This is a genomic window from Bacillus sp. N12A5 (genome assembly GCF_026790125.1).
Classification (GTDB): Bacteria; Bacillota; Bacilli; order Bacillales; family Bacillaceae; genus Bacillus.
In genome coordinates this window covers 57,672-111,914 of sequence record NZ_JALAMR010000008.1, presented here as the reverse complement: position 1 = coordinate 111,914, position 54,243 = coordinate 57,672, and the positions used below count along the sequence as shown (strand labels likewise).

Here is a 54,243-nt window from a genome sequence, read left to right as displayed (position 1 = left end):
TGACGGGTCTTCTGTTTCTTCAGCCTCAGATCCTGTTTGCTCTTCATCATGTTCAGCGCGGAGGACAGGCTCTTCCAATTTCTCTGACTGTTGTTCCCATTGTTCTTCTTGAGCCACAACCGTTTCATGCATTACTTTACTGCCTGAAAGGTCCTCTTGTGCCTCCGCCACCGTCTCAGATCCTGTTTGCTCTTCAGCATGTTCAGCAGGAAAGAAAGACTCTTCTTTTTCCGGCTGTTGAACGCCGAAAAAAGATGATGCTTTGTTTTCTTGCGGCTCAGCTGAGCGCTGTGCCAGTGCTTCATCAGGCTCTGCAGTCTTTCTGTTTAAGACGCCAGAAGGCTGTTCTTTAAACGCGGTATCCGGAAAGATGGGCCCTTCCTTTTTGTACTGCGCCGGTCTGTCTGGAGCAGGATAGCCTTGTTCGCGTTCGATTTCTTCTGACAGCAGTGTTACCTTCTCTTTTACAGATTTGTCCGGTGCCTTCAATGTCTCGTCAGAAGGCTGTTTCGGCACATTCTTTTTGACGGATGGCTTTTGGTTGAATCCATATATAGGAGAAGGGATATTTGTCGGTTTAAACGGTTTCTTCGCCGGCTCTGACGTTTGATATGTATGCTGCTCTTTTTCATTTTTGGGACGTTCTCTGTATGGTGCGGCACTTGGACGCGGTGCGGATTTCGGTTCGTCCGATGGTGCGCGCCGTCTTCTCAGGTCATGGTTTTTGTATCCGTCAGGGACGACTGGAAAACGGAACTTGCCTTTTGGATATTCATAATATATTTTAGGATCTTCCAATCTTTTTAGTTGTCCTTCAGGGTGATGCACTTCTTGCTGCTGCGGAATTTGAGCAGGTTTTTTCTCCTGTTCAGCATCCTCTTCGCTCTCGCCTAAAAACAAATCAAAAAATTTATGAAGCCAACTCATAATTTATCTCTAACTCCCTTATAGTTTTCTGGGACGATTTTTAGTATACCACTGCTGGTCCGCCCAGAAAAGATTAAGCTTTTCAGCAAAACAAAGCCGCTAAACAAGGGCTTAGCGGCTTTTCACATGATTCGTTTTTTTGGGCGGATTTATGGGAGTCTAAAATTCAAATGCGTCTCCCGCCACATAGTCTCCTTCTAACACAAGGATTCCTTTTTCAGCAGGGGCATCCGGCAAATCGAGTTCTTTCGCTGAGCAGATCATTCCGCTTGACGGAACGCCGCGAAGCTCTGCATCCTTGATGACAAGTCCGCTCGGCATTACGGCACCGACTTTGGCAACGACAACTTTTTGGCCTTGGTCAACGTTAGGCGCGCCGCAGACAATCTGAAGCGTTTCTTCTCCTACATTGACTTTACATACGCTTAATTTATCCGCATTTGGATGTTTTTCTTTCGATTCGACATATCCGACAACAAACTTCGGAGATAAATCAACGACTAATGTTTCTTCAACGCCGTTTCTGTTTAGGATCTCATTCACATCTTGCACGAATGTTTCTGAGAGCGCAACAGGGCCGTTCTCATCAATTGTCAAGTAAGAAGACGCATTAAAAATGTTGAAGCCCGTTGTTTCCTTTGTTTCGTTATTGAAGATTTTGACGACGTCGCCGTGCTTTTCATAGCCTATTTGTTCGCGTGTCACATCTTGAAGAGAGATAAGGAGCGTGTCTCCCACACCTTCTTTATTATAAAAAGCGTTCATAAGTAAAAATCCTTTCTAATCCTTTTTCGGACGGCTTTTCGCCAGGATAAACACCGGTTCCAGCTTTCCTTCATTGTACAAAAATGACAGTGCGGTAATCGGAACAGTGCCGCCTGCAAAGAAGCTCATCGACATTTGTCCTAGAATATCATACCCCGATTCATTCCGGATGTCAGCAAGAATCAAAACGTCCTGATGCGGAACAGAGATTGCCAATTCACCTTCTGCCTGCTGCTTGTACTCATTTAAAATCGCTTCGTTGAGAATCCGGCTGGCGTCGTAACCGTCGTTTGCCCTGAAGAAATAAAAGAGATTGCCGGCAACCGTATCCTCTTTGACAACTGTCGGCAGGGAACGGAGATTAAATGCAGCCGTCTCTCTGATCCGCTCCTTTGTCCAGTTTTCTTTCTCAAGCATGCGCTGGTCAATTAAACGGTAGGTTTTCCCGAGATCAAGTGCGTAATAAATTCTTGTTTCTGCGGTATGATCGTCATAAATAAGCGGAATATCTTCGCTGGACTTGTCCGGGAAGGAAGTCGAGCGGATGACCGGGTAAATGCGGCTTTCTTTTCCGGTCATTTCCTGAGCCTTTCCTTCCATTGCCGTCATTGCTTCGGAGACATAGTACACAATTTCATCAATGGCTTCATCTTTTTTCAGTTCCCATTTTGCAATAATCGGCGGCAAGTCGAGCGTAATCCCTTTTTTGGTCGTTTGATCCTCAACACGGAGGGTGTCTTTTTCTCTGTCAAACAGAAAGGAGCGATTCTCGTGCTGGAGGCGCTGTTTCAGTATATCTGACAGCTTCCTTGAGGTCATTTTCAAACCGATGTCCTCCTTTACGCTTTAGCGAGAGAGTCAGTTAAAAACTGTTCTATTTCTTCTTTTGTTTTCCGGTCTTTGCTCACAAAACGATTGACTTCTTTTCCTTCATTAAACACCACAAAGCTTGGGATTCCGTAAATTTCCCACTCTGCACACGTATCAATGAATTTGTCGCGGTCTACGTAGTAGTAAGTGAATTCAGGGAAGTTCGCTTCCAGTTCAGGCAGAAAAGGCTCTACAAAACGGCAATCCGGGCACCAGTCGGCTGAAAACATAAATACCGCCCAATCATCCTTTACCGCTTTTTCCAGCTCTTGAATTGATTCGATTTTTTTCATTTCATATCCCTCCAGTTGTTTTATGTTCTTACATGTTGTTTTATCGATACTCGTCCATTTGGATCATACCAAACTGCTTGCGGCAAAACCACTTATATGCAACGAATGAATATGTAAGATTGGCTTTCCCATTATCATTATCATATTTTATTTGCATTATCAAGCTCGTTTCGTTTAACATCGTGTACATGAGGGTAAAATTGACAGATGGATATACATAAGGAGGGATTCAGCATGGAGTTTATCGTCTATTTAGCAGGAGAAATCCACAGCAATTGGCGCGAAGAAATCAAAGAGAAAACAAAATCACTGAAGCTGCCGATTACGTTTGTCGGCCCGATGGAGAATCATGACCGCTCAGACAATATCGGAGAAGAAATAATGGGCGTTCAGCCAAATGCCGTTTTGAAGGATGACAAGGCCTCTGACATCAACAACTTCAGAACCGCCGTCCTGATGAATAAAGCAGACTTTGTGATCGCCCTGTTTGGCGAAAAATACAAACAGTGGAATACGGCAATGGATGCATCATATGCACTCGCAAAAGGAAAACCCCTGATTATCATTCGGCCGGAATCGCTCCACCATCCTTTAAAAGAGCTTTCCAACAAAGCAAATATAACAGTTGAAACCGTGAACCAAGCCATCAAGGCCCTTTCCTATGTATTTGAAGCAGAATAAGAAAAAAGCTTGTCGTTCAGGGCTTACTGCCTCGTTCAACAAGCTTTTTATGACACCTTACATATTTTCTTTAATCGCAGCAACCGTTTGCTTATCGCAGGCTGTCACAAGTTTGATGAGCATTTCTTTCGCTGCAGCATAATCATCAATATGAATGATAGAAGCGTTCGTATGAATATAGCGGGAACAAATTCCGATAACTGCTGACGGAACGCCGCTGTTCGAAATATGAACTCTGCCGGCATCTGTTCCCCCGCCGGATACAAAATATTGATATGGAATGCAGTGTGTTTCCGCCATATCAAGAACAAATTCTCTCATTCCGCGGTGCATGACTGTCGTTCTGTCAAGAATGCGGAGCAAAAAGCCTTTTCCTAGCTGGCCAAATTCGTTTTTGTCGCCGCTCATATCGTTTGCCGGGCTGGCGTCAAGGGCAAAAAACAAGTCCGGTTTAATCATATGGGAAGCCGTCTGCGCGCCCCTCAGTCCTACTTCTTCCTGAACCGTTGCACCCGCATAGAGTGTGTTCGGCAGTTCTTTTCCGTGCAATTCCTTTAAAAGTTCAATGCTCAAGCCGCATCCGTACCGGTTATCCCACGCTTTTGATAAAATCTTCTTTTCGTTCGCCATCGTCGTAAACGGGCAGACAGGCACAATCTGCTGTCCCGGCTTTATGCCGATTTTAATGGCATCTTCTTTATCATCCGCTCCGATATCGATCATCATGTTTTTGATTTCCATTGGGCGGTTTCGCTGTGCATCTGTCAGCAGATGAGGCGGTATGCTCGAAATGACACCCGGAACCGGCCCGTTGTCTGTTTGAACCTCAACTCGCTGTGCAAGCAGCACCTGGCTCCACCAGCCCCCAAGCGTCTGGAATCTGATCAGCCCGTTATCTGTAATGGAAGTCACCATGAAGCCGACTTCATCCATATGTCCTGCTACCATGATTCGCGGTGCGCCCTCTGCACCTTTTCTCACCCCGAAAACACTTCCCAGTCTGTCCTGAACGATGTCATCGGCATATTTGGCAAGCTCCTGCTTCATAAAAGCACGAACCTGATGCTCATTGCCCGGCGCGCCGGGAAGCTGCGTCAGTGTTTGGAAAAGCGCTTTCGTTTCTTGATTCATGTTTTCCCCTCATTTCTATGTAGTCCTTTTATTTTATTAGAAACCATCAAGTTTTCCAAGCACCCTGATCGAATCTGCTCGATCAGCCGCGTATTGCTTAACAGGATTTGGCGGTTTCTGTATAATGAAAAGTACGATCAACCAGGAGGTGCTTTATTTTGAAATTGCGTCATCTTCTTTTAGGAGCAGGACTTGGCATTTGTACGGCAGTCATTGTGAAACAATATGTAATGAAGCCTTATATTTCTTCAGAAAAAGCGCTTCACATCGTAAAATCCGCTTTTAAGCAGCGGGGCCCGATTGACGGATCATGGATTTACACACAGCCCGAGCCTTACAATGTGAACGGAGAAACATTACAGGTGTACAAAACCGGGATTACACGATCAGCTTTCGGAGAATTAGAGCAGTATGAAGTCATGGTGGATGCGAAAACAGGGGAAATTGTAGATGTCATTGACACAATCGCCTCTTAACGGACAAGCGTAACATAAAAGCCGCTGCCCATGCAGCGGCTCTTTTTTATTATATCGCGCGAATCGGTTTATATACCGGATACCACATCGCGTCCTGCACAGCCTGTATGATGTCTTCAGGCTCTTCCGTCGCAACGCCTTCCTTCATTGCAGTTTTAGCGACTTCCACTGCAACGGTTGCCGATACAGTCCGTAAATCCTCTACTTTCGGAAGCATCGGCGCGCCAGGCACCCCGACATTGACCATACTTGCGATCGCCCGGGCACATGCTTCAAACATGCCATCCGTAATTAATTTTGATTTGGTTACAATCGTTCCAAGACCAAGTCCCGGGAAAACAAGCGCGTTGTTCGCTTGTCCGATATGGTACGTCACGCCGTTGTATTCTACCGGAGGGAACGGACTGCCTGTCGTAATCAGTGCGCGGCCTTCCGTCCATTCGATTAAATCCTGCGGTTTCGCTTCAGAAAGAGTTGTCGGATTCGACATTGGCAAAATCGCCGGACGTTTTACGTGTGACGCCATTTCTTTTACAATTTCTTCAGTAAAAGCGCCTGAAACCGTAGACGTACCGATCAGGATCGTCGGTTTAGCCTGCCGGACCACTTCTAGGAGGTCAATTCCTCCTCCTTCCCCGTTCCGCTGATAATTCTTCACCTCATCAGCCGGCCGGGCATAAGGCTTTTGGAAATCAAGAAGCTGATCCATATCATCTGTTAACAGCCCGTTTCGGTCTATGCACCAAAAGCGCTGGTAGGATTCTTCCTCACTCAGCCCTTCGCGCACCAATGCTTCCCGCAGCTGTTCAGCAATACCGATCCCTGCTGTTCCCGCTCCAAATATGACAACTCTGTGATCCCTCAGCGGCACTTTAGATGCTTTTGCACAGGATAAAACTGCCGCCAGTGAAACAGCGCCTGTACCTTGGATATCATCATTGAACGTACAGACTTTATCTTTATAGCGTTTCAGAATGCTGCGCGCATTTTTCGCTCCGAAATCCTCCCAGTGCAGCAATGCATTCGGGAATGTTTCTCTTGCCAGCGCAACATAATCGTCAATAAATTGGTCATAGCGTTCCCCGCGCACTCTGGAATGCTGGTTGCCGACATAAAGCGGGTCGTTCAAGAGGCTCTCCTGATTTGTCCCCGCATCTAAAACGACAGCCAGCACTCTGCTCGGATCAATGCCGGCAGCAGCCGTATAAACCGCCAGCTTGCCGATGGAAATCGCGATACCGCCGACACCCCAGTCACCGATTCCTAAAATTCCTTCCGCATCTGTTGCAACAATTAAATCGATCGTATCGCTTTGATCTTTATACTGTTTAAATGCTTCTCTCATACCGTCCGGGTCATCGATTGACAGATAGAGCCCTCTTGGCTTTCTGTATTCATGGCTGTATCTTTGGATAGCCGTTCCGACTGTCGGTGTGTAGACAATCGGGAGCATTTCCCCTAAATGGTCATTTAACAGGCGGTAAAACAGCGTTTCATTCCGATCGTGCAGTGCTGTTAAATAGACATTTTTGCTCAAATCGTCAGGCTGTGCGGAAAACTGTTCGTATGCTCTTTTCGCCTGCTCTTCAATCGTTAATACCTTTGGCGGCAGAAAGCCTTTTAAGCCAAGCTCTTTTCTTTCTTCCTCAGTAAATGCAACACCTTTGTTCAAAAAAGGAACAGAGAGTACTTCAAGGCCTCTTAATGTTGTTTGAATGTCTCCTTCGTTTGTTACTGTAAATTGTTTCACCCTGCCTCTTCCTTTCTGAGCATAATTAGTACTAGGTTTGCATTATTAGCCGGAAATCATGCAGGGTAAACATAAAAATATGCTATAGCTTCTTCGCCCGCTTGAGTGAATTTTTGATGCTTCCGTCCTCATCCCATTTAAGCGCGCGATATTCGGCATCATGATAAAAAATAAACCATGCGTCTTTTTCCGCTGCGAATGCCTGCCATTTCTGCTTCTGCGGGATAGAGGTCATCGGATAATCATCGTAAGCCAGCACCCATAGCGGATTGCGGTGAGCGTGTGTCGGCATCAGATCTGCCATATGTACGGCGGTTTCACCCGCATCCTCGCATATCAGAACACTGTGGCCGTCACTATGGCCTCCGGTGTGATGCAGCGTAATTCCCTCCGTGATCGTTAAGGTATCTTCGAAGGTTTTGACTTGGCCTACAACAGCCTCCCAATTTTCTCTCCAGTACGTATTTTTCGATCTGATATTTGGATGGCGCATTTCTTTCCACTCAACAGCCGATGCATAAATCACTGCATTCGGAAAAACTGACACGAGTTGCTCTCCTTCGTATTCCGTCAAACCGCAGGCATGGTCGAAATGGAGGTGTGTCATAGCGACAACGTCAATATCATTCACCGTCAATTCGAGTGCCGCTAATGAGGTTTTCACATTCGACTCCTGTGTCACACCATAGTTTCGCTTTTGTTTATCAGTCAGCTTACCGGATCCAATCCCGGCGTCGACGATGATATTCAGCCCGTCCTTTTGAATGAGAATCGGGTCTGTCCTCAGTTCAATCTGGTTTTTTTCATTAACTGGATATTTTTTAGACCAAAGCGGCTTTGGAACAACACCGAACATGGCGCCTCCGTCCATATGCGTCACGCCTCCGTCAAGCCAGGTTAACGTGATGTTTCCAATTTTCATGGTTTCCATTTTCATCCCCCCTGTCATCATGGTAGCAAACGGCCCATAAAAAAAACAGACTCCTGTCAGAGTCTGTTTTACGTTCTCCATTCAACTTCAGCCCGGTAAATCGGCTGGCCGAGTGCTGAGAATTTTTCTTCATATTCCGTCATAATGTTGCCTTCCAGATTGCTGTTATGCAAATCAAGGCTGACATATGTCAGCAGCAGGCCGTACTCGGAGAAGCTTTTTAAAGAGTACTCAAACAAGCCGCGATTGTCTGTTTTAAAATGAATTGCTCCGCCTTTCCCCATTACTTCTTCATATTTTTTGAGGAAGTGGGAATACGTCAGACGCCGTTTTTCGTGGCGTTTCTTCGGCCAAGGATCAGAAAAATTCAAGTAGACCCGTTTGACTTCACCCGGCTCAAACACATCTGTCAGCATGTCCGCATCTATATTCAGAAGCTTTACATTCGGCGCTTCGCTATCTTTTACTTTTTGGACGGCAGTCACGATGACACTTTTAAATAACTCAATCCCAATATAATTGATGTCTGGATTTTGTTTGGCCATTCCAGAAATAAATTGCCCTTTTCCTGTACCAACCTCGATATGAATCGGATTATCGTTGCCAAACACTGTATTCCATTTTCCTTTATAATCAGCAGGATTGCTGATGGCAATATCTGCGTTTTCAGCCAAAAAGTCATCAGCCCAAGGCTTGTGGCGCATTCTCATATGATTGACACCTCTATCTATTATTTCGACTAACAACATACCATGAATTAAAAAGACCCGCAAGCTCGTTTTTCCAGTGTGCCTGCTGGGCTGAGTATATAAAAAAAAGAGGTTCCCGTCTGCCGGAACACTCCTTTCACATGCATAAAAACGCGCTGTTTTGAACAATTTAACCCGTATGATGATACTGAAGGGATGTGTACCGCTATGGGTTTACATTATGAGCATCAAGTTCATTTATTAAAGGATATATTGACTGACCATCAATTGGACTGCTGCGGAACCGTCGCAGAGTACGAGCAGCTCGAGCGAGTGATTAAATCGCTGATGGCAAACACCGAGCTTGATTCAAACTTCAAACATGTGCTGGAAGATGTTTACCGCTACAGCCAATCAGGAATATCGTCCAAATCCATCGACTCACACATACAAGAACATCAGAACAGCCTGTCTCAATGGGTAGAGCAAATGGATTCGTATTCCTGATTATTCAGCGATACGTTTCATGAGAATATGAAGTTCTTCCATTGCATCATGAAATTCCTTATCATTGCCTTTTGTTTTATGCCAGGCAATGAAAGTGATCGTTTCAGATAACACATACCAAGCCATTCGTAACCGCAGGCCTTCCGTCAGCTCAATGCCGTACATGCTCAGCCAGCTCTCCCAAGCTGGCTTTTCGACGTAGTGATACAGCAAAGGCCCGAGATCCATCGCCGGATCAGCGATCATAGCGCCGTCCCAATCAATTAAATACAGCTGGTTGTCTTCAGACAAAAGCCAGTTATTATGATTAACATCACAATGGCACACGACTTTCTCACCGAAATGCACTTCATGCAGATGTTCTTCTAAATACTTGATCCCTTCTTGAATCAGCGGCGAAGATTGCTGCACAGCAAATACGGCCTGCTTCAGCTGAGACAAAAGAGCCCCCGGGTTCAGCGGTTCTTTTCCAAGTCTCTTCAGCATGTCCAGCAAGGCTTTTGATGTGTGTATTTTACGAAGCAATTCAGCAACGGGCCGTTCGCTCATATCTTTAGGCTTCAGCTCTCTGCCGGTCATCCAGTGCTGGGCCGTAATGACGTCCCCATTTTCCATCCGTTTTGTCCAAACCAGCTTTGGAACAATGCCTTCGGCGGATAAAACAGCTAAAAAAGGTGAGCTATTACGTTTTAAAAAAAGCTGCTGCCCGTTATGTTTCGCATAATATGCATCTCCTGTAGCTCCTCCGGCGGGGAAGATCTCCCAATCGCTACCTAGTAATTGTCCCAACCAGTTCATATCAATGTTCAACCCATCATTTCTTAAAATATTTTAGAATAAAGGCTAATCGTCTCTCGTCTATCCAGCGAGTGCCTTTTTCGTAAGAATCGTATGAAAATAAAAAAGACAGCTATTGAGAGTCTCATATGCTAATCAATAGCCGTCCTTTAAATTTTAGCGCTATAGCACAAACTTCGTCAAGCAAAACTCTTAAGATCTGATGCTAAATATAAGATAACCGTTCCGATTCCGTTTACAGCAACCGCTTTCTTGATTTCTTTCGGGTTGCGCTGGAAGCCTGATGTATCACTTAAAAGCCGGTATGATTTGCCGTTTGGCAGCTTCCATTCAATCAATTCCGGACTCGCGTGGTGGATGACGATGATCTCTGCCCATTCATCAATCCCCTCTAGATCATAAAGCCTGAATGCGATGAGGCGGTCTTTTAGCGTCAAGCATTCAAGATGGCGCTGGATGTCTGCAGCCGATCTGAGACGGAATGCCGGATGCGCTTTTCTAAGCGAGATCAGTTTGCAGAAATAGTCGACATCCTCTTTAAACGTTTCACGCCGATCCCAATCCAGCTGGTTGATGCTGTCACTTGATTGATAGCTGTTCTCCACTCCCTTTTTCGTCCGGAAAAATTCCTGTCCGCTGTGAATAAACGGCACCCCCTGGGCAAGCAAAATAATCGCGGCTGCCAGCCTTTGCCTGCTTCGCTTTCGGCTGTCAGTTTCTTGAGTTAGCGCAAAGCTCATTTTATCCCAAAAGGTGTGATTGTCATGTGACTCAACGTAGTTAATGGACTGGCTGGGTTCTGGCAGAACCGGTTCTAATGCCTTCCATCCAGAAGACCCGGCAATTCCGTGCATAACGGTTCCCGCTGCTTCACCGTTTCCGAGCGCAAAGCCGGCTGCCTGCAGGTGAAAGGTGTTCCCTTTCACAGCGTCACGGAACGCATCATTAAAAAAGCCGATGTCAGGCAATTTTGAAGCGTTCGCCAAGGTGGCTTTCTGTTCTTGCGGCAGCGGTGTCGCCAAATCCCACCCTTCTCCAAAAAGCAGGATTCCTGGTTTAACCGCAGTTGCTTTTTCTTTGATATAAAGCACAGTGTCAATATCTAAAATGCCGAGCAGATCAAAGCGGAAGCCGTCGGCATTGTATTCCTCAATCCAGTAGATGACGCAATCCGCAATGAATTTTCTCGCCATCCGTCTTTCTGACGCGATGTCATTGCCAACGCCGGTGCCGTTTGACGGCATTCCAAATTCGTCATGCCGAAAAAAATAACCGGGCACTGTTTTTTCAAAGGGGGCATTCTCCCTTTCGTACACGTGGTTAAAGACGACATCCAGAATGACTCGCAGGCCGTGCTGATGAAGGGTGTTGATCATTTGTTTTAACTCTGTTTTTCTTGTTTGAGGATCATGAGGGTTTGAGGAATAGCTTCCCTCCGGGGCAAAAAAATGAAGCGGGTTATACCCCCAATTGTAAGCATCAAGCGGCTTCTCTTCATCAACTCCGGCAAAGTCATTCACCGGCAGAAGCTCTACATGCGTAACACCGAGCTCTTTGACATACGCCAGTCCGGAAGAACAGCCATTTGCGGTTTGCGTATCTGTTTCCGTCAGCGCTAAGTATTTTCCCTTGTTTTTCATGCCGCTGTTTTCATGGATGGAGAAGTCGCGGATATGCATCTCATAGATGACGGCATCTACAGGGGCTGAGAACGGTTTAGTCGAAGCAGCCCATGTCATTTGATCCGGGCGAAGGACGACGCCCTTCTCTCCATTTACCGTCACGGCCTTTGCATACGGATCAACGGTTTCCGCCCATTCTGAATTGTTGCAGATACAGAACACATACTCATACCCGTGAAGATCACCGGTGACAGTAACAGTATAGACGCCTTTTTCCGATCTCACCATTTGGAATATGCGGCCGCTTTTATCCGGGTGGGAAAGCTTGACAGCAGCTGAGGTTGCGGCAGGCGCCCAGACTTTAAATTCAGTATAATCTGCAGTATAAACGGCCCCCAGCTCTCCATCATAAAAAAATAAATCATCAAACGCGTCCGTCCGGATGACCGCGCCAATTTGGAGATCCGTTTTGTCGCCGTTGGATGCTCTGACAGCATGTGTTTTTCCGAATGTCACTGGACGGCCTGATACGCAGACGTACTTGTATGTGTCTTCAAGGCGGTATTCCTCTCTGACAGCCAGAGGAAAATCGGTTGTTTCTGTCTCAAGTCGAAACGGCGGTGTCATGATTTCTTTTTGTTCAGCAGGAATCAGAACGGTAATGATATTCATGTCATCGACGTACGCTTCGAAGCTGCGGCGGATGCTGACCATCGGAAGCTCTCCTCCAAACACGTTTTATGTTTTGATCCTTAAGGGTGAAGGACTCGATCCGAGACGAAATGGGGTGGTGCCCATGATTTCTCCGTCAGCATGGAAAGGGATTTTGTCCTTCGTGTAAAACGTAATGTCCTTTGCTTTAAACATCGTAACGCCGTCCATCTTTGTATGTTTTCCAAATGCCATCAGACATAAAAGCCAATATTTTTTCAAAAACGGCTGATTTTCAACGATCATGATATCAAATGCCTTCTCGCGGGGATTCGCAAGCGGAGCCGCCTTCATGCCGCCCCCGTAAAACGGATGGTTGGATACAACCGCAAACCAGACATCATGAAATTCATGCGTCTCTTCTTCCGTTGTACAGGCTAACGAAAACGGTTTAAAGGTAGCCGAGGCATGCAAATGGGAAAGCGGATACACAAGAAATCGAAGCCGCAGAAAAAGAAAAGCCCGTCTCAGCGGAAATTCCATTGCCTTTTTGTTGACATAAGCGTCAAACCCGATCCCGATATGATTCATAAAGTAAAGAACCTGTGATTTATCCTGAAGGAAATTGACACTTCCTAAATGAAAGGTTCGGGTTAACGGGCGCTTCAGTTTTTTGATTTCCTGTATCAAATCGATTTTTTTAATAGAAAAGCCTCGCGAAAAATCATTATACGCGCCCGCCGGCACAAAGCTCAGTTCTATATCGTCGACATCTTTCAGCCCATTGACAACTTCATGCATAGTTCCGTCTCCGCCAATAACAATCAGGCGCTTCAGCTTATATTCCTGTATCGTTGAAATCTGCCTGGCGAGCACCTCGGCGTGTCCCGGATGTTCAGTTAAAAACGAGCGGTGCTCAATCTTCCGTTTGATTAATTCCTTTTGAATGGACTTCCAAACACGCAGTCCATTTCGATGTCCTGCTGCCGGATTAATAATAAAAAACCAATGGCTCATCTTTCTCACCTGCTTATGTTATGAGAAAACCGCTCAAATCGTTCTCTTTTACTCCAGCCACTCTTGTCTGCGATAGGAGTCAGACATGCAGTATGACAATAGAGCCTTTGCAGCCTTTACCTGATGATGTTTAATCGGGGCAGTGTTTTTCTTCTGGCGCTCAATCCATTCTTCCGCGCCGCGCTTATCCACTATTTCTAAGCTGTACGGCGGTTCCGGGTAATCGATGTACGACGTTCTGCTCAGAAGTAATTTTCGAACCGGAATATCAGCCTGTTTTTCCTTGATGATCTTTGACACAACGGAATCCGTCCGAAACAGGCTCAGCGCCGGATTTAACACTGATGCAGTCTGAGAGGCTGTTTTCTTCTCCCAAAAACGATTTTTAGACCCTATGTACACACTGTCTTCCTCTGCCTCTAAGAAAGAAACGCAATAAACGTCAAGAGGAGAAATAATCACAATGCTTAATTCAACCGCCGCCTGCTGAATTCTCAGCACAGGCTTATACATAATGAAATAAGAATCAGGCAGCTGCTGGGTCAGATAACGCAAAATGCGGTCCTGCTTCACCTGGTTTGAGAGATGAGATATTTCTGAAAGAGTAGAGCTTGCCCATTTAAGCTGAAAATCATATAAATGCCTTTTATAGAAAGAAGCAAGCGCCATCCTGCTCTTTGGCAGCCTTACATGTAAATCATCTTCCTCCTCAAACCATTGGTGTCTCTCTTCTTGTATATCGGCTTTTATCTCTTCTTTTCTTCTTTTCAACGAAAATTTTTTTCGTTTCTGAACTGGTTCCGGCTCTTCAGCATGAGCTTGTCTTTCTTCTTGCTGGCGCTCCGCTGCTTCTACTAGTGAAAGCCAGCGCTCTTTTTTCAGACGTACAAACTGGTTGATATAATGGTACGGATCAAGCTCATATCTCGATATATAATCATGAATTTTGATGATTTGTGCCATGTTTGTTTCTCCACTCCGCAATGAATTAAGATAATTGAAATTTGAATATTTCTTCGTATTTTGGTGATTGGTTCAAGTGTATTTGAAAGAGCGAAAATCGTTCAGCCATCATCGAAACCTCGCCGCTTTCAAACGGAACATGAGCCGGAAATCCTTCTTCGCCTGTCCATTTTCTTGCCAGCGTCATATGAGGGTGATACGGTCTTTTTTCCACTTGAAAGCCGGCTTGAAGAACAGCCTGTTTCGTATGTTCCCTGAGTTTTTCAAGCGTTTTGTTTTTCTTTGGCTCCAGGTGTAAAACACGCGGCCTTCTGCGGTCGCCGAATACATCTATTTTGCCGAACTCAATCGGAAACGGATCGGTTTCTGAAGCAACCTCAGCTAGTGAGCCTTCAAGCTGCTGGATTTGCATCTCATCCGCCGCTCCGAGAAAAATTAACGTGATATGATAGTCAAGCGGGTGCACCCATTTTTGAAACGTCAAAACCGGCTCGTTTTTCGCAGCCTGATAGATCGGATTTGCCATTCCCTCAGGAAGGGGAACGCCGATGAAATAATGCGGCCGTATATCTGGCATCCGTCTGACACTCCTTTCTGTAACAGCTATTATTTTATCAATAAAGAGGCTGTGCGGATAGAGGAACAGTGTATGAAAACACCTCTCACACAAACGTTTATTATGTTAGGATATTATATGACACTTGTTTTATTCAGAAAGGAATGACAATGTTGAAAATCGTTGAAAATACAGCTGATCTGATAGGAGATACACCCCTTGTGAAATTGAATCGGCTTCAGCCGGAAAACGCGGCACAAGTCTATTTAAAGCTTGAATTTTTCAATCCGAGCGGCAGTGTAAAAGACAGAGCGGCTTATCAGATGATCATAGAAGCAGAACAAAACGGTTTGCTCAAACCGGGCTCAGTTATTATAGAGCCGACGAGCGGAAATACCGGAATCGGGCTCGCCATGAATGCGGCAGCACGGGGCTATAAAGCGATCTTAGTCATGCCTGATACGATGACGAAGGAACGGATCAACCTTCTTAAAGCTTACGGTGCAGAGGTTGTATTAACACCAGGAGCGGAAAGAATGCCGGGCAGCATCAAAAAAGCGAAGGAGCTAGCCGAACAAATTCCGAACAGCTATATCCCAATGCAGTTCGATAACACCGCCAATCCAGACGCACACCGGAAAACGACGGCGCTAGAAATTGCCCGGGCAATAGAGGAAATCGGAAAACCGCTCGGCGCTTTTGTCGCCACTTCTGGAACGGGCGGAACCATTACCGGAACAGGTGAAGCACTCAAAGAGCTTTTCCCCGATATCACGGTTCATGTTGTTGAGCCTGCGGGTTCGCCTGTATTATCCGGAGGAAAACCCGGCGCACATAAGCTTGTAGGGACAAGCCCAGGCTTCATTCCTCCGATTTTAAATCAAGATGTATATGATGAGATTATCAAAATCTCTGATGAAGACGCCTATACAACGACAAGACGCCTCGCTGCTGAAGAAGGAATTCTTGTCGGGCCTTCGTCAGGCGCTGCCTGCTTCGCGGCAATCGAAACAGCAAAACGCCTCTCTCCTGACCAAGTTGTGGTCTGTATGACAGCCGATACAGGAGAACGGTATTTATCAACTGATTTATGGTCATTTGTTTAAAAAAGGACTGGCTTCCGCAGAAGCCGGTCCTTTTATTTTGCAAGTTCGTAGATGGCCTGCGCATATAACGCTGTCGATCTCAGCAGGTCATCGATTTCAATATATTCATCCTTTTGGTGTGCGCTGTCTGGACGTCCGGGGAACAGGGGGCCGAACGCGACACCTGCTTTTAATGATCTGGCATAGGTCCCACCGCCGATTGAGATTAAATCAGCTTTTTTGCCCAGCTGGCCTTCATATACCTTTTGCAGGGTTTTGACTAACGGATGGTCTGCTGACACGTGATGCGGCTTGCTGTCTTTGAATTCTCCCAGCTCAAATTCAGGTGCGTTTTCGAATGCATCACGGATCACTTGGCTTTCTGCGGTCACAGGATAGCGGATATTGATCCCGAGCTCTCCTCCTTGCCCTTCCGTATAGCGCAGTGTTCCCACATTTAGTGTCAGCTCGCCGCTGATTTCATCCTCGCAGTCGATGTTCAGTTTTTTCCCTCTAGTATCGTTTGAGAACTTATCTGTCACGACTTGCACAAACCGCTGTCCTGCTGCGTCAAGCCCAGCCTGCTGCAAAAATTCGCATAATAAAATGCCGGCATTGATCCCATTGTTCGGTTCCATCGCATGGCAGGAAAGCCCGTACATACGCAAAATGAGCTGTCCGTTCTCTATTTCAGCTTCCCCTTTTCGATCTGTTGCGCGAAGCATGTCTTTAAATGAAGCAAGAATCTCTTCTTTTTTCGGGCCTGTAATAACAGCTTCAGCAGCGTCCGGCACCATGTTCAAGCGAAGACCCGATTGAAACGAGACAAGCACTGCCTCTGCATCGGCTTGGTTTGAGCGGTGCGGGATGAGTAGCGAAGCATCAATGATTCCTTTTTCCGCGTTAATAATCGGAAAATCGGCGTCAGGCGCAAATCCCAGCGTTGGCATTTCTTCATGTTTGAAGTAATGCTCCACGCATCTCCAATCGCTTTCTTCATCAGTTCCGATAATGATTCTGACACGCTTGGAAAGCGGCAGTTTCATGTCTTTTACAATTTTCAAAGCGTAAAACGCAGCCATCGTCGGGCCCTTATCATCAATGGCGCCCCTTGCATAAATCCGTCCGTTGCGGATATCAGCTGAAAACGGATCACTCGTCCAGCCGTCTCCCGGCGGCACGACATCAACATGGCAAAGTACGCCGACAATGTCATCGCCCTCGCCCCATTCAATATGGCCTGCGAAGCCGTCAAGATTTTTTGTTGTAAAGCCTTCTTTTTCTCCCAGCTCCAGCAATGAAGTCAGGCTGGCGTTTACTCCTTCTCCGAACGGTTTGCCGGGTCCGGCGGTTGTTTCATCCATTACACTGTTGATTCTCAAAAATTCCTGCGTATCACGAATTAAATCTTCTTTTTTTCTGATCACTTCAACTTCCCAGTTCATCACGATCCCCTTTCCGCAAGAAAAACTTGCAAAAACCAAATAAAACGAATAATATTAATGGTGTTTTGTTAAAACGTTCGTAATTGGAGGATACTATGTTTCATCTAAAAGAGCAGCAAACATCCATAAAGCAAGAAATCATAGCAGGGCTGACGACCTTTTTCACAATGGTCTATATCGTCGTGGTGAATCCGGTCATTCTGGCTAATGCCGGGATTCCTTTCGACCAGGTTTTTACCGCAACGATTATTGCCTCCATTGTCGGAACGCTGTGGATGGCCCTGGCAGCAAATTATCCGATTGCTATTGCGCCCGGCATGGGCTTGAACGCTTATTTAGCCTTTCATGTCGTAAGTGCAAGCGATGGCGGCATCTCATACGCAACAGCTTTCAGCGCAGTATTTACAGCAGGGGTTCTCTTCATTATTCTATCGTTAACGCCTTTAAGAAAACAACTTATAGAAGCGATTCCAAACAATTTAAAATACGGAATCACAACAGGGATCGGGCTGTTTATTGCTTTTATCGGTTTGCGGCAGGCGGGAATTGTGGCGGCTGATGAGTCAAACCTGGTGACTCTCGGCAATTTGCATTCGCCTGGTGTTATTTTAACGCTGATCGGCCTTTTGATCAGTGTGGTTCTGATGGTGCTTAATGTAAGCGGCGCTTTATTTATCGGAATGGCGGCTACCGCTTTGATCGCATTTTTTACCGGTCAGCTGCATTTTTCAAAAGGCTTTATGTCGTTTCCTCATTTGCCAGAGGGGCTGATCATCTCAAATCCATTATCAGCTTTTGGCGATGTCGTTCATCACGGCCTATACGCTGTCGTCTTTTCTTTTCTATTGGTCACCATTTTCGATACGACAGGCACAATGATCGGCGTTGCAGAGCAAGCCGGACTGATGAAGAACAACAAGCTGCCGAATGTGCGAAAAGCCCTGCTTGCTGATTCAACAGCAACGACAGTCGGAGCTGTCTTCGGAACAAGTCCGACGACTGCATTTATCGAATCCTCCGCAGGTGTCGCAGCCGGGGGAAGAACGGGACTTACGGCTTTGACTGTGGCGGTGATGTTTGCGGCTTCAATGTTTTTCAGTCCGCTTGTCAGCGCCTTGTCCGGTATAGCCGCCATCACCTCGCCTGCTTTGATTATCGTCGGCAGCCTGATGATGGGCTCGGTTTCCAACATGAACTGGAAAGAGATGGACGAGGCATTTCCTGCGTTTCTCGTCATTCTGGCCATGCCTTTGACATCCAGCATTTCTACAGGAATTGCGCTTGGATTTATTTCATATCCGATCGTCAAAGCAGCGCGGGGAAAATGGAGAGACATTCATCCGCTCGTCATCGTTTTCGCCATTCTGTTTTTCATCCAGCTGTTTATTTTATAACATAGACAAAAAACCCAGACGTCAGCCGTTTGGGTTTTTTATGTGAACAATAAAGAGACAGCGGCTGCTAATAAACAGCAGGCGGCAAACGCATAGTGCAGGATGTTGATACAGCTTTTTCTGGCGCGATAATATTCATCACTGTCCTTCGGAGCGCCAATTAAAAAAGGGGAATCCATGACCTTGTCAAAAATAAGCGTCAGGATATAACGGCAAACACCTGTATATACCAACAGCGCCATCAGCTTCAGCCAGATCGGTGAGACAAATATGAGAACGGTGAAAGCTGACAATAGCATGTACATCTGCCTCGCATACTCCCCATTCCTCAGCATGACTTTGAAAAACAATTCCTTATAGCCTGTATAGATTGTTCGTTTTTTAAATATCCTTCTTGAATTCCGGTATAAAAATGGTTTTCTTCTCATCCTGTCTTTCACTTTCGGCATTCCCGCCTCCTGGCTCATCATCATGACAAGCCCGGCAAGCGCCAACCTGCTTTTTCTCTCTTCAGCCGTCTCTGCTTCAAAAGCCGAGAACGAAGCTGCCTTTTGCAAGCCGCGGACGAATGCGAAAATCAAACATATAATGCCAATGAGCAAAAGCAAGCGTGATCCAGCGAAAACGATCAGGATGGCAGAACCGGCAAAAAGAACCGCTCTGATAAGAATATCGCCAATCCGTCTCGAAATGGTGCGCGGCTTTCTGATCCTGTCTTGCTTTAAGGATAAAAAGAATAGATGAAGGCCAAACAAATAACACAATAGCGCAACGCTTTCTGCCAATGTGATGAGAACAGAATGGATAAAAGGAAGGAAAATAAAAAAGAGAAGCAGCCATTTGGCCAGCGTGACCAAAAAGGAATACCCCAGCGCGTACCGTTTGAGCTGATAGATTATCTCTTTCTTTTGCAGCAAAAACACTTTGTCCGCTTCCATTAAAAGTGTACGGATCGAGCCTGTGCACATGATCAGCACACACACAGCGTACAGCCATCTCCATCCCATCACTTCAGACCACTCATAAAGGAGGCCTCTTCCGTTCATTAAATCAACATACTGATAGATGACAAAAGCAAGCGCCGGCAAAACGATGTAGAGAGCGACTGTCCAGTCAATGACCGCATGCAGCACCTTAAACTGATATCTGTAATAGTCAAACAGCCTACGAAAAAAGAGCGTACGCCCATTCATGAACGATCACCTTGAACTGCCTTATAAAAACAGTCAAGCAATGACTGCCCCACTGATCCAGTCTGTTCCTGAATATCTTTTAACGTGCCCTGGAGAAATAAAGAACCTTTCTCAATCATGTAAAACCGATCACAAATTTTTTCTGCGGTATCGAGGACGTGTGTACACATGAGGATGCCGGCTCCCCGCTCTTTTTCAGCTTTAAGCATGTCCACAAAGCGTTTCGTCGATATCGGATCAAGGCCGATAAATGGTTCATCAATCACATACATATCCGGCTTAGAGAGAAAAGCCTGTATAAGCATCAGTTTTTGTTGCATGCCTTTTGAAAAGGTGACAGGCAGTTCATGCATAACATGATCTAGTGAAAACGTCTGCAGAAGGCTTTCAGCCCGATGCGCAAATTCACCCTCCTCAATACCGTGCAGCGCGCTGATCAGATCCAAATGCTCCCATAGCGTCAGCTCTTCGTAAAAGGACGGATGCTCCGGAATATATGCAAATGAGCAGTCGTTCCAGCCAATATGTCCTTTAAAATCTTCCGAGAGGCCGAGTATTGCCTTGATTGCAGTGCTTTTTCCGGCGCCGTTAGCTCCGATCAGACCGACAAGCTCCCCTTTTCCGACCTCCAGAAAAACATCAGTGAGCACTTCTTTTCGGCTTGTATACCCAGCCTGTTCTATTGAAGCTTCAAGCAAATTTGTCAAAATGCACCCACCTCCAAAATTTACTACGAAACAGAATAAAAAAAGTTTCTTTAAGCATAATAATATTGAGCTGAAATACATAGTAATCCAACAAGGATGGCTGCCCAACGAGAATTGGAAAAAATTAATAGGAGTTATCCCTAGATTCATTACTGCGATATCGTGTATAATGAGGGCGAATTATTTTAAAACAATAGATGTCTGCCTTTGTTGCTATTTCGTACGCAGTTGATAGTCGTGAGTTGTGGTTAGTCAAGTCCATCCGATCTTATGATAGGGAGTGGTTTTTTGAAACCTTCAACAAACCGTATGCTAACTCGAATCAAATCAGTTTACATGTTTATCCAAGAAAAAGGTCTTGTGACAACACAGGAACTGGTTGACGAATTCGGCATTACACCTAGAACAATTCAAAGAGACTTAAATGTGTTGGCATACAATGATCTTGTTCATAGTCCAAGCCGTGGCAAGTGGGAGACAACGAGAAAGAAAGTAAAGATTACCTCATAAACATTGAAAAATTACATAGGGCCGCCTGAGAGCGGCCTGATAGATACAGGGCGAAGAATCTTCTGAGCCTTGTTTTTGTGTGCTTATAAAGAAGACCCCGCATTTAGAATGCGGGGTTTTTTCATGCTTGCGGTTCATTCAGCAATTGCAGCTCTTCTTTTGTAAGCTCGCGGTATTCTCCAGGCGCCAGAGCGGGATCCAGGGAAACGCGTCCCATCGATAGCCTCTTCAGATAAATCACTTCATTGCCGACAGCCTTTGCCATCTGCTTGACCTGATGGTATTTTCCTTCTGTAATCGTCAGGTATATCACGGTGTTGCCGTTGTCGTTTGTCTTGATTTCCGCTTTTGCCGGTTTTGTTTTGTAGCCGCCTTCTATATAGACACCTGCTTCCAAAGCGGTGATATCTTCCGGCGACACTTGAGATTTCAAATGGACTTCATACGTTTTCGGAACATGCTTTTTAGGCGATAGGAGACGATGTGCAAGCTGGCCGTCATTTGTGAGCAGCAAAAAGCCCTCTGTATCTTTATCAAGCCTGCCGGCGGGAAACGGCTCAAATCTCATTTCTTCCGGCGTCAGCAGATCAACCACTGTTTGCTGCCGGCTGTCCTCAGTCGCCGACAGCACTCCCTGCGGCTTATTCATCATAAGATAAATAAACTCGCGGTAATCAACCGGTTCCCCGTATACGGTCACCTCCTGCGTATCAGGATCAACGTGAGCCTTTACATCTTTGGCCGGTTTGCCATCGACCATGACGGCCCCCGCCTTCACAACGGCTTTGACTTCTTTTCTGGAACCATACCCGCTGTTGGCAAGCAGCTTATCAAGTCTCATTCCTCATCTCTCCTTTATAAAAGAAAGCCCGCAGCATGCGAGCCCTTTGGTTCATCATATTTTGTTCATCAGCCGGCATGGCTGCCTTTCTTTAAGAAACCCGGCAAACGGCGGCCTAATATTTTCTGCAAAAATCCTAATCGGTAGGCGCAATACAAGTAGACAGCTCCGCCAACAGCAGCCGCAATCACCACAACGATCGCAGCTTGCACCTGGCCGTCCTGGTAGGAAATAAAGAAGCTTAATACCCACTGCACGATTTTTACGGCTATTCCCATTACCGCTGATAATAGCAACATTAAGACTGTCCGTTTGACTAATACATTATACGAATAGCCGGCATGGCGCTTGATCATGATAAACCCGTATAAAAGCGAAGCGATATATCCAAGCGCCGTCGCTAAAATCGCGCCGTCAGCCTGCATCAGCTTGATCAGCGGAACATTCAGCACGAGCTTGATCACGACGCCGATGACAAGGCTGACAACCGCAAATTTCTGTTTATTAATGCCCTGCAGAATGGCTGCGTTGACCGTAAATAAAGAGAACAGAATCGCAACCGGGGAATACCAAAACAGAATGTTTGCCCCCAGTTCAGGAAGAAGACTTTCTGATCCGTAAAAGAATGTATACGTCGGCCCTGCCAATACAGAGATCCCGACAACAGCTGGAATAATTAAAAACAGGATCGTCTGCATGGTTTGATTGATCTGCTGATTCAGCAGCTTATAGTTTCCGCTAGTAAACGATTCAGTAATCGTTGGAATTAATGTCAATCCGAAAGCTGTTGCAAGGGAAACCGGGATCATCACAAGCTTCTGCACATACAGGGTAAGAATCGCCATCATGTCCTGGCTGATGGCCTGATGGCCGGCTTCGATCATCGCTTTGTTAAACGTATTTGTATCAATATAGTTATACAAAGGGATGGCCAGTCCGACAAAAACGTACGGAGCGGCATAGCTGAACAGCTCGAGAAACATTTTCTTGTAGCTTAAGTTTGCTGTCGGCCCCGTATTCGGCATCATCGCCAAAAGGCTGCCCTTCCGTTTGTTCCAATAAATATACAGCACGATCAGGCCTCCGAAGGCGCCGATCAGCGCTGCGAAGGTCGCATAACCGACAGCGATGACAAGGCCGCCGTTGAAAACCTTCAAAATCAAGAATGTCGCACTCAATAAAAAGATGATGCGGACAATCTGTTCAACGACTTGGGAAACGGCTGTCGGCCCCATCATTTGGTGCCCTTGAAAGAATCCGCGGACAAGGCTCATAATCGGCACGACCAACAGCGCTAAGCTGACCATGCGGATGACATAAACGACATGGTCAATCGTCAGCCCGTTATTATCCTTGCCTCCCAGCGATATTTCCGCAAACAGCGGAGCTGATAAATACAGAATGAAGAAGGCAATCATTCCTGTGACAAGCATAATCGACATGCCCGCCTTGAGCATTTTTCGGCTTGTTTCGTAATCCCCTTTGGAATTATATTTAGAAACAAATTTAGAAACAGCGGCCGGAAAGCCCATCGTAGCAATATTCAAAAATAAAGTATATTGGTTGTATCCGTATTGAAATAATGCACCGCCTGTCGCCCCGACCATAATGCTGAAAGGAATTAAATAGACCATTCCAAGAATCCGTGATATATATGTACCGAGCGTTAACACAAACGTGCCTCTTAACAGTTTGCTTGACATGTTTCTTCATCACCATTTTCTACGAAGATTCAACTTTTCTATTTTACCACAACTGGGCATTTAGACGGTAATAAATACAAAAGCAATCTTGTGAACGATTCAGGTTCACGGCAAAAGACGTTTAAGGAAAGGCTTACTTTCGCTATAATAGTACTGCGGACGGGGTGTTCGCATACGAAACGGAAAAAGAAAGTTGATGATAAAGATGAAACAGTATGACGTAATCGTAATCGGCGGAGGCCCTTCTGGCTTGATGGCAGCAATTGCAGCAGGAGAACAGGGTGCTGATGTTTTGCTGATAGATAAAGGGAATAAACTAGGCCGGAAACTCGCAATTTCCGGGGGCGGCCGCTGCAATGTGACGAACCGCCTTCCTGTGGAAGAAATAATTAAGCACATCCCAGGCAACGGGCGTTTTTTATACAGTGCGTTTTCTGAATTTAATAATGAAGACATTATCAAGTTCTTTGAAAATCTCGGCATCCAATTGAAGGAAGAGGATCACGGCCGGATGTTTCCGGTGACAGACAAAGCCCAAAGTGTCGTTGACGCGCTGTTAAACAGGCTGAAACAGCTCCGCGTAACCATCAGAACGAACGAGAAAATTAAATCTGTCATATATGAAGATGGACAGACAGCAGGGATTGTGACGAATAACGGCGAAATGATCCATAGCCAGGCAGTCATTATCGCTGTCGGCGGTAAAAGTGTGCCCCATACCGGAAGCACGGGAGACGGGTATGAATGGGCTGAAGCCGCAGGCCATACCATAACAGAGCTGTTTCCGACAGAGGTTCCCGTCACATCTGCCGAACCGTTTATTAAGCAAAAAACACTTCAGGGCTTATCATTAAGAGATGTCGCTGTCAGTGTGTTAAATAAAAAAGGAAAACCGATTATCACACATAAAATGGACATGCTGTTTACCCATTTCGGCCTCTCAGGACCCGCTATTCTCAGATGCAGCCAATTTGTTGTGAAAGAGCTGAAAAAACAGCCCCAAGTGCCGATCAAAATTGATTTGTACCCGGATATCAATGAAGAAACACTATTTCAAAAGATGTATAAAGAATTGAAAGAAGCACCGAAAAAAGCCATTAAAAACGTGCTGAAGCCTTGGATGCAGGAGCGCTACCTCCTATTCTTGCTTGAAAAAAACGGCATCTCTCCGAACGTATCGTTTTCTGAGCTGCCGAAAGACCCTTTCAGACAATTTGTAAAGGACTGCAAGCAGTTTACTGTTCTCGCAAATGGCACACTGTCTCTTGATAAGGCCTTTGTCACGGGAGGCGGGGTATCTGTAAAAGAAATTGACCCGAAAAAGATGGCTTCTAAAAAAATGGAGGGGCTGTATTTTTGCGGTGAAATTCTGGATATCCACGGCTACACAGGCGGATACAATATTACCTCTGCCCTTGTCACAGGCAGACTTGCGGGGCTTAATGCCGGACAATATGCCCGTTCTTAACCATTTCTTTTGAACACTTGCAAACAAAGGCCGAATATTTGAACATTCTCCGCATTCATGTTAGGGTGAGACTTGTTTTGTTTCACCTGATTGCGGGGTAATTTAAAGAGAGGATTGATCTGCCAGCGTACGACCATACTAAGCCTGCGAGCAAGATATAGGCGTACTCAAAAAATTAGAGGGTGAGAAATGTTGAAACATATATCTAGTGTATTTTGGATTGTGATTGTCGTCACAGCTGCAGCTGTATTGTGGGGCGTTATTTCTCCTGACAGTCTGCAAAACGTGTCTCAATCGGCACAAGCATTCATTACCAATTCGTTTGGTTGGTATTATCTTTTAGTTGTTTCTTTGTTTGTCGGGTTCTGTCTCTTTTTAATTTTCAGCCCGATCGGAAAAATAAAACTCGGAAAGCCCGATGAAAAACCGGAATTCGGGTTATTATCATGGTTTGCCATGCTGTTCAGCGCAGGCATGGGAATCGGCTTAGTATTCTATGGTGCGGCTGAACCGATCAGCCATTACGCAATTAGCTCTCCATCAGGTGAAACAGAAACCCCCCAAGCCTTTAGAGATGCACTCCGCTATACGTTTTTCCACTGGGGTCTGCACGCTTGGGCCATCTATGCCGTTGTGGCATTATGTATTGCCTATTTCCAATTCCGCAAAGGCGCGCCCGGATTAATTAGCAGCACGCTGTCACCGATTCTCGGCGATAAAGTAAACGGCCCGATCGGCAAATTGATTGACTGTATTGCTGTTTTTGCCACTGTTGTCGGAGTGTCGACAAGTCTTGGCCTCGGCGCAACCCAAATCAACGGCGGTTTGAATTACCTGTTTGGAATACCGAATTCGTTTATCGTCCAATTGATTTTAATCATTATTGTAACAGTGCTCTTTTTGCTTTCTGCATGGAGCGGTCTCGGAAAAGGCATTAAGTATCTGAGCAACATCAACATGGGCTTAGCCGGACTGTTAATGCTGTTTATGCTCGTTGTCGGGCCTACTGTGCTGATTATGAACTCTTTTACAGATTCTATCGGACAATATATTCAAAACATCGTTCAAATGAGCTTCAGGCTGACACCGAACGATCCTGAAAAACGCGAATGGATTAACGGTTGGACGATTTTCTATTGGGCATGGTGGATTTCCTGGTCTCCATTTGTCGGCATTTTCATTGCCCGCGTGTCAAGAGGCCGGACGATCCGCGAATTTTTAATAGGCGTCTTGGTGACACCTTGTATTTTGGCATTTCTATGGTTCTCTATTTTCGGCGTATCAGCCATGGACCTTCAGCAAAAAGGCACGTTCAATGTGGCCAAGCTGTCAACTGAAACGATGCTGTTCGGAACACTTGACAACTATCCGCTGACAATGGTGACATCGATCCTTGCATTGGTTCTGATCGCTGTATTCTTTATCACGTCTGCTGATTCCGCGACATTCGTGCTGGGCATGCAGACGTCGTACGGTTCATTAAATCCGGCAAACTCTGTGAAACTCAGCTGGGGTATCATTCAGTCCTCCATGGCGGCTGTGCTTCTATATTCCGGCGGGCTTGCCGCTTTGCAGAACACAGCGATTCTGGCAGCGCTGCCGTTTTCTATTGTTATCCTGCTGATGATCGCCTCTCTCTATCAATCGCTTTCAAAAGAACGAAGAGAGATCAAAAAAGCGGAGAAAATTGACAAGCCGAGAAGTCCAAGAGTAAAAAAGGCTTATTAACAAAAAAAGATCTTTCCGCGCCCGCGGGAAGATCTTTTTATTTACGATATAAAATAAGGGCGGAAAAACAGTAAAGCTGCTCGCCGTCCGGGTCGCACGCCGCCGAAACCGTATATTTGATATCAATCAGCTGCTCCTCTGATATCCCTTTTAAAAATGAATTGATTTCTGTCTGTAGGTCTTTTTCATGCTCTTCATCAAATACTGCCACCTTCAGCATCTTATCCGCTCTCCTTTCTCTATCACTCTATTCTGTTTGGAACAGCATTATGATAGAGAAATCATGATCACCTCGTCCGCGGATAAAAAGCTTGGTGTTTCTCCTGCGGCTCACCATCTTGCTGCTCTACTTTCAGCAGCACAGCATACACAATTCGCATATGACAGTAGCTGATCAGGCTGACGCTGAAAAAAGGGACAATGCCGGGAAGGTACGCAAGCAGGAAAAAGAGAGCGACAGTCAGGGCAAGCATGACGAGCGTATATTGCAAATACGCCACACTAAGCAAAAGCGAAAACTTCACATACAGACGTTTTTTCCAGTCAAAATGGACAAGCAGCGGAAACACATAAAAAAGCATAGATACGAACAAAAATCCAAATATCATAATGGCAAAACGCAGGACATGCAGAAGGAAATGGCTCGGATACATAAAGGCCAAATCGATATAAATGATCATTCCGATGATTGCCAATACAGCACCGAGCAGATTTGAACGGAAAAACTCAGCCTTGTACTCCCGCCAAAACGTTTTTAGCACAGGAACGTTCTCCTGCCCCTGAACCCATTTCCGCATGACAGCGAATAAAGCTGCGGTCGCGGGCATGATACCGAACACCCCGAGGCCGATCACCGCAAAAAACAGCCAAAGCAAGTTCGTATATGCCAATCTCATGATCCACTCGCAAAAACGCAGCACCCGACCCATTGAACCATCATGCTCCACGGCGGCCCCTCCTTTTCCGCTTTATATATTTTGCATCTGAATAAGCCTCTTCACATCGACCGGCTTCTTTTCGGCAACCGAGCGCCATATCCCCTCACCGACTGCGATAGAGTAGGCGCCTGCTTCAGCCCCTGCTAAAATGTCATACTGGCGCAGCGGATCTTTCCCTAAAAAAAGATCTTCAAGCAATAGTGGATCGCCACCGCCATGTCCGCCCTCGTTTTTAACCACTTGTATCGTCTGCTTTGATTCAAAAAGCGGATAGTATTCAATCGTCTGCTCGGGAAAAGCAAACGGAATTCTGGAAGGCTCGTGAAATTCATTTGATTCAATACGCCCTTTTGTGCCGTTGATCGTCAGCCGGTAGCCTTCATACGGGGCGGAAAATAGGATGGAGTAGCTTAAAAGCGCGCCGCCGTCGTATTTGACGGCCGCCACGTACGTATCTTCAATGTCAATCTCCTCATCAAAAATACACGCGTCCGGCCTGTATGCTGTATATAAGCTGGATTGGTCTCCCGCTTGGAGATGATCATCCTTAACAGAAGCTTTGGAGGAACGGGGATGCCATCTTGAATAGTAATGACATTTTTCTTTAACCCGGCACGTCCCGCAAAAACGCCCGTCTTCATCAGGCAGCGGGTTCCACTCACTGTCGGGCCCGTAGTAATTCAACGCGCCATAAGCAAATACCTCAGACGGATTTTGCCCTAGCCACCAATTGACAAGATCGAAGTGATGCGTTGATTTATGGACAGAGAGGCCTCCGGAAAATTGCCTCGACCGGTTCCAGCGTTTAAAATAGCTGGCGCCATGATACGTATCAATATACCAGTTTAAATCAACAGAGGTTACCCTGCCTATTTTTCCCTCAAGAATCATTTCTTTAATTTTTCGGTGAAACGGGCTGTAGCGATAGTTAAACGCAACGGTGACCCTCCCTTTGCTTTTCGCCTCAGCCTCAAGCACCCGATTTGCATCCTGCACCGTCGTCACCATTGGTTTTTCTGTAATCACATCGGTATCCCACTGAAGGCTTCTTACGATATATGTGACATGCGTGTCATCCCTGCCTGTCACAATGACGATATCAGGCTTTGAAACGCGCATCATCTCATCGAAAGCGACTTCGCTGTATTCTGGGACGTGGGCAAGCTCCGGAAACCTTTTCTTGCAAACGGCAAAACGTTTTGGATCGGCATCCAGCAATCCCGTAATCTCATAATGTGATGAAAACCGCTCCATCAGCGGTTTGATAAACATACTGAGAGCTCTGCTGCTCAATCCGCAAATTGCGATGTTCTTCAATGTCCTCACCTCTATCGGACTTCAGTTAGTTGAGAAATCAGCTGCAGCGCTTCCTCTGTTTTTTTAGCATACACAGGAATAAACGCTGCCATATTGCGATTCAATCGAAAGGAATAGCCGTTCAGCTGCTTTTCCCCTTTTCTGATCTGAACGGCATAGACCGTTTTTTCCCCTGTTTTTTGATCAACAGCTGTATAAGGAGATGTTTTTTTCACCGCCCATTCGTCTAACGGCTGAAAATTTTCCGGATCATCGTACGCTTGAAACATGTCTTCAGGCACGATGAAGACATCCCCCTCTTGAGCGGTGATCTCGGTCAGCAGTTTTTCCGGAAAAACAGGAAAGATATCCACCTTCCCGGCCTCCTGCCCGACTGCCTTTTTTATTTTTTCTTGTACGCCTGCCTGCATATCAGAAAAGAGGATGACATGCATTCCGTCCGGCCTGCTTGAGCATGATGCCAAAAAGAGCACTGAGGCGATCACACACAAAGCCGTACGTATACTTGTTTTCATTTCCCCGTTGACCTAAAAAGAGGCTCCAGCTCTGTCATGGCCAAAATAAACGCGCCGGCCCCGTGCAGGTCGTTTGTGCTTCTTTCCCGGCTGACATAATAGTCATAAAAACCGGCTGATGTTCCGACACAAATATCTTTGACGAGAAACGCACCGTTGTCTGTCGTTTCAGTTTTATGCTGAATCAAACCTTGATACGCATTGAACAGGGTTGGTTCGTATGCTCTGTCTAGATATCCTTTATTGATTCCTTTCGCGATTGCGTACATGTACAGGCAGGATCCTGAGCTTTCCAGCCAGTTATCGGGCCTGTCGCCCTTATCAACGATCTGGTACCATAACCCCGTCTCCTTGTCTTGATAGCGGCAGATGCTTTCAATCATGTCCTGCAAGGTTTTTTTCCAAACGTGACGGTTTGGGTGCTTTTTCGGCAGCTCTTCAATCATGTCAGCGAGAGACATGACGTACCAGCCGATAGAACGCGCCCAAAACTCTGGTGAACAGCCTGTTTCTTCATTGGCCCAAGGCATTTGTTTCGCTTCATCCCAGGCGTGATAATAGAGTCCGGTTTTTGTATCCTTCGTATGCTTTCTCATCAGTGACTCCTGCAGCACGACCTGATCAAACAGCTCCGGCTCCTGCTTCAGATTGGCGTATTTCAGTGCGAACGGCCCGCCCATGTATAAGCCGTCAAGCCACATTTGATAAGGATAGCCGTCCTTGTGCCAAAAGCCATCCTCAGACGTCCGGTTCAGTGTCCCATACAAGCCGCGCAGCCTTTTTGCCGCTTTGACATACCGCTCATCCTTCGTCTCCTCATATAATGGAAAAAGAATAAGACCTGCTTGAATGGCGTCCAGCTCGTCTCTTCTGAATAATAGATTGCCATAATCGTCGATTAAAAGGTCTGCATAGGCCTTCGCATACTCAAAGTACCGCTGCTGTCCAGTTGCTTCCCACAGCCGCAATACACCGCATAAGAAAACACCCTGATGGTAGTGCCAGCGGTTTGCAGGCGGCAGTTCCTCCACTGTATACGTGTTCATAATGGTTTTTGCCAATGCCTCTGCGTACGTAAGAGGCGATTTTACAGCGATTGATTGATCCATTGATCCCATCCCTTTCTTAATAAATTCCTTCCTCGCCAAATTTCTTCGCCAAACGATTCGCAAGCATAACCAAAATCAGCCCGACCGCCGCTTTAAACACGCCGACCGCTGTACTGTAGCTGAACTGGCCTTGTTTCAGCCCCGCAGTGTAAACATACGTATCAAAAATTTCCGCCACTTCCCTGTTTGTCGCGTTTAGCAGCAAATACACATGCTCGAAGCCAAGCTCCAGCGTGTCCCCGATTTTTAAAATCAGCAAAACGACGATGACACTTTTAATAGCAGGCAATGTAATATGCCACATTTGCCGCAGCCGTCCCGCTCCGTCCATCTTCGCCGCTTCATACAGCTGAGGATCCACCGCAGTGATGGCCGCAAGATAAATGATCGTCGACCAGCCCGCTTCCCTCCAAATGACCTGCAGAATATAAAGAGGCCGGAACCATTCTTCATTCAGCAGAAAATTGATTTTTTCGCCGCCAAAAAACACAATCAGTTCATTAATCAAGCCCCCGTCTACTGTCAAAAGCACAAACGAAAGCGATACAACAATGACCCATGACATAAAGTGCGGGATATAAATCAGCGTCTGAACAAATTTTTTAAAGAGCGCCCTCCGCACTTCGTTTAATAGAAGCGCCAGCAAAATCGGCACCGGGAAAAATATCACCAGGTTCAAAGCAAATAACACGAGCGTGTTTTTTAACAGGAGAAAAAACGTAGGCTCTGTAAACAGCCTGATAAAATGCTTCAGTCCAACCCATTCACTGCCCAAAATACCGAGAAACGGCTGATAATCCTGAAACGCAATCACAATTCCCCACATCGGGACATATTTAAAAAGCAAAAAATAAATACACCCCGGCAAAATCATGAAGTACAAATACTTCTGCTGGATCAGCTGTCTTAGTAAGCGCTTTCTTTTCTCTTTTTTAAAAATGACCGCATCAACAGCCGGTGCTTGCGCTTCTGCTGTTTTCACCTTTTCCAAGCCTCCTATCACGGGTTCTTGCCTTCACTGTAGCGCAGCACGCAAACGTCCGTCTACAATCATATGATCACATCCTGCCTTATTCCTCTATAACCATGGGTTCAGCCGGTCCACCTGAAAAAAAGACACCAATATTAGAAAATGATTATTGACAATATCTATCAATCTTTGGATTAATTGTATTAAGGTGAAGTGGATGTTATGAAATGGGGGGTTTTATGAAAAGAAGCCAATACAAGTTTTATTACAAACTGATCACGTTTTTCTGTCTGCTCAGCACCATTCCGGTCATTCTGGTCGGATTGTTTTCGTACGAGCACTCTCAGAAAACGGCTATCTCCAACGTTTCGGAGGAAAAGCTCGACACACTCCGGCAGACTCAGCAAAGCATCGAGCACATATTAAAAACCGTCGATCACTCTTTAACCCACTATGTGAGTTCGCCGCCTCTCCTTCGCACACTGTCCGAGCCTTTGCACTCTAACCAATTTCAAATCTATAACCAAGTGAACCAAGAGCTCAACTATCTGCAAAGCTTTGATACCGACCTGTCCAACATGACGCTTGTGAGTTATATGAAAAAATGGTACATGAACAATTCCGGCTTGTACCGTTTGAATACAGACTCTCTTCATGAAGCAGCCGCAGCCTACACGGACCACAAAGCGAGCCGCTCGTATTGGACGCTTGAGGAAAACAATCATTTGATTTCGACAAAAGAAGGCACAGCAGAAAACTGCCGCTACAATATCAATTTGATTAAACAGCTGCCTCTCAACAGCACAAATACGAAGGGTTTGGCCGCCGCAAGCATTCCGAGCTGTTCGCTGGTCAAAAATATGCCTGACTATTCGAATGCCAACAACCTGTTTATCATTGATGAAAAAGGGCGCATCATCCTGCATAACAACATGTCTGATATCGGTGAAACTCTTCAAAGAGACGACTTTGTCCAAAAAATGCTGGCGCAGACAGCCAAAAGCGGACAGTTTGAAACAGTCATTGACCGGGTTCAATATAAAGTCACCTATCAAAAATCAGACTATAACACATGGACTTATTTCTCTCTCGTTTCCTTGCCTGAATTAAAGAAAGAAGCTAAATCAATCGGCTGGATCACCTTTACGGTATGTTTTATTTTGTTAACGCTTTCATTATTATTCTCTTGGCTTGGCTCCCGCCATTTTTATAAACCGATCCGGCTGCTTTACGAATCATTCGCACGGCATGGCGCCATTCCAGAGAAACAGCCGCCACAAAATGAATTTGAGTTAATTGAACACAGCTTTAAGCAGCTGAAGGACAGAAATGACGACCTTGAAGAGACAATGAAACAGCAGGCCACTCATCTGCAGCAATATTTTATGGTCAGGCTCATGCTTGGAAAACTGACCAATGAGGAGGTCAATAACCGTTTCGAAAGCCTCGGTTTAAAGCAAAATTGGCGGCATCTCGCCCTGCTTGTGCTGCAAATTGATACGCTCAATCATACGCCATATGAGAAAAAAGATATGGATCTGCTGTTGTTTGCAGTCAACAGCCTGATTGAGAGAAACATTCCGGCAGACAAGCATCTTGCGCCCGCCGTCGTGGACAAACAGCAGGCAACCATTTTGATCAACCAGAACGGGACAAAGGAAGAATTCATCGCTGAGCTGAATGAGACTGCAAAAATGATTCAGGAAAAAGCGGAAGCCGAGCTGCAGCTGTCTGTCAGCATCGGCATCAGCCAGCCATTTGATGCGCTGGCAAAAGCGAAAACAGCCTATGCGGAAGGCTCAGAAGCGTTGAAATACCGGCTTAAAGCGGAAAACAAATCGATTATCTTTTACGAAGATCTTGATCAGAAAAAAACCTTCAAAACCCATTTTCCAAAGCAGCTTCAGCATGAGCTGTTCGATGCTGTCAAAGCAGGGGACAAGGAGAAAGCAGACAAATGCCTGCACGCCATTTTGCAAGCCATTTTCACCCAAAACACCAACCCGTACCAATTTCAAATCGCCATCGCCCGCTTTTTGAACCATGTGATTGAACTCATGCATGTGCTCGGGATCGAATTATTTGAGCTTGAAGAAAACAAAATGCTGTATGACCAAATATTTGAGCTGAAAACATTCGAGGATACCGAAAACTGGCTCAAGAATGAGTTTATTGATCCGATGACAGACAAAGTGAACGCCCGCGCGGACGCCCAGTACAAAAATATTTCCGACAACATCATTCATATCATCCATCACGAGTTTGAATCCGATTTGACACTGGATGAAATCGCCCGCAGGCTGCATTACAACCCAAACTATTTAAGCAGCATCTTCAAAAAAGAAATGGGCATTTCATTCAGCGAGTATGTCTCCGGCTACCGCCACCATATGGCGAAAAGCTGGCTTGCCGAAACCGACATGGCGGTCAAAGACATTGCCGAAAAACTGAAATACAAAAACTCGCAAAACTTTATCAGGTCTTTTAAAAAGCTGGAGGGGATTACACCGGGAAACTACCGCCAGCAAAAAAGAAACATGTAAAAAACCCAAAACCGCTTGCGCGTTTTGGGTTTTTCCAATGTTATTTTGTTTGTTTAAACGCTTCTTCGTATTCCTGAATTATCTGCTTTCCGCCGCTTGACTCCCAATTTTCCACTTCTTTATCAAACTGGCTTTCTGTGATGTCGCCTATTATATATTTGTAGGTCGCGTCATCAATGATTTTCTTCAATTCATCTCCCCGTTCCGACTCCGCGGCGGAATACAGGCTTTCAGCAGGGTTTGAGACGATGATCTTTTCATTGTCTTCCGTCAGTTCCTCGTACGCCGTGCGAAGCGGATCCCCAGTATTTTTTAAGTAGGCTTTATCTATGGCGATTAGGGCGGACAGCGGCTGAATATCAGTCTGCCAGTCTTTCACTTGGCTTTCCTTGCGAATGAACGTTTTGCCTTCTTCTTTGCTGTAATGAACGCCGTCAATGCCGTAAGTCATCAGGCTATAGACGTCTTCTTCAGCAATTCGGTCAAAAAACGCCAGAATCCGTTTAAGCTCAGCTTCTGTTTTCACACTCGTTTTCGGGAAAGCAAACACGCCGTTATGGCCCCCGGATGCCCACACCCGCTCTTTCCCATCAGGGCCTTTTATGCGGTTGATGATCTCAAGCTTCATCGATTTATCAGAGGCATGGTCGCGCAGATTGACCGCGTCTACCATATTCCCAATATAGATGCCGGCTTTTCCTTGGGAAAACAGCTCCTGCTGCTGGGTTTTGCTTGTGACTGGAAAATCCTTATTCATATAGCCGTTATCACGCAGCTTTTTCATATAATTCATTGTGTCTTTGTATTCTTGTGTCATAAAATCAGGCGTGAATTTTCCATTGGACTCCTTCCAATCCGTCGGCATGCCTTCATACGAGCCAAGCGTTTTAAACGCGCCGTAAATTAAGTCATTGCGGTCTGTCAGTCCGAACGTATCATCTTTCCCATCCTTGTCAGGATCATCCTCTGTAAATGCTTTGGCCACTTCATAAAGTTCATCAAGCGTTTCCGGCGTTTTTAAATTCAAATTGTCCAGCCAGTCTTTTCGAATGACGATACCCTGCCTGGAAAGCGGACGCTCTCTATAAATCCCGTAGAGCTTGCCGTCGATTGTCACATTTTTATTAATGAGTTTGTTCATTTTGCTTAAGTTCGGATAATCTTTGATATAGTCGCCAATCTCCCAGAACATTCCTGACCGGAAGGCGTTCATGACTGACGAATTTTTAATATCCTGGATGGTCACGATTTGCGGAAGGTTGCCGGCTGCAAGCGCCGCATTCAGCCTGTCTTCTTTCACCGCGTCTGGAACCCAGGTGATGTCCAGTTCTGTATTTGTCAGCTTTTCAATTTCTTTAATTGCCCTGTCTTTCGGCGGCTGCTGGTGATACAAAATCGCCATCCAAGACAGCTTTACCTTTGAATCCGAGTCAGCTTTGCCTTCAGCCGAAGACTGATCAGCCCCTTTACAGCCCGCCAGCACTCCGCCGAGTGCCAGTACAAGCACAATGAAAAGCACCCTCCATTTGTTTCCCATCGTACCCCTCCGTTTCATATTTCTTTTATCCTTTGACAGATCCCAGCAAAGCTCCTTTTGCGAAATGCTTTTGTATAAACGGATAGACGAGCAGAACCGGGATGGTCGCCACCACTATGACCGCCATTTTAATGGTTTGCTCAGGCGGCGGGCTGCCTGCCCCCATTTCTGACATATCCCCCTGCATTCCGCTTGATACAATGACGATTTGGCGCAGAAGCACCTGAATCGGCCATTTTGCAGAATCATTTAAGTACAGAATCGCAGTCATATACGTGTTCCAATATGTTACCGCATAAAACAATGAAATCGTTGCGATCGCAGGAAGTGACAGCGGCAGCACAATTTTAAAGAAAATGCCCAAGTCATTGCATCCGTCGATTTTCGCGGACTCTTCCAGACTTGCCGGGATATTTTGAAAGAAGTTCTTCAAAATGATCAGGTTAAAGGCATTAATGGCTGTCGGCAAAATGAGTGCCCAGTAAGAATCGAGCAATCCAAGCGATTTGACCACAAGGAAAGTCGGAATCATGCCGCCGCTAAAGAGCATCGTAAATACGACGAGAAACATGAGCGGCTGCCGGCCGATTAAATCTCGGCGGGATAATCCGTAAGCCATCAATGAAGAAAGAAACATACTGACAGCAGTGCCTATCACTGTCACAAACACAGAAACAAGCAAACTCTTATAAATAATATCTGTTGAAAAAATGTAGCGATAAGCATCAAGCGAAAAAGTGGTCGGTATTAAAATAAATGATTTTGACACAACTTCTTCTACTGTGGCGAAAGATGCTGCGATGACATGAATGAACGGAAGTACGCATATTAAAGCGAACATCAGCAAAAACCCGTAAATCAAAAAATCAAACAGGCGACTTTTCAATGAATGTGCGATGGCTCCCACCTCTCTTTTGTAAGCGTTGTCATTCTTTTCTGAACGAGCTGCAGCATGTGACGATATCGTGTCTAAAATGTAGCAAACCTGTGATTGCCATGTCTATAATCATTTGAACAGAGTCCTCGGCCGGGCGGGGACTGCCGTGGATTAAAACCGATGACAAAAGAAAAAGAGCATAATCTTAGAAAATGATTATGCTCCGTTCTCTTCCTCATTCAGAAGCTCGGCTGTATTGATTTGCGGCGAAAATCCAAGTTCATTCACAGCGGATTCAATGGACCATGGCCGGCCCGGATTATCAGAGACGGCGTAATAAGTGCCGTACCGGATATTGGTTTCAATGGCAGCTTTAAAAATCGACAGCAGATCGGGGTGGGAAAGCAGTGTCTTTTTCGTTCGTTCTTTTTCATGCAGTGTATCTATTTCGTCAGTGACAACTGTTCCAATGCGAAGATTGATTACTGAAAGCTTATTTTCCAAATAAAACAAATGGCCGATCTGTTCCGAGGTCAGCTTTAATACGCCGTACAAGTTTTTTGACAGCGGATAATCGCTTGTGGTGATTTCCCGTCCTAAGAGCGAACGCCCGTCTTTTTCGTAGACATCTGTGACATGATTGCTGCTGGCGAATACGAGCTTTTCAATCCCGAGCTCCGCTGCGGCGCGGCACAGATAATAGCTTGCCCTATAGAAAACATCCGTCATTTTTTCAAATTCAGCAATGTCCATGACATCGTATTTGATTTTGACAGCCAATAAATTCAAGATCACATCTGTATCCTTCGGAATCTTCTTCAACAGCTCCTCATAATTTGCCGCATCAGCCTGAATGGAAGAGGCTGTGCCGTCGACATGATCTTTATCAAGCACTGTCACTTCATAATCTGACCTAAGCCCTTCAGCCAGTAGTCTCCCAATCACACCATTTCCGCCGGCGATCAGCACTTTTTTCACTGTGTTCACTCCCCTTTTTTATAGATTGCCCATTTTCGGCGGGGCTGACACTTTTTTGGCACTCACATGCTTAGGGTTATTCAAAAGTCACCGGCAGCTCCTCAAGCGCCCGAAATCCAAAAAGCGGCCGGTATCGCCATTCACAATCAGCCAGTTGAAGGCCGGGCATTCGCTGCAGCAGTGTATTGACCGCAATTTGTGCTTCTAATCGTGCCAGCGAGGACCCCATGCAAATATGATGGCCATGCCCGAATGAAAGGTGCGGATTAGGGCTTCTCGTCATATCGAAGACATCGGGGTGCGCAAATATGTTTGGATCTCGATTGGCAGCCCCTAACAGAAGATAGACTTGTTCCCCTTGACGGATTGTCACCCCGCTAATGTCAATATCTTCTGATGCAACTCTGGCAGTCATTCGCGTGGGGCTTTCATAGCGTAAACATTCCTCAACTGCGGTATCAATAAGATCTGGGTTTTCTTTTAGCTTCAAAAGCTGTTGTGGGTGCTGCAGCAGACAAAGAATTGAATTGCTGATGAGATTGACGGTTGTCTCATGTCCGGCGATCGCCAGCAATATGCACGTCGATGCCGCTTCCTCTTCCGTCAGCTTATCCTTTTCTTTCCCCCTCAAGAGCATGCTGATCATATCCTGCTGCGGCTGCTGTTTTCGCTTTTGAATCAGTTCTCTAAAAAATGCCATAGCCTGTACAGCGGTATGATTGCCCTCTGTTAGTGCCTTTCTTGACCGGGTAAAATCAATCGTTTGAATGAGACTTGCAGCCCATTCTTTTAATTGCTCCCTATCTTCCTCCGGTACACCTATGATGTTAGCGATGACGAAGCTTGCTAAAGGAAAAGCAAAGTCCGAAATGACCTCCATCTTTTTTTTGCCTTGCACTTGATCAAGTAAGCGGTGGACAGTTTCTTCAATATACGAACGATAGCATTCTGTCATTCTCGGCGTAAACGCTCCGCTGGCCATCGTCCGCAATCGCCTATGATCAGGCTGGTTCTGAAACAGCATCATCTGTTTTTGTACACGTGTAAGGTCCTGATATTTGGTTGTTCTCTCGGGCAGCGGGGGGCGGACTTTGAATCTGGTATCCTTCAAAATGGCTGCCGTTTCTTCATATCCTGTGACATACCATCCCTGATATTTCATGAAGCTCCCTTTATAAATCGGATGAACAGCGCGCAATGTTTCGTAAAAAGGGTATGGGTTTTTCAAAAACCCAGAAGATGCAGTTGAAGATGCAATAGTCATGTGAACCTTCTCCTTTCTATTCAAAAAGAAAAGCAATCGACATCACACCGATTGCTTTTATTGAATCTTTCAGCTTTTGGCACTTAAACTGGCCTTCATTTCTTCGACTGATTCGATTTCAAAGCCTAAATCATTCAGCATTTTATGGTCCTCCGTTTCTTCCTGCCCGGCAGTCGTTAAGTAATCTCCGACAAAAATGGAGTTAGCGGCATAAAGCCCTAATGGCTGCAATGAGCGGAGATTGACCTCTCTTCCTCCTGAAATGCGGATTTCTTTTGACGGATTAATAAAACGGAACAGTGCCAGCACTTTTAAACAATACAGCGGGTTTAATTCGTTGACGCCTTCTAATGGCGTGCCGTCAATCGCATGCAAAAAATTCACCGGAATGGAATCCGCGTCAAGAGCCTTCAAGCTTTTTGCAATGTCGATGACGTCCTGTTTCGTCTCCTTCATTCCGATAATGGCACCGGAACACGGAGACAGTCCCGATTCTTTTGCGATTTCAACTGTATTGACCCTGTCATCGTATGTATGTGAGGTCGTGATGTTTGAATGGTTTCTCTGTGACGTATTCAAATTATGATTATAGCGGTCTACTCCGGCATCTTTGAGCCGCTTCGCCTGCTCCGGCTTTAACAGTCCTAGACACGCACACACCTTCAGTCCATACGTCTCTTTAATTTCCTGCACTGCGTCAACGACCTGATCCACTTCTCTATTTGAAGGTCCTCTGCCGCTTGCCACGATGCAATATGTGCCGATATTCAGATCGTGCGCCCGCTTTGCGCCTTCAAGCAGCGTTTCCTTATTCACCATCCGGTAAGACTCAATCGGCGCTTTCGAAATCGCAGACTGTGAACAATAGCCGCAATTTTCCGGGCAGAGTCCTGATTTCGCATTCATAATCATATTGAGCTTTACTTTTTTTCCATAAAAGTGTTTTCTGATGTGAAAGGCCCCATGCATCAATAGCAAAATATCCTCATCAGGACAATGTAATATTGAAAGCGCCTCTTCGTCAGTTATTTCTGCGCCGGCCAGCACCCGGTCTGCGAGTTCCATCCATTGATTCATTCTCATACCCCCACTTGATTCATCAGTAATGATAGGTTGATATGGTCTTTTGCCATATGCAGAACCGTTTCTTTCGTCACGTTGGCAAGCTTAGGCGTAACCCCTAAAATCGGCACATCGCATAATCGCTCAATTATCTCAGGATTGGTTTTTTCGTCATCATCAGGAGAATCACTGATTCCATTGATGACAATGCCGGCGATTGGAAGACCCATGCTTTTTGCATATTGAACAGTTAAAAAAGTATGATTAATGGTTCCAAGATGAGGACGAGCCACAATGATCATGGGCAGCTGCAATGCTTTTATGACATGACTGACCAAATAATCCTCTCCCAATGGTACAGATATACCGCCCGCACCTTCTACGATAAAGCATTCATGTTTTTCTCTTATTTGCTCCCAATGGTTCAAGACCTCTTCCATGCTGACAGCCTTTCCCTCCAGCTTCCCCGCGACATACGGCGCAAGCGGCGCTTTGAAGGCAAAAGGCGTAATATCTTCATGAGATAGACTCGTTTGTGATGTGTCTTTCAGGAGACTAGTGTCGCTCTTTGGATGATGACGAGATATACCGCTTAAAAAAGGTTTAAACACCCCGACATCTCTGTTATGTGCTCTCAATAAAGCGGCAAGACCGCTGGATATAACTGTTTTCCCCACTTCTGTATCTGTTCCTGTTACAAAAAAACCCCTCAAATGATGTGCAGCTCCTTTCCGATTGAATGAAATGATGTCAGCAAATAATCGATATCACTCGCCCTGTGGTCAGCAGTGATGGTTAACCGGATCCTGCTTTCACCTGACGGTACGGTCGGCGGCCGTATGGCAGGGGCATAAATCCCTTTTTCCTGAAGCTTTTCAGCAAATGTGACCGTTTTACGGGTATCGCCGATGACCACGGGGATAATCGGCGTACGGTCTCCCTTTACCAGGTAGCCCATGTTCTTCAAACTGGTTCTGATCGTCTCGATATAAGAAAACAAAAGCTGCCGTTTCTCCCCGCTGGCTTCAATGATGTTGAAAGCCTCATAAGCCGCCGCACATATGGCTGACGGAATAGCAGTTTGAAAGATAAATGTTCTGGCATGGTTCAGCAAAAAGTCGATAAAAATCGCCGAACCGGCAGCATAACCTCCTTCCGTGCCAACAGCTTTGCTTAAGGTGCCAACCACAATGTCAGGACAAACGCCAAAGTATTCACTCGTACCTCTTCCTGATTCACCCAAAACACCTGTGGCGTGGGCATCATCAACGATTACGAAAGCATGATATCGTTTGGCAAGTGAGATGAGCTGATCGAGAGGGGCAATCGTGCCATCCATGCTGAATACGCCGTCTGTTACGATAAAACGGCGCTGATAACGCCATGTTTCGTTCAGCTTGTTTTCAAGATCATCCATATCAATATGCCGATAAACAACTGTATCTGCCTTAGACAGGCGGCACCCGTCAATAATACTCGCATGATTGAATTGATCACTTAAAATGACATCTTCCTTATCCGGCAATGATGAAAGGACACCGACATTGGCCAAGTAACCGCTCGAAAACAGTAAAGCTGCTTCCGTCCGTTTAAAGCCGGCAATCTTTTTTTCAAGCTTTTCATGCCAAATGGAATTGCCTGTCGTTAAACGCGAGCCGCTGCTTCCCACCCCAAATTGCTGCAGTGCTTCTTGGGCTGCAGAGATCAAGCGGCTATGGCTTGCGAGTCCTAAATAATTGTTTGAAGACCAGACTGTTTGATTTGTGCCATTCATTTTCCTCTCTGGAATGGGAGCCCCATTCATTGGCTGAAGCTTGCGGTATATGCCGGCTTCCTTCACTCTGTCTAACCGCTCGTTTAACCAGGCGTCAATCTTCAAGGCTGGTAACCTCATGGATCGCTTGTTTCATGATGGCAACCATTTCCTCGAGCTCTTCGGTTGTGCTGGCGAGAGGAGGCAGAAATGCAATCACGTCCCCAAGCGGCCTTGTCAGCATGCCAAGCTCTCGCATCTTTAAGGAAACTTTGTATCCAACCCGCCGATCAGCAGGGTAAGCCTTTTTGGTTTCCTTTGACTGAACGAGCTCTGCGCCGCACATAAAGCCGAGCTGGCGAATATCTCCCACGTGAGGAAGCGTGTACAGATCTTGCAGAAGGAAATGGAGTTTTTCACTTTTTTGCGCTACTTGTTCCACAATGTTTTCAGATTCAAACAATGCCAGATTTTCAAGTGCAACCGCACAGCCGAGCTGATTTCCTGTGTAGGAATGACCATGGAAAAAGGTTTTTTGGTTTTGATAATCATCATAGAATGCCTTATAGATGTCTTCAGCGGCAAACGTAACGGCAATTGGCAAGTAGCCTCCTGTAATGCCTTTGCCGGCAGCCATCAGATCGGGCTGGACATTCTCGTGCTCACACGCAAACATTTTTCCGGTACGGCCAAATCCGGTGGCCACTTCGTCAACAATCATTAAGACATCGTATGTTGTACATAGCTCGCGGACGCCCGCCAAATATCCCTCCGGCATCACGATCATACCGGACGCTCCTTGAACCATTGATTCAATGGAAAGCGCGGCAATTTCCTCATGATGTTCCTCGAGCAGCTGTTCAAGCTCTCGCAGGCACTCGTCACGGCATTCATCCGGATCACCGCTTTCAGAGCGATATACATAAGGAATCGGAGCCTTGTAACTATCGAACATTAACGGCCCGTATACGCGGTGGAACAGTTCAATTGAACCGACACTGACGGCGCCAATCGTATCACCGTGATAGCCATTTTTCATTGCGATGAATGTTTGTTTCTTGGGCTTTCCGATGTTCTTCCAATATTGAAACGCCATTTTTAGGGCGATTTCCATCGCTTCTGCGCCGCTGTCTGAATAAAAGACGCGCGTGAGCTTTGTTGGACTGATATCAATTAATCTTTCGGCAAGCTGCGTTGCAGGAACGTTGGTCATGCCCAATAACGTAGAGTGCGCGATTTTTCCAAGCTGCTTTTTAATCGCGTCATCTAATTCCTTTTTGCGGTGTCCGTGGACATTAAGCCAAACAGAAGAAAACCCGTCATAGTATTCCTTGCCGTTTATGTCTTTGACTTTGATCCCAGCACCGCTTTCGATGATTAAGGGGTTTTCATCATAATCTTTCATTTGGGTAAACGGCAGCCAGAGGTGCTTTTTACTTTTTTCTATCAAATCATGAGTCAAGATCTTCCTCCCACTCTATTAAAATAGGCTGCTTCTTCAGAACATGTATGTACGTGTTTACATCGTTGGAGCCATCAATAAAAAAGATGCGGCAGCCCTCTTCTGTCCCGTATTCTTTCATTGCTGTAATACGCTGATAGCCCATTTTTTTACCCGCAACGTAGCCTGTTATGTAATCAGGGTCATCCGACCAGCACAATTCTGCAACGGCGGTCGGGTGCTGGCTGACCTTTGAAGCGAGTGCGAGGGCTTCTTTTATTCTTGGATGTGCCGCTACGTGACAGTGGAGCGCCCATTTTTCAAAATTGGCGTCCTGCCAATCCATTCTGGATACCCGCACCCCTTTTCCTTTTGTTTGGTCAATCCGCTTGCCCGAGTGAATATCAAACACCACCGCTCCCCTGACACCCGACCATTCTGGGATTTGGTCATAGGCTTTTTCAATCACTTCTCGCGGAACGCCCTCTCTTTCCAATAACAAGCGGGCAAGCTTTTGCCCCTCTTCCGGGGAGCTTACTTCATTTGTATGCACTGCCAATGGCTGAATGGTTTTTATCGGTTCATGAACTTCTTCAAATTGAATTTGCATAAAATCAGGTTTTCCTCTTGAATGGGATAATCCTTTTTCTAATAAGGCATTGACTGTACGCTTCATCTCACGGAAAGGAATCAGCCGTTCTCCTCCGGAAATATGCTTTCCGCCGTCTTCATGAGATCCATTCATAGAGGCCCTCATTCTGACACTATAAAATGTTTCATCTTGCATCCCTTCTCGCCCTTTCACTGATAACTGAAGAAAGCGATCGCTTCCGCCCTAAATGTTAACTAAATATAAATTTAGGTTAACAATTAGAATATTATTATTCACGAACGATTCTGTCAATAGGAGAAAGCATTTAGCAGATGGTGAAAAAGAAACAAAAAGACCGTTTTAACGTAAAACGGTCCAGCTTTGATTTCTTATAGCCACTTTTGCAAAAATTGGACAGCTGCATGTCTCATGACTGCCGTTTCGAAATGCCCCGAAGTAGAACGGACCACCTGATAGCACTCAGAAGCTCCCTGTCCAGCATAGACAGCTGTCAATTCTTTTTCGATTTTGCCCACACCCTCAGCCGGCGTTAACCGGTCGTGTTCACCAACAAGGCTTAGGTGCGGGCGCGGCGTGATCAGGCTTTGGATCTCCGATGCGGAAAAATGCTTTGCAAGCGACGGGACATAGTAATAAAAGCCATGCCGGTCTAGATTCTGTGTTTTGATCAGTACGTGATGATCTACTTGGCTGCACAAGTCCACGCACACCTTAATCCGGTCATCAAGCGCCGCTGTCCACCATGCCATCAACCCTCCCATAGACATGCCGATGGTTCCGATTCTGTCAGACAGGACATCAGGACGAGACTGTAAATAATCTAATGCTCTTAAACTGTCATAAATCATCATGCCCCACATCACTCTGCCGGTCAGCAACATTTCTTTGAAAATCTCGCTTTCCGCTTTTCCTCGCCGATCTCCAAATCCCCAATGATCAATTGAAAGAATGCTATACCCGAGAGACGTCAGCTCATGAGCATAAGAAGGCGCTTTTAAATAATCTGCTCCTTCAATCAGTTCATTTTTCCCCCTGTCATACCGGCCGCCATGGGAATGCTGGAACAACACGGCTGGACAAGGTCCTTCTGCTGACTCCGGCTTTACAAAATAAGCAGGCACCTTTTCATATCCGTTTAAATCAAGCAGGAGCGTTTCAATGATATGTCCTTCTCTTTTTTCTATACACAATGCCTCTGCACTGATTGGCCTCTGATCTGGCAAATCTCCAAGCAGCCGAAACAGCTGCTTTCTTTTTTCGTCTTTCATTCCATCCCCCTCCTTATTCGCTTACTTCACATTTACGAGACAGATTGGGTTTCCCCTTTATTTTTCTAAACCACATCAGATCATTTACTAAATATTTAGTAAATATAACGAAATATTCCGAAAATAGTTATTGTAACCGCTTACTTCCATATGATAGTATCAATTTATCAAAAACAGATAAGTTAACATTTTACTAAAAAGATGAGAGGGATACCCATGGTTCGGATTAAAGATATCGCCTTAAAAGCTAATGTTTCCAGTGCAACTGTATCCAGAATTTTAAATGAAGATGAGTCGCTGACAGTTGCAGGTGAAACGAGACAAAGAGTCATCAATATTGCCGAAGAGCTTGGCTATCAAACGGTTGCCAAACGCCGGAAAGCCCGCGGGCAAAAACAGCGGGCCCAGCCGCTGATCGGCGTGCTGAGCTGCCTGTCCCCCGATCAGGAGCGGCAGGATCCTTATTTTTCTTCAATTCGCAAAGGCATTGAAAAAGAATGCTTTGAACAGGAAATTTTCATTACGAATTCGATTCATCTCGGTTCCTTTCAGGAGCATATCTTTCGGGAACTGGATGGTGTTATTGTCATCGGCCGTGTTCATGATGAAGCGGTTAAGCACATCAGCGGAAGGCTGGAGCATGCCGTATTTATTAATCATTCTCCAGATCCGCAAGCATACGATTCGATTGGCATTGATTTTGAATCCGCTTCACGACAGGCAATCGAATACCTTTTCGATCTAGGCTACAAACGGTTAGGCTACATTGGCGGACAGGAAAAAGAGCATACGCTGAAGGACGGACAAAGCATTCGCAGAACCATTGAAGACAAGCGCCTCACCGCCTTTTTGGAGTTTGCCGCCCCCCAGCCTGAGCATGTGCTGGTCGGAGAATACAGCATGCGTGAGGGCTATCGCCTGATGAAGAAAGCAATCGCTCAAGGCAATCTGCCGGAAGCATTCTTTATCGCCAGCGATTCCATGGCGATTGGCGCATTAAAAGCACTCCAGGAAGCCGGTTTGCAAGTGCCGCGCGATACAGCGATCGTCAGCTTTAACGGCATTGAAGAAGCTGAGTTTGCCAGCACGCCTTTAACGACGGTGAAGGTGTACACAGAGGAAATGGGCCGTACAGGCGTAAAACTTTTGCTTGACCGCCTTAATGGCCGAACGCTTCCCCACCGCGTCACACTGCCCACAACATTAATCGTGAGACAAAGCTGCGGATATACAGCTAAGGAGGTGACATAAGAAAAGATCATCACGATGATAAGGAGGAAAAGATGAAACACATATTTGTTTTATTTCTCTCTCTTATTCTGCTTACTCTGCCCGGCTGCTCAGCAGAGAAAAGCTCAGCAGATACCGCAAAACAGACGTTAACTATTTATTCTACAATGTCAACCGACAGTGAAAGAGATACGTTCAGAAAGTTGGCGGCAGCGTTTGAAAAGGAACACAGTGACATTCGTGTCAGCCTTCATTTCCCAGGCAATGACTATGAAAATATGATGCGTGTGAGAATGGCTGCCAATGACTTGCCTGATCTTTTCGATACACATGGCTGGGGAAAAATCAGGTACGGAGAATATACCGCCGATCTCCATGAGATGGAATGGACTCAAAACCTTGACCCAAATTTAAACAGCATCCTCAAAAATAAGAATGGAAAGGTGTATGCCTATCCGATCAATCAGGCAAAAGACGGTTTGGCGTATAACCGTAATATTTTAAACCGTTACGGCATTGATCTGCCGGAAACCATGGATGACTTTATGAAAGCACTGAGAACGATTAGAGAAAAGAGTAAGGGAAAGATTGTGCCCTTCTGGTTTGCCGGATATGACAAAAGCTCATTCGCCCAATATTACGACCAATTCGCTACACCTCTTCTCATCACAGATCCTGCCCATAATGAAACAAAACAGCTCATCAACGGTACTTTTCAATGGAGCAAATTCACTTATTTATCAGAGATCCTTAAACAAATGCAGAAAGAAAAACTAATCAATATTGACGCTGTAACTGCAAAAAAATCACAGCTCATTGAATTAATGGCCCAAAACAAAATCGCCTTTACGATGCAAGGCGGCACACTCGGCCAAGACGTTGCCCAGATCAATCCGAACGTCAAGGTCGGCATTATCCCGACACCTGCCATACATGCCGGTGATGACCCAATATGGATCGGCGGGGAACGCTATACGCTTGCAGCATGGAAAGATTCGCCTCACTTAAAAGAGGCAAAAGAATTTATCGCATTTATGGCCCGTCCCGCAAATGCCAAACAAATGGCTGAGGCCACGTCGCTTCCTTCGGGTCTGACTCATGTAAAAGCTGATATTTTTTACGCAAACGATTATGAGCATTATCAAGATGTCAAAGTCGAGCCTTACTTCGATCGGTTATACCTGCCAAACGGAATGTGGGATGTCCTTGGCACGGTCGGGCAGGAGCTTGCGGCTGACATTTTGACGCCTCAAGAGATTTCGAAAAAGCTGGGCAGAGAATACAAACGACTTCGGGAGCAATCGGAAACACAGGGAGCTGAAGAACAATGAGTGAGATCGCAAGGGACGTTCATGTGAAACAGGTTAAGCCAAAAAAGCAGTCCTCACTTTGGTGGATGTATATTCCTGCTTTGCTCTCCGTACTGGTCTTTATGATTTATCCGTTTGTGAAAGGCGCATTGATCACCTTTACAAACTGGAACGGCTTTTCACAAGTCTACCAATGGGTGGGATTCGCGCAATATGAAAGGCTGTTATCTGATCCTGACACCTGGCACATCTTAAAAAACACACTGCTTTACGGGCTCGGCAGCACCTTTTTTCAGAATGTGGTTGGACTCTTGTACGCCCTGCTATTGAATCAAAGCATCAAAATGAAAGCGATAACTAGAACAATTGTGTATTTGCCGGTCATGATCAGCCCGCTCATTATGGGCTACATTTGGTACTTTTTCTTCTCCTACGACGGAGGCGCGCTCAACGATTTACTGGGTGTATTCGGCATCAGCCCGATCAATGCGCTCGCCAGTCCATCACTCAATCCATGGATCATTGTCATGATTAACACCTATCAATATGTCGGGATTGCTATGGTTGTCTACTTAGCAGGCCTGCAAAGCATTCCAAAAGACTACTATGAAGCGGCGCAAATGGATGGAGCGAAACAAGGGCAGCAGTTTTTCACGATCACGCTGCCGCTGTTAATGCCCTCAATCACGATTAATATGGTGATCAACATTATCGGAGGCTTAAAGCTGTTTGACGTCATTATCGCGCTCACCGCAGGGGGGCCCGGAAATGCGTCGCAGTCCATGTCCACATTTATGTATGATTTGTACTTCAAACGGCAGGATGCCGGTTATGCCGCAACCCAAGGCATATTTATGGCATTTGTCATTTTGATCATCAGCTTTTGTGCGCTAGCGTACTTTAAAAGAAAGGAGACGGAAATGTCATGAAAGCCGCCCGTTCAAAAAACATGCGGATCATTACGATTCTTGCCGCCATTGTGGCCTGTGCGCATTTTATTCCTTTTTACATCCTGCTGACCACTTCTTTAAAAGCAAAAGGGGACTACAGTTCGAAATGGCTGTTTCCAGCCGACATCTCCTTCCACAATTTTTCAGACGCATGGGAGCGCGCTTCGCTCGGAAACTCTTTTATGAACACCATCATCATCACTGTTTTTTCTGCCTTGTTATTGATCGTATTCGGCTCACTTGCCGCCTACCCTCTTGCCCGGCGGGAAACGAAGCTGAATAAAGCCGTTTTTGCCCTGTTGATTTCCATTATGATCATCCCTCCATTAACGTCCATGGTGCCTTTGTACCGGATGGTCGTGGACGCCGGAATGGTCAATACACACGCTATCGCCATTTTGATCAATACAGCCGCTTATATGCCGTTAACCGTATTCTTGTATTCAGGCTTTATCCGTTCGACCATTCCAAAAGAGCTTGAGGAAGCCGCAAGAATTGACGGCGCAGGCATGCTGAAAATCTTTTTTACGATCGTGTTTCCTCTGCTGAAGCCGATCACTGCGACAATCTGTATTATTTCCTGTGTCTTCATATGGAACGACTATCAATTCGCCATTTTCTTTTTACAAGATCAAAAGGTACAGACATTAACAGTTGCCATGGCAGGTTTTTTCGGAGAAAACGCCAACAACCTGCATTTAGTTGCCGCAGCCGCGCTCATGGCGATGCTGCCGATGGTTATTCTGTTTTTGGCGCTGCAAAAATACTTTATTGCCGGCCTGTCATCCGGAGCGGTAAAGGGATAACATTAAGGAGGAAGCATTATGAAAAAAATCACATTTATCGGTGCAGGAAGCACCATCTTCGCGAAAAATGTTTTGGGAGACTGCTTATTAACAGAAGCGCTGAATGGATTTGAATTCGCCCTATATGACATTGATCCAAAACGCCTGCGGGAATCCCAGCTCATGCTTGAAAATCTGAGAGACCGCTATAATCCGAGCGTTGCCATCAACAGCTACGATGACAGAAAACTAGCCTTGCAGAACGCAAGCTATGTCATCAATGCGATCCAGGTTGGCGGATATAAACCAAGCACAGTCATCGATTTCGAGATTCCCAAACGGTACGGGCTGCGTCAGACGATTGCCGACACAGTCGGAATCGGCGGGATCTTTAGATCACTCAGAACAATCCCGGTCTTATTTGATATCGCAAAAGATATGGAGGAAATGTGCCCGGATGCGTGGTTTTTAAATTATACAAATCCAATGGCCACTCTTACAGGCGCCATGCTCCGCTATACGAATATCAAAACAATCGGGCTTTGCCACAGTGTTCAAGTGTGCACGAAGGATTTATTCAAATCTCTCGGAATGGAGCATGATGGAATCGAGGAACGCATCGCAGGAATCAATCATATGTCCTGGCTTTTGGAAGTCAAAAAAGATGGTGCAGATCTCTATCCGGAAATTAAAAGAAGAGCAAAAGAAAAACAAAAAACAAAGCATCATGATATGGTGCGGTTTGAATTGATGGATAAGTTCGGCTATTATGTGACGGAATCCTCCGAACACAACGCAGAATACCACCCTTACTTTATTAAACGGAATTATCCCGAGCTGATCAGCGAGCTGCAAATCCCGCTTGACGAATATCCGAGAAGATGCGTGAAACAGATTCAAAATTGGGAGAAAATGCGGGATGATATCGTCAACAATAAAAACCTTACGCATGAACGTTCAAAGGAATACGGTTCGAGAATTATAGAAGCAATGGAAACAAACGAGCCGTTCACCTTCGGGGGAAACGTCTTGAATACAGGACTGATTACCAATCTGCCTTCAAAAGCGGTTGTAGAAGTGACATGTGTCGCTGACAGAAAAAAAATTACGCCGTGCTTCGCCGGCGAACTGCCTGAGCAGCTTGCAGCCTTAAACCGGACCAATATTAATACACAGCTGATGACAATTGAAGCCGCTGTTACACAGAAAAAAGAAGCGGTCTATCAAGCTGCAATGCTTGATCCGCATACAAGCGCGGAGCTTTCCTTGAATGACATCATCTCCATGTGTGACGACTTATTTGAAGCCCACGGTGATTGGCTGCCGGAATACAAATAAAAAAACTAGGGACCGCTTCCCCTAGTTTTTTGGTTTTGTTTCGCCTTCCCAGGCCATCATGCCGCCTTCAACATTGACTGTTTTAAAGCCTTGCTCATCCAAATACCTGCAGACATTCATGCTGCGCATTCCTGAGCGGCAGATAAACACGTACTCTTTGTCTTTATCAAGGGTATCCATTTTTTCAGGAATATCTCCCATGCGAATATGAACAGCTTGCGGGATCATGCCTTCCGCAACTTCTTCATCTTCTCTTACATCAATTAAATATAATTCTTCGTCCGCCTCAATTTTTTCTTTCAAAGCGGCTGTGCTGATTTCTTTTATTTCCAAAGAAAACACTCCCATTCACAATAATCATGTTCAGTATATCAAAGTCAGCCTGACGATTGCTATTCAGAGACTGATGAAAAAAATCCCCTTTTGGCAAAGGGGATTTTTTCTAGGCTTAGTTTGCCACAATATTGACGAGCTTACCAGGCACCGCGATGATTTTTCGAATCGTTTTGCCTTCAAGCTGCTCTTTGACCTTTTCATCTGCTTGAGCAAGCTGTTCCAGCTGTTCTTTCGTCGCATCGGCAGGAACCTGTAATTTCGCTTTTACTTTTCCGTTCAGCTGAACAACGATTTCAACTTCATCATCCACAAGTTTCGTTTCGTCATATACAGGCCAAGCTTCGTATGCAATCGTGCCGGAATGGCCAAGCTTCTCCCAAAGCTCCTCCGCTAAGTGAGGCGCGACAGGAGAAAGAAGCTTCACAAAACCTTCCATATATTCTTTCGGCAGCTCTGCTGCTTTATACGCTTCATTAATAAAGACCATCAGCTGGGAAATACCCGTGTTGAAACGAAGGCCTTCATAATGGTCTGTCACTTTCATGACTGTTTCATGATACACACGCTCTAAAGTTTCACCGGCGCCTTCAACGATTTTGCCATTTAGCTCACCATTGTCTTCAACAAACAGGCGCCATACGCGATCTAGGAAGCGGCGCGCGCCGTCTAAGCCTGATTCAGACCAGGCAATTGAAGCATCAAGCGGTCCCATGAACATTTCGTACAATCTCAGTGTATCAGCGCCGTGAGAAGCAACAATTTCGTCAGGGTTGACAACATTCCCTTTAGATTTACTCATTTTTTCGTTGTTTTCGCCGAGAATCATTCCTTGATTGTACAGCTTTTGGAACGGTTCTTTCGTCGGCACTACACCGATATCATAAAGGAACTTATGCCAGAAGCGGGCATACAGAAGATGAAGCACGGCATGTTCTGCACCGCCGATATACATATCAACCGGAAGCCATTTTTCCAATTTCTCTGGTGATGCCAGCTGATCCGGATTGCGGGGATCAATATAGCGCAAGAAATACCAGCAGCTTCCCGCCCATTGCGGCATTGTGTTCGTTTCTCTTCTTCCTTTTTTCCCTGTTTCAGGGTCTGTGACTTCCACCCACTCTTTAATGTTCGCAAGCGGTGATTCGCCTGTTCCGCTCGGTTTGATTTCATCCGTTTTCGGTAAAATCAGCGGCAGCTCCTCTTCCGGCACAGCCGTGGATGTTCCGTCTTCCCAATGAATGACCGGAATCGGCTCACCCCAATAACGCTGGCGGCTGAAGAGCCAGTCGCGCAGACGGTACGTCACTTTCTTCTCACCGTTTTTCGTTTCTTCCAGCCAAGCGATCACTTTCTCAATCGCTTCCTGCTTGTTAAGGCCGTTCAGGAAATTAGAGTTCACATGCTCGCCATCGCCAGTGTACGCTGCTTCCTCAACGTTTCCGCCTTTCACGACTTCCTTCACCGGAAGGCCGAATGTTTTAGCGAATTCAAAATCACGCTCATCGTGACCAGGAACAGCCATGACAGCACCTGTTCCGTATGAAGCAAGAACATAATCCGCAATCCAGATCGGCAATTTTTCTCCGTTTACAGGATTGATCGCATAAGCTCCGGTAAAAACGCCTGTCTTCGTTTTCGCAAGATCCGTACGCTCAAGATCACTCTTAGATTGAATTTCTTTAATATATGCTTCAACAGCTTCTTTCTGCTCTGCTGTTGTGATCTTTTCCACCAATGCATGCTCTGGGGCAAGTACAGTGTATGTAGCGCCAAACAGCGTATCTGGTCTTGTCGTAAACACTGTAAAGGATTCATCATGTCCATCTATAGCAAAATGAACGTGGGCGCCTTCTGAACGGCCGATCCAGTTGCGCTGCATATCTTTAATGCTTTCCGGCCAGTCAAGCTCTTCCAAGTCTTCAAGAAGCCTGTCCGCATATGCTGTAATTTTCAGCATCCACTGCTTCATTGGGCGTCTTTCAACCGGATGGCCGCCGCGTTCGCTCTTGCCGTCAATGACTTCTTCGTTGGCAAGAACCGTTCCAAGTGCAGGGCACCAGTTTACAGGCACTTCGTCAACGTAAGCAAGGCCTTTTTCGTACAGCTTTAAGAAAATCCATTGCGTCCATTTATAGTATTCAGGATCAGTCGTGTTGATTTCACGATCCCAGTCATATGAGAAGCCAAGCGACTGAATTTGGCGGCGGAAATTATCGATATTCTGCTTCGTAAACACAGCAGGGTCATTCCCTGTGTCAAGCGCGTATTGTTCAGCCGGCAGGCCGAATGCATCCCAGCCCATTGGATGAAGGACATCATAGCCCTGCATACGCTTCATGCGGGACAGGATATCTGTCGCTGTAAATCCTTCAGGATGGCCGACGTGCAACCCTGCTCCAGACGGATAAGGGAACATGTCCAGCGCGTAAAATTTTTGTTTTTCATTATGATCAAGAGTGGCAAATGTTTTGTTTTCAAGCCAATATGTTTGCCATTTCTTTTCTATCTCTTTGTGCTGAAAACTCAAAGTAAAAACCTCCTTCTGATTGAATACGGCGTGTATGGTTTAAGTATTGACGGGAAGGAGAGAAATATATTCAGAATATTCCCAAACTAAAAAAAACTCCCTCATCCCAAAAAGGGACGAGAGACTTTCGTTTTCCCGCGGTACCACCCTCGTTAGCGCGGCATTCGCCGCACTCACTTGATACTTTTAACGCAGTTATGCGTCAGCGGCTTTTCACCGCTGCAACTCTGAGGTGAGTTCAGAAACAAACTTGATTGACTTTCACCAGCCGTCAACTCTCTGCAACAATATCTGCTTCTTACTGCTCCTCTTCATTGTTCTTATCGCAACCGTAATCTTAACTGTATTTTATAGAATTCTGTTCATAAGTGCAAGCAGGTTTGTATACAATGGGAATGTACCCTGAACGGGCGGAGATTGAGGACAATTATTCGGGTGGAGTTTTGGTTTGACGTTTGGACTCGGCCGGTTCGCCGCCGCTGTTCAGTTCTCTTACAAAGTCAAAACTTCTGAGAACAGCTTCACCGCCGTAGCCTGAGATAATGGATAAGATGACAAGTTGAATTCCTGAATCGGGGTCAGCGGATAATACAAGTAAAATGGAAGCCGTCATGCCGATAAACCAATCTTCCAAAAATCCAAGGTAGATAAACCGCTTCGTCATTCTGGGCTTCTCCAGCCTGCCTCTCTTTTTCACATGACCGAGAATCCCCATGATTCCTCCAATTACACAAGCAATGAGTACCTGATGCAGCATCTTCATCATCACCTTCCTAAAGCCCTTATTTCGTAAAGCGACTTCAGGCCATCCAGCCCCCTTAAACGATTCCGATGATTTTCGATATCTACATACTGGCAAATCTGAAAAAGCTTGTTTCTTC

51 protein-coding genes, 1 pseudogene and 1 other annotated feature are annotated in these 54,243 nt (G+C 45.8%); of the genes and pseudogenes, 14 read left to right on the top strand and 38 right to left on the bottom strand.

Going from position 1 to position 54,243, the window contains the following annotated elements; all coding sequences use genetic code 11:
• From MOC09_RS09940 to MOC09_RS09920, 5 genes and pseudogenes are all read right to left on the bottom strand, one after another.
• Positions 1-927: pseudogene (locus MOC09_RS09940) on the bottom strand (cell division protein FtsK); the annotation flags it as partial.
• A gap of 159 nt (positions 928-1,086) precedes the next feature.
• Positions 1,087-1,692 (bottom strand): YtpR family tRNA-binding protein, encoded by a 606-nt coding sequence (gene ytpR, locus MOC09_RS09935; protein ID WP_268361152.1) that lies wholly within the window; start codon positions 1,690-1,692, stop codon positions 1,087-1,089.
• A 15-nt stretch (positions 1,693-1,707) separates the two neighbouring features.
• Positions 1,708-2,517: a DUF1444 domain-containing protein gene (locus MOC09_RS09930; RefSeq protein ID WP_268361154.1), complete on the bottom strand. Its 810-nt coding sequence runs from the start codon at positions 2,515-2,517 to the stop codon at positions 1,708-1,710.
• 14 nt (positions 2,518-2,531) lie between these two features.
• On the bottom strand, positions 2,532-2,855 hold the full coding sequence (locus MOC09_RS09925) for a thioredoxin family protein (RefSeq protein WP_268361156.1): 324 nt from the start codon (positions 2,853-2,855) through the stop codon (positions 2,532-2,534).
• Positions 2,856-2,895: 40 nt separating this feature from the next.
• The gene (locus MOC09_RS09920) at positions 2,896-3,012 is read right to left on the bottom strand and encodes a hypothetical protein (protein WP_268361158.1); all 117 of its coding nucleotides are present in this window, start codon (positions 3,010-3,012) and stop codon (positions 2,896-2,898) included.
• Between the two features lie 77 nt (positions 3,013-3,089).
• Here MOC09_RS09920 and MOC09_RS09915 point away from each other — a divergent pair, with 77 nt between their 5' ends.
• A complete protein-coding gene (locus tag MOC09_RS09915; protein WP_268370401.1) occupies positions 3,090-3,536 on the top strand; it encodes a YtoQ family protein in 447 nt (148 codons plus the stop codon).
• A 57-nt stretch (positions 3,537-3,593) separates the two neighbouring features.
• On the opposite strand, the gene MOC09_RS09910 is transcribed toward MOC09_RS09915, so the two are convergent.
• Entirely contained in the window at positions 3,594-4,667 is a 1,074-nt protein-coding gene (locus tag MOC09_RS09910; RefSeq protein ID WP_268370399.1) for a M42 family metallopeptidase, read from the bottom strand.
• 158 nt (positions 4,668-4,825) lie between these two features.
• On the opposite strand from MOC09_RS09910, the gene MOC09_RS09905 reads away from it, so the two are divergent.
• The gene (locus MOC09_RS09905; RefSeq protein WP_268361164.1) at positions 4,826-5,143 is read left to right on the top strand and encodes a PepSY domain-containing protein; all 318 of its coding nucleotides are present in this window, start codon (positions 4,826-4,828) and stop codon (positions 5,141-5,143) included.
• Between the two features lie 49 nt (positions 5,144-5,192).
• Here MOC09_RS09905 and MOC09_RS09900 read toward each other — a convergent pair whose 3' ends face one another.
• The 3 genes from MOC09_RS09900 to trmB form a co-directional block, all read right to left on the bottom strand.
• Positions 5,193-6,893 (bottom strand): NAD-dependent malic enzyme, encoded by a 1,701-nt coding sequence (locus MOC09_RS09900; protein WP_268361165.1) that lies wholly within the window; start codon positions 6,891-6,893, stop codon positions 5,193-5,195.
• Between the two features lie 82 nt (positions 6,894-6,975).
• Entirely contained in the window at positions 6,976-7,824 is an 849-nt protein-coding gene (locus tag MOC09_RS09895; protein WP_268361167.1) for a YtnP family quorum-quenching lactonase, read from the bottom strand.
• A gap of 68 nt (positions 7,825-7,892) precedes the next feature.
• Entirely contained in the window at positions 7,893-8,534 is a 642-nt protein-coding gene (gene trmB, locus MOC09_RS09890) for a tRNA (guanosine(46)-N7)-methyltransferase TrmB (protein ID WP_268361169.1), read from the bottom strand.
• A 207-nt stretch (positions 8,535-8,741) separates the two neighbouring features.
• On the opposite strand from trmB, the gene MOC09_RS09885 reads away from it, so the two are divergent.
• Positions 8,742-9,020 carry a YtzH-like family protein gene (locus MOC09_RS09885; protein ID WP_268361171.1) on the top strand — a complete coding sequence of 93 codons (279 nt, stop codon included), beginning with the start codon at positions 8,742-8,744 and terminating at the stop codon, positions 9,018-9,020.
• On the opposite strand, the gene MOC09_RS09880 is transcribed toward MOC09_RS09885, so the two are convergent.
• The 5 genes from MOC09_RS09880 to thpR all read right to left on the bottom strand — a co-directional run bounded on the left by MOC09_RS09880 (position 9,021) and on the right by thpR (position 14,648).
• Entirely contained in the window at positions 9,021-9,818 is a 798-nt protein-coding gene (locus MOC09_RS09880; RefSeq protein ID WP_268361173.1) for a phosphotransferase family protein, read from the bottom strand.
• 179 nt (positions 9,819-9,997) lie between these two features.
• Positions 9,998-12,154 (bottom strand): type I pullulanase, encoded by a 2,157-nt coding sequence (gene pulA, locus MOC09_RS09875; protein WP_268370397.1) that lies wholly within the window; start codon positions 12,152-12,154, stop codon positions 9,998-10,000.
• Positions 12,155-12,178: 24 nt separating this feature from the next.
• Positions 12,179-13,108, bottom strand: coding sequence for a YegS/Rv2252/BmrU family lipid kinase (locus MOC09_RS09870; protein WP_268361177.1), 930 nt, complete (start codon positions 13,106-13,108; stop codon positions 12,179-12,181).
• Between the two features lie 48 nt (positions 13,109-13,156).
• On the bottom strand, positions 13,157-14,071 hold the full coding sequence (locus MOC09_RS09865) for a hypothetical protein (RefSeq protein WP_268370395.1): 915 nt from the start codon (positions 14,069-14,071) through the stop codon (positions 13,157-13,159).
• Positions 14,072-14,096: 25 nt separating this feature from the next.
• A complete protein-coding gene (gene thpR, locus MOC09_RS09860) occupies positions 14,097-14,648 on the bottom strand; it encodes an RNA 2',3'-cyclic phosphodiesterase (protein WP_268370393.1) in 552 nt (183 codons plus the stop codon).
• A gap of 149 nt (positions 14,649-14,797) precedes the next feature.
• Between thpR and cysK the strand changes: the two genes are divergently transcribed.
• Positions 14,798-15,733: a cysteine synthase A gene (cysK, locus tag MOC09_RS09855; RefSeq protein ID WP_268361182.1), complete on the top strand. Its 936-nt coding sequence runs from the start codon at positions 14,798-14,800 to the stop codon at positions 15,731-15,733.
• Between the two features lie 32 nt (positions 15,734-15,765).
• On the opposite strand, the gene pepV is transcribed toward cysK, so the two are convergent.
• Positions 15,766-17,157 carry a dipeptidase PepV gene (gene pepV, locus MOC09_RS09850; RefSeq protein ID WP_268361184.1) on the bottom strand — a complete coding sequence of 464 codons (1,392 nt, stop codon included), beginning with the start codon at positions 17,155-17,157 and terminating at the stop codon, positions 15,766-15,768.
• A gap of 95 nt (positions 17,158-17,252) precedes the next feature.
• Between pepV and pbuO the strand changes: the two genes are divergently transcribed.
• Complete coding sequence (gene pbuO, locus MOC09_RS09845) at positions 17,253-18,551, top strand: hypoxanthine/guanine permease PbuO (RefSeq protein WP_268361186.1); 1,299 nt, start codon at positions 17,253-17,255, stop codon at positions 18,549-18,551.
• Between the two features lie 38 nt (positions 18,552-18,589).
• On the opposite strand, the gene MOC09_RS09840 is transcribed toward pbuO, so the two are convergent.
• Complete coding sequence (locus tag MOC09_RS09840) at positions 18,590-19,744, bottom strand: ABC transporter permease (protein ID WP_268370391.1); 1,155 nt, start codon at positions 19,742-19,744, stop codon at positions 18,590-18,592.
• The gene (locus MOC09_RS09835) at positions 19,741-20,451 is read right to left on the bottom strand and encodes an ABC transporter ATP-binding protein (protein WP_268361189.1); all 711 of its coding nucleotides are present in this window, start codon (positions 20,449-20,451) and stop codon (positions 19,741-19,743) included. The genes MOC09_RS09840 and MOC09_RS09835 overlap by 4 nt, the downstream gene beginning before the upstream one ends.
• Positions 20,452-20,739: 288 nt before the next feature.
• Here MOC09_RS09835 and MOC09_RS09830 point away from each other — a divergent pair, with 288 nt between their 5' ends.
• Complete coding sequence (locus MOC09_RS09830) at positions 20,740-20,961, top strand: DeoR family transcriptional regulator (protein WP_003152337.1); 222 nt, start codon at positions 20,740-20,742, stop codon at positions 20,959-20,961.
• Between the two features lie 121 nt (positions 20,962-21,082).
• On the opposite strand, the gene MOC09_RS09825 is transcribed toward MOC09_RS09830, so the two are convergent.
• The gene (locus MOC09_RS09825; protein WP_268361191.1) at positions 21,083-21,802 is read right to left on the bottom strand and encodes a pseudouridine synthase; all 720 of its coding nucleotides are present in this window, start codon (positions 21,800-21,802) and stop codon (positions 21,083-21,085) included.
• A gap of 68 nt (positions 21,803-21,870) precedes the next feature.
• Positions 21,871-23,505 carry a lipid II flippase MurJ gene (murJ, locus tag MOC09_RS09820; protein WP_268370389.1) on the bottom strand — a complete coding sequence of 545 codons (1,635 nt, stop codon included), beginning with the start codon at positions 23,503-23,505 and terminating at the stop codon, positions 21,871-21,873.
• Positions 23,506-23,710: 205 nt separating this feature from the next.
• On the opposite strand from murJ, the gene MOC09_RS09815 reads away from it, so the two are divergent.
• Entirely contained in the window at positions 23,711-24,973 is a 1,263-nt protein-coding gene (locus tag MOC09_RS09815; RefSeq protein WP_268370551.1) for an NAD(P)/FAD-dependent oxidoreductase, read from the top strand.
• A gap of 189 nt (positions 24,974-25,162) precedes the next feature.
• Complete coding sequence (opuD, locus tag MOC09_RS09810) at positions 25,163-26,701, top strand: glycine betaine transporter OpuD (protein WP_268361195.1); 1,539 nt, start codon at positions 25,163-25,165, stop codon at positions 26,699-26,701.
• A 37-nt stretch (positions 26,702-26,738) separates the two neighbouring features.
• On the opposite strand, the gene MOC09_RS09805 is transcribed toward opuD, so the two are convergent.
• The 6 genes from MOC09_RS09805 to rmgP all read right to left on the bottom strand — a co-directional run bounded on the left by MOC09_RS09805 (position 26,739) and on the right by rmgP (position 31,562).
• Positions 26,739-26,921 (bottom strand): sporulation protein Cse60, encoded by a 183-nt coding sequence (locus MOC09_RS09805; RefSeq protein ID WP_003223398.1) that lies wholly within the window; start codon positions 26,919-26,921, stop codon positions 26,739-26,741.
• A 67-nt stretch (positions 26,922-26,988) separates the two neighbouring features.
• Entirely contained in the window at positions 26,989-27,648 is a 660-nt protein-coding gene (locus tag MOC09_RS09800) for a YesL family protein (protein WP_268361197.1), read from the bottom strand.
• Positions 27,649-27,669: 21 nt separating this feature from the next.
• Positions 27,670-28,956, bottom strand: coding sequence for a Gfo/Idh/MocA family oxidoreductase (locus MOC09_RS09795; protein WP_268370388.1), 1,287 nt, complete (start codon positions 28,954-28,956; stop codon positions 27,670-27,672).
• A gap of 11 nt (positions 28,957-28,967) precedes the next feature.
• Entirely contained in the window at positions 28,968-29,471 is a 504-nt protein-coding gene (locus tag MOC09_RS09790; protein WP_268367254.1) for a lipoprotein YteS, read from the bottom strand.
• Positions 29,468-30,589 carry an unsaturated rhamnogalacturonyl hydrolase gene (gene rmgQ, locus MOC09_RS09785; protein WP_268359511.1) on the bottom strand — a complete coding sequence of 374 codons (1,122 nt, stop codon included), beginning with the start codon at positions 30,587-30,589 and terminating at the stop codon, positions 29,468-29,470. Before rmgQ ends, MOC09_RS09790 begins: the two co-directional genes overlap by 4 nt.
• Before the next feature lie 7 nt (positions 30,590-30,596).
• Positions 30,597-31,562, bottom strand: coding sequence for a polygalacturonan/rhamnogalacturonan ABC transporter permease (gene rmgP, locus MOC09_RS09780; RefSeq protein ID WP_268359466.1), 966 nt, complete (start codon positions 31,560-31,562; stop codon positions 30,597-30,599).
• 215 nt (positions 31,563-31,777) lie between these two features.
• Between rmgP and MOC09_RS09775 the strand changes: the two genes are divergently transcribed.
• Entirely contained in the window at positions 31,778-34,093 is a 2,316-nt protein-coding gene (locus MOC09_RS09775) for a helix-turn-helix domain-containing protein (RefSeq protein ID WP_268370386.1), read from the top strand.
• A 40-nt stretch (positions 34,094-34,133) separates the two neighbouring features.
• Here the strand turns inward: MOC09_RS09775 and MOC09_RS09770 are convergent, their stop codons facing one another.
• The 10 genes from MOC09_RS09770 to MOC09_RS09725 all read right to left on the bottom strand — a co-directional run bounded on the left by MOC09_RS09770 (position 34,134) and on the right by MOC09_RS09725 (position 44,886).
• Entirely contained in the window at positions 34,134-35,630 is a 1,497-nt protein-coding gene (locus tag MOC09_RS09770) for an extracellular solute-binding protein (protein WP_268370384.1), read from the bottom strand.
• A gap of 25 nt (positions 35,631-35,655) precedes the next feature.
• Positions 35,656-36,516, bottom strand: coding sequence for a carbohydrate ABC transporter permease (locus MOC09_RS09765; RefSeq protein WP_268370382.1), 861 nt, complete (start codon positions 36,514-36,516; stop codon positions 35,656-35,658).
• 207 nt (positions 36,517-36,723) lie between these two features.
• Complete coding sequence (locus tag MOC09_RS09760) at positions 36,724-37,485, bottom strand: NAD-dependent epimerase/dehydratase family protein (RefSeq protein WP_268359474.1); 762 nt, start codon at positions 37,483-37,485, stop codon at positions 36,724-36,726.
• 76 nt (positions 37,486-37,561) lie between these two features.
• Complete coding sequence (locus MOC09_RS09755) at positions 37,562-38,749, bottom strand: cytochrome P450 (protein WP_268370380.1); 1,188 nt, start codon at positions 38,747-38,749, stop codon at positions 37,562-37,564.
• Positions 38,750-38,818: 69 nt separating this feature from the next.
• Positions 38,819-39,826, bottom strand: coding sequence for a biotin synthase BioB (gene bioB, locus MOC09_RS09750; RefSeq protein WP_268359478.1), 1,008 nt, complete (start codon positions 39,824-39,826; stop codon positions 38,819-38,821).
• A 2-nt stretch (positions 39,827-39,828) separates the two neighbouring features.
• Complete coding sequence (gene bioD / locus MOC09_RS09745; protein WP_268359479.1) at positions 39,829-40,524, bottom strand: dethiobiotin synthase; 696 nt, start codon at positions 40,522-40,524, stop codon at positions 39,829-39,831.
• Entirely contained in the window at positions 40,521-41,690 is a 1,170-nt protein-coding gene (gene bioF / locus MOC09_RS09740) for an 8-amino-7-oxononanoate synthase (protein ID WP_268370378.1), read from the bottom strand. Before bioF ends, bioD begins: the two co-directional genes overlap by 4 nt.
• Positions 41,680-43,026 (bottom strand): adenosylmethionine--8-amino-7-oxononanoate transaminase, encoded by a 1,347-nt coding sequence (gene bioA / locus MOC09_RS09735; protein ID WP_268359484.1) that lies wholly within the window; start codon positions 43,024-43,026, stop codon positions 41,680-41,682. The genes bioF and bioA overlap by 11 nt, the downstream gene beginning before the upstream one ends.
• On the bottom strand, positions 43,016-43,792 hold the full coding sequence (gene bioW / locus MOC09_RS09730) for a 6-carboxyhexanoate--CoA ligase (protein ID WP_268370376.1): 777 nt from the start codon (positions 43,790-43,792) through the stop codon (positions 43,016-43,018). Before bioW ends, bioA begins: the two co-directional genes overlap by 11 nt.
• A 194-nt stretch (positions 43,793-43,986) precedes the next feature.
• The gene (locus tag MOC09_RS09725; protein WP_268370375.1) at positions 43,987-44,886 is read right to left on the bottom strand and encodes a dienelactone hydrolase family protein; all 900 of its coding nucleotides are present in this window, start codon (positions 44,884-44,886) and stop codon (positions 43,987-43,989) included.
• A 216-nt stretch (positions 44,887-45,102) separates the two neighbouring features.
• Between MOC09_RS09725 and MOC09_RS09720 the strand changes: the two genes are divergently transcribed.
• From MOC09_RS09720 to melA, 5 genes are read left to right on the top strand one after another with little or no spacing between them, the layout of a single operon-like run.
• Entirely contained in the window at positions 45,103-46,137 is a 1,035-nt protein-coding gene (locus MOC09_RS09720) for a LacI family DNA-binding transcriptional regulator (RefSeq protein ID WP_268370373.1), read from the top strand.
• A 32-nt stretch (positions 46,138-46,169) separates the two neighbouring features.
• On the top strand, positions 46,170-47,447 hold the full coding sequence (locus MOC09_RS09715; RefSeq protein ID WP_268370372.1) for an extracellular solute-binding protein: 1,278 nt from the start codon (positions 46,170-46,172) through the stop codon (positions 47,445-47,447).
• Entirely contained in the window at positions 47,444-48,355 is a 912-nt protein-coding gene (locus MOC09_RS09710) for a carbohydrate ABC transporter permease (protein ID WP_268370371.1), read from the top strand. Before MOC09_RS09715 ends, MOC09_RS09710 begins: the two co-directional genes overlap by 4 nt.
• Complete coding sequence (locus tag MOC09_RS09705; RefSeq protein ID WP_268370370.1) at positions 48,352-49,182, top strand: carbohydrate ABC transporter permease; 831 nt, start codon at positions 48,352-48,354, stop codon at positions 49,180-49,182. The genes MOC09_RS09710 and MOC09_RS09705 overlap by 4 nt, the downstream gene beginning before the upstream one ends.
• An 18-nt stretch (positions 49,183-49,200) precedes the next feature.
• Positions 49,201-50,499 carry an alpha-galactosidase MelA gene (gene melA, locus MOC09_RS09700; protein ID WP_268370369.1) on the top strand — a complete coding sequence of 433 codons (1,299 nt, stop codon included), beginning with the start codon at positions 49,201-49,203 and terminating at the stop codon, positions 50,497-50,499.
• Positions 50,500-50,520: 21 nt separating this feature from the next.
• On the opposite strand, the gene MOC09_RS09695 is transcribed toward melA, so the two are convergent.
• From MOC09_RS09695 to MOC09_RS09685, 3 genes are all read right to left on the bottom strand, one after another.
• On the bottom strand, positions 50,521-50,832 hold the full coding sequence (locus MOC09_RS09695; RefSeq protein ID WP_003237998.1) for a rhodanese-like domain-containing protein: 312 nt from the start codon (positions 50,830-50,832) through the stop codon (positions 50,521-50,523).
• Positions 50,833-50,947: 115 nt separating this feature from the next.
• The gene (leuS, locus tag MOC09_RS09690; RefSeq protein WP_268370368.1) at positions 50,948-53,362 is read right to left on the bottom strand and encodes a leucine--tRNA ligase; all 2,415 of its coding nucleotides are present in this window, start codon (positions 53,360-53,362) and stop codon (positions 50,948-50,950) included.
• Between the two features lie 109 nt (positions 53,363-53,471).
• Positions 53,472-53,686 (bottom strand) — a binding site (T-box leader).
• Positions 53,687-53,789: 103 nt separating this feature from the next.
• Entirely contained in the window at positions 53,790-54,125 is a 336-nt protein-coding gene (locus MOC09_RS09685) for a DUF4257 domain-containing protein (protein WP_003246114.1), read from the bottom strand.
• Positions 54,126-54,243: the final 118 nt, after the last annotated feature.

Excerpts from the sequence above, each read along its gene's own strand:
- ytpR (WP_268361152.1), bottom strand. The coding sequence starts at position 1,692 with ATGAACGCTTTTTATAATAAAGAAGGTGTGGGAGACACGCTCCTTATC.
- MOC09_RS09925 (WP_268361156.1), bottom strand. The coding sequence starts at position 2,855 with ATGAAAAAAATCGAATCAATTCAAGAGCTGGAAAAAGCGGTAAAGGAT.
- MOC09_RS09920 (WP_268361158.1), bottom strand. The coding sequence starts at position 3,012 with ATGCAAATAAAATATGATAATGATAATGGGAAAGCCAATCTTACATAT.
- MOC09_RS09915 (WP_268370401.1), top strand. The coding sequence starts at position 3,090 with ATGGAGTTTATCGTCTATTTAGCAGGAGAAATCCACAGCAATTGGCGC.
- MOC09_RS09910 (WP_268370399.1), bottom strand. The coding sequence starts at position 4,667 with ATGAATCAAGAAACGAAAGCGCTTTTCCAAACACTGACGCAGCTTCCC.
- MOC09_RS09895 (WP_268361167.1), bottom strand. The coding sequence starts at position 7,824 with ATGGAAACCATGAAAATTGGAAACATCACGTTAACCTGGCTTGACGGA.
- trmB (WP_268361169.1), bottom strand. The coding sequence starts at position 8,534 with ATGAGAATGCGCCACAAGCCTTGGGCTGATGACTTTTTGGCTGAAAAC.
- MOC09_RS09885 (WP_268361171.1), top strand. The coding sequence starts at position 8,742 with ATGGGTTTACATTATGAGCATCAAGTTCATTTATTAAAGGATATATTG.
- MOC09_RS09880 (WP_268361173.1), bottom strand. The coding sequence starts at position 9,818 with ATGAACTGGTTGGGACAATTACTAGGTAGCGATTGGGAGATCTTCCCC.
- pulA (WP_268370397.1), bottom strand. The coding sequence starts at position 12,154 with ATGGTCAGCATCCGCCGCAGCTTCGAAGCGTACGTCGATGACATGAAT.
- MOC09_RS09870 (WP_268361177.1), bottom strand. The coding sequence starts at position 13,108 with ATGAGCCATTGGTTTTTTATTATTAATCCGGCAGCAGGACATCGAAAT.
- MOC09_RS09865 (WP_268370395.1), bottom strand. The coding sequence starts at position 14,071 with ATGGCACAAATCATCAAAATTCATGATTATATATCGAGATATGAGCTT.
- thpR (WP_268370393.1), bottom strand. The coding sequence starts at position 14,648 with ATGCCAGATATACGGCCGCATTATTTCATCGGCGTTCCCCTTCCTGAG.
- cysK (WP_268361182.1), top strand. The coding sequence starts at position 14,798 with ATGTTGAAAATCGTTGAAAATACAGCTGATCTGATAGGAGATACACCC.
- pepV (WP_268361184.1), bottom strand. The coding sequence starts at position 17,157 with ATGAACTGGGAAGTTGAAGTGATCAGAAAAAAAGAAGATTTAATTCGT.
- pbuO (WP_268361186.1), top strand. The coding sequence starts at position 17,253 with ATGTTTCATCTAAAAGAGCAGCAAACATCCATAAAGCAAGAAATCATA.
- MOC09_RS09840 (WP_268370391.1), bottom strand. The coding sequence starts at position 19,744 with ATGAATGGGCGTACGCTCTTTTTTCGTAGGCTGTTTGACTATTACAGA.
- MOC09_RS09825 (WP_268361191.1), bottom strand. The coding sequence starts at position 21,802 with ATGAGACTTGATAAGCTGCTTGCCAACAGCGGGTATGGTTCCAGAAAA.
- murJ (WP_268370389.1), bottom strand. The coding sequence starts at position 23,505 with ATGTCAAGCAAACTGTTAAGAGGCACGTTTGTGTTAACGCTCGGTACA.
- MOC09_RS09815 (WP_268370551.1), top strand. The coding sequence starts at position 23,711 with ATGAAACAGTATGACGTAATCGTAATCGGCGGAGGCCCTTCTGGCTTG.
- opuD (WP_268361195.1), top strand. The coding sequence starts at position 25,163 with ATGTTGAAACATATATCTAGTGTATTTTGGATTGTGATTGTCGTCACA.
- MOC09_RS09805 (WP_003223398.1), bottom strand. The coding sequence starts at position 26,921 with ATGCTGAAGGTGGCAGTATTTGATGAAGAGCATGAAAAAGACCTACAG.
- MOC09_RS09790 (WP_268367254.1), bottom strand. The coding sequence starts at position 29,471 with ATGAAAACAAGTATACGTACGGCTTTGTGTGTGATCGCCTCAGTGCTC.
- rmgQ (WP_268359511.1), bottom strand. The coding sequence starts at position 30,589 with ATGGGATCAATGGATCAATCAATCGCTGTAAAATCGCCTCTTACGTAC.
- MOC09_RS09775 (WP_268370386.1), top strand. The coding sequence starts at position 31,778 with ATGGGGGGTTTTATGAAAAGAAGCCAATACAAGTTTTATTACAAACTG.
- MOC09_RS09770 (WP_268370384.1), bottom strand. The coding sequence starts at position 35,630 with ATGGGAAACAAATGGAGGGTGCTTTTCATTGTGCTTGTACTGGCACTC.
- MOC09_RS09755 (WP_268370380.1), bottom strand. The coding sequence starts at position 38,749 with ATGACTATTGCATCTTCAACTGCATCTTCTGGGTTTTTGAAAAACCCA.
- bioB (WP_268359478.1), bottom strand. The coding sequence starts at position 39,826 with ATGAATCAATGGATGGAACTCGCAGACCGGGTGCTGGCCGGCGCAGAA.
- bioW (WP_268370376.1), bottom strand. The coding sequence starts at position 43,792 with ATGCAAGATGAAACATTTTATAGTGTCAGAATGAGGGCCTCTATGAAT.
- MOC09_RS09725 (WP_268370375.1), bottom strand. The coding sequence starts at position 44,886 with ATGAAAGACGAAAAAAGAAAGCAGCTGTTTCGGCTGCTTGGAGATTTG.
- MOC09_RS09720 (WP_268370373.1), top strand. The coding sequence starts at position 45,103 with ATGGTTCGGATTAAAGATATCGCCTTAAAAGCTAATGTTTCCAGTGCA.
- MOC09_RS09715 (WP_268370372.1), top strand. The coding sequence starts at position 46,170 with ATGAAACACATATTTGTTTTATTTCTCTCTCTTATTCTGCTTACTCTG.
- MOC09_RS09710 (WP_268370371.1), top strand. The coding sequence starts at position 47,444 with ATGAGTGAGATCGCAAGGGACGTTCATGTGAAACAGGTTAAGCCAAAA.
- MOC09_RS09705 (WP_268370370.1), top strand. The coding sequence starts at position 48,352 with ATGAAAGCCGCCCGTTCAAAAAACATGCGGATCATTACGATTCTTGCC.
- melA (WP_268370369.1), top strand. The coding sequence starts at position 49,201 with ATGAAAAAAATCACATTTATCGGTGCAGGAAGCACCATCTTCGCGAAA.
- MOC09_RS09685 (WP_003246114.1), bottom strand. The coding sequence starts at position 54,125 with ATGAAGATGCTGCATCAGGTACTCATTGCTTGTGTAATTGGAGGAATC.